The 53,914-nt window shown below is 68.5% G+C and carries 65 protein-coding genes and 1 tRNA gene (2 of these 66 running past the window's edge); 36 read left to right on the top strand and 30 right to left on the bottom strand.

Annotated elements, in window-relative coordinates; genetic code table 11:
• The 7 genes from AB0H78_RS01880 to AB0H78_RS01850 form a co-directional block, all read left to right on the top strand.
• Positions 1–438, top strand: the final stretch of a protein-coding gene (locus AB0H78_RS01880) for a VCBS repeat-containing protein (RefSeq protein ID WP_363232223.1). Its footprint begins 1,689 nt before the window's first position; the window shows 438 of its 2,127 coding nt (coding positions 1,690–2,127); its start codon lies off the left edge, out of view; it ends in the stop codon at positions 436–438.
• Positions 439–511: 73 nt separating this feature from the next.
• Complete coding sequence (locus AB0H78_RS01875; RefSeq protein WP_363232222.1) at positions 512–814, top strand: hypothetical protein; 303 nt, start codon at positions 512–514, stop codon at positions 812–814.
• A 156-nt stretch (positions 815–970) separates the two neighbouring features.
• Positions 971–2,497 (top strand): MFS transporter, encoded by a 1,527-nt coding sequence (locus AB0H78_RS01870; RefSeq protein ID WP_363232221.1) that lies wholly within the window; start codon positions 971–973, stop codon positions 2,495–2,497.
• On the top strand, positions 2,494–4,230 hold the full coding sequence (locus tag AB0H78_RS01865) for a SpoIIE family protein phosphatase (protein WP_363232220.1): 1,737 nt from the start codon (positions 2,494–2,496) through the stop codon (positions 4,228–4,230). Before AB0H78_RS01870 ends, AB0H78_RS01865 begins: the two co-directional genes overlap by 4 nt.
• The gene (locus tag AB0H78_RS01860) at positions 4,227–4,745 is read left to right on the top strand and encodes a histidine kinase (protein ID WP_363232219.1); all 519 of its coding nucleotides are present in this window, start codon (positions 4,227–4,229) and stop codon (positions 4,743–4,745) included. Before AB0H78_RS01865 ends, AB0H78_RS01860 begins: the two co-directional genes overlap by 4 nt.
• Positions 4,746–5,089: 344 nt before the next feature.
• Positions 5,090–7,174 carry a reprolysin-like metallopeptidase gene (locus AB0H78_RS01855; protein ID WP_363232694.1) on the top strand — a complete coding sequence of 695 codons (2,085 nt, stop codon included), beginning with the start codon at positions 5,090–5,092 and terminating at the stop codon, positions 7,172–7,174.
• A complete protein-coding gene (locus AB0H78_RS01850; RefSeq protein ID WP_363232218.1) occupies positions 7,171–8,523 on the top strand; it encodes a dipeptidase in 1,353 nt (450 codons plus the stop codon). The genes AB0H78_RS01855 and AB0H78_RS01850 overlap by 4 nt, the downstream gene beginning before the upstream one ends.
• On the opposite strand, the gene AB0H78_RS01845 is transcribed toward AB0H78_RS01850, so the two are convergent.
• The gene (locus AB0H78_RS01845) at positions 8,513–9,802 is read right to left on the bottom strand and encodes an amidohydrolase (protein ID WP_363232217.1); all 1,290 of its coding nucleotides are present in this window, start codon (positions 9,800–9,802) and stop codon (positions 8,513–8,515) included. The genes AB0H78_RS01850 and AB0H78_RS01845 overlap by 11 nt on opposite strands.
• Before the next feature lie 163 nt (positions 9,803–9,965).
• On the opposite strand from AB0H78_RS01845, the gene AB0H78_RS01840 reads away from it, so the two are divergent.
• Positions 9,966–10,694, top strand: coding sequence for an SIMPL domain-containing protein (locus tag AB0H78_RS01840; RefSeq protein WP_363232216.1), 729 nt, complete (start codon positions 9,966–9,968; stop codon positions 10,692–10,694).
• Between the two features lie 197 nt (positions 10,695–10,891).
• Positions 10,892–11,077, top strand: a complete 186-nt coding sequence (locus AB0H78_RS01835) for a hypothetical protein (RefSeq protein WP_363232214.1) — start codon at positions 10,892–10,894, stop codon at positions 11,075–11,077.
• A gap of 70 nt (positions 11,078–11,147) precedes the next feature.
• Here AB0H78_RS01835 and AB0H78_RS01830 read toward each other — a convergent pair whose 3' ends face one another.
• Positions 11,148–11,504, bottom strand: coding sequence for a hypothetical protein (locus AB0H78_RS01830; RefSeq protein ID WP_363232213.1), 357 nt, complete (start codon positions 11,502–11,504; stop codon positions 11,148–11,150).
• Positions 11,505–12,021: 517 nt separating this feature from the next.
• Here AB0H78_RS01830 and AB0H78_RS01825 point away from each other — a divergent pair.
• Both AB0H78_RS01825 and AB0H78_RS01820 read left to right on the top strand, forming a co-directional pair.
• Complete coding sequence (locus AB0H78_RS01825; protein WP_363232212.1) at positions 12,022–12,975, top strand: PHB depolymerase family esterase; 954 nt, start codon at positions 12,022–12,024, stop codon at positions 12,973–12,975.
• 99 nt (positions 12,976–13,074) lie between these two features.
• Positions 13,075–13,809 (top strand): hypothetical protein, encoded by a 735-nt coding sequence (locus AB0H78_RS01820; RefSeq protein WP_363232211.1) that lies wholly within the window; start codon positions 13,075–13,077, stop codon positions 13,807–13,809.
• Here AB0H78_RS01820 and AB0H78_RS01815 read toward each other — a convergent pair.
• A complete protein-coding gene (locus tag AB0H78_RS01815) occupies positions 13,788–14,063 on the bottom strand; it encodes a DUF397 domain-containing protein (protein ID WP_363232210.1) in 276 nt (91 codons plus the stop codon). The two genes, AB0H78_RS01820 and AB0H78_RS01815, sit on opposite strands and share 22 nt — an antisense overlap.
• Positions 14,060–14,887, bottom strand: coding sequence for a helix-turn-helix transcriptional regulator (locus AB0H78_RS01810; RefSeq protein ID WP_363232209.1), 828 nt, complete (start codon positions 14,885–14,887; stop codon positions 14,060–14,062). The genes AB0H78_RS01815 and AB0H78_RS01810 overlap by 4 nt, the downstream gene beginning before the upstream one ends.
• Positions 14,888–14,999: 112 nt before the next feature.
• On the opposite strand from AB0H78_RS01810, the gene AB0H78_RS01805 reads away from it, so the two are divergent.
• The 3 genes from AB0H78_RS01805 (at position 15,000) to AB0H78_RS01795 (ending at position 16,568) form a co-directional block, all read left to right on the top strand.
• Positions 15,000–15,407, top strand: coding sequence for an ATP-binding protein (locus tag AB0H78_RS01805; protein WP_363232208.1), 408 nt, complete (start codon positions 15,000–15,002; stop codon positions 15,405–15,407).
• Positions 15,408–15,532: 125 nt separating this feature from the next.
• Positions 15,533–16,045 carry a hypothetical protein gene (locus AB0H78_RS01800; RefSeq protein WP_363232206.1) on the top strand — a complete coding sequence of 171 codons (513 nt, stop codon included), beginning with the start codon at positions 15,533–15,535 and terminating at the stop codon, positions 16,043–16,045.
• 115 nt (positions 16,046–16,160) lie between these two features.
• Positions 16,161–16,568, top strand: coding sequence for a VOC family protein (locus AB0H78_RS01795; protein ID WP_363232205.1), 408 nt, complete (start codon positions 16,161–16,163; stop codon positions 16,566–16,568).
• A gap of 31 nt (positions 16,569–16,599) precedes the next feature.
• Here the strand turns inward: AB0H78_RS01795 and AB0H78_RS01790 are convergent, their stop codons facing one another.
• Positions 16,600–17,031: a VOC family protein gene (locus AB0H78_RS01790; protein ID WP_363232204.1), complete on the bottom strand. Its 432-nt coding sequence runs from the start codon at positions 17,029–17,031 to the stop codon at positions 16,600–16,602.
• Positions 17,032–17,085: 54 nt separating this feature from the next.
• The gene (locus AB0H78_RS01785) at positions 17,086–17,523 is read right to left on the bottom strand and encodes a hypothetical protein (RefSeq protein WP_363232203.1); all 438 of its coding nucleotides are present in this window, start codon (positions 17,521–17,523) and stop codon (positions 17,086–17,088) included.
• 119 nt (positions 17,524–17,642) lie between these two features.
• Here AB0H78_RS01785 and sigJ point away from each other — a divergent pair, with 119 nt between their 5' ends.
• Complete coding sequence (gene sigJ / locus AB0H78_RS01780) at positions 17,643–18,533, top strand: RNA polymerase sigma factor SigJ (protein ID WP_363232202.1); 891 nt, start codon at positions 17,643–17,645, stop codon at positions 18,531–18,533.
• Here sigJ and AB0H78_RS01775 read toward each other — a convergent pair.
• On the bottom strand, positions 18,530–19,705 hold the full coding sequence (locus AB0H78_RS01775) for a serine hydrolase domain-containing protein (RefSeq protein WP_363232201.1): 1,176 nt from the start codon (positions 19,703–19,705) through the stop codon (positions 18,530–18,532). The genes sigJ and AB0H78_RS01775 overlap by 4 nt on opposite strands.
• Positions 19,706–19,850: 145 nt before the next feature.
• On the opposite strand from AB0H78_RS01775, the gene AB0H78_RS01770 reads away from it, so the two are divergent.
• Positions 19,851–20,489, top strand: a complete 639-nt coding sequence (locus tag AB0H78_RS01770) for a C39 family peptidase (RefSeq protein ID WP_363232200.1) — start codon at positions 19,851–19,853, stop codon at positions 20,487–20,489.
• Here AB0H78_RS01770 and AB0H78_RS01765 read toward each other — a convergent pair.
• Positions 20,441–21,178, bottom strand: coding sequence for a hypothetical protein (locus AB0H78_RS01765; protein ID WP_363232199.1), 738 nt, complete (start codon positions 21,176–21,178; stop codon positions 20,441–20,443). The genes AB0H78_RS01770 and AB0H78_RS01765 overlap by 49 nt on opposite strands.
• Before the next feature lie 197 nt (positions 21,179–21,375).
• The gene (locus AB0H78_RS01760; protein WP_363232198.1) at positions 21,376–22,290 is read right to left on the bottom strand and encodes an alpha/beta hydrolase; all 915 of its coding nucleotides are present in this window, start codon (positions 22,288–22,290) and stop codon (positions 21,376–21,378) included.
• Positions 22,291–22,397: 107 nt separating this feature from the next.
• On the opposite strand from AB0H78_RS01760, the gene AB0H78_RS01755 reads away from it, so the two are divergent.
• Positions 22,398–22,844: a MarR family winged helix-turn-helix transcriptional regulator gene (locus tag AB0H78_RS01755; RefSeq protein WP_363232197.1), complete on the top strand. Its 447-nt coding sequence runs from the start codon at positions 22,398–22,400 to the stop codon at positions 22,842–22,844.
• A gap of 12 nt (positions 22,845–22,856) precedes the next feature.
• Here the strand turns inward: AB0H78_RS01755 and AB0H78_RS01750 are convergent, their stop codons facing one another.
• Positions 22,857–23,243: a hypothetical protein gene (locus tag AB0H78_RS01750; RefSeq protein WP_363232196.1), complete on the bottom strand. Its 387-nt coding sequence runs from the start codon at positions 23,241–23,243 to the stop codon at positions 22,857–22,859.
• A gap of 103 nt (positions 23,244–23,346) precedes the next feature.
• Between AB0H78_RS01750 and AB0H78_RS01745 the strand changes: the two genes are divergently transcribed.
• Positions 23,347–24,096, top strand: coding sequence for a hypothetical protein (locus AB0H78_RS01745; RefSeq protein WP_363232195.1), 750 nt, complete (start codon positions 23,347–23,349; stop codon positions 24,094–24,096).
• Here AB0H78_RS01745 and AB0H78_RS01740 read toward each other — a convergent pair.
• Positions 24,093–24,275 carry a hypothetical protein gene (locus AB0H78_RS01740; protein ID WP_363232194.1) on the bottom strand — a complete coding sequence of 61 codons (183 nt, stop codon included), beginning with the start codon at positions 24,273–24,275 and terminating at the stop codon, positions 24,093–24,095. The two genes, AB0H78_RS01745 and AB0H78_RS01740, sit on opposite strands and share 4 nt — an antisense overlap.
• Positions 24,276–24,377: 102 nt before the next feature.
• Here AB0H78_RS01740 and AB0H78_RS01735 point away from each other — a divergent pair, with 102 nt between their 5' ends.
• Positions 24,378–24,842, top strand: a complete 465-nt coding sequence (locus AB0H78_RS01735) for a hypothetical protein (RefSeq protein ID WP_363232193.1) — start codon at positions 24,378–24,380, stop codon at positions 24,840–24,842.
• 206 nt (positions 24,843–25,048) lie between these two features.
• Here the strand turns inward: AB0H78_RS01735 and AB0H78_RS01730 are convergent, their stop codons facing one another.
• The 9 genes from AB0H78_RS01730 to AB0H78_RS01690 all read right to left on the bottom strand — a co-directional run bounded on the left by AB0H78_RS01730 (position 25,049) and on the right by AB0H78_RS01690 (position 31,361).
• Complete coding sequence (locus AB0H78_RS01730; protein WP_363232192.1) at positions 25,049–25,273, bottom strand: cold shock domain-containing protein; 225 nt, start codon at positions 25,271–25,273, stop codon at positions 25,049–25,051.
• Positions 25,274–25,573: 300 nt separating this feature from the next.
• Positions 25,574–25,852, bottom strand: a complete 279-nt coding sequence (locus tag AB0H78_RS01725) for a hypothetical protein (protein ID WP_363232191.1) — start codon at positions 25,850–25,852, stop codon at positions 25,574–25,576.
• A gap of 246 nt (positions 25,853–26,098) precedes the next feature.
• A complete protein-coding gene (locus AB0H78_RS01720) occupies positions 26,099–26,500 on the bottom strand; it encodes a PIN domain-containing protein (protein WP_363232190.1) in 402 nt (133 codons plus the stop codon).
• Positions 26,497–26,745, bottom strand: a complete 249-nt coding sequence (locus AB0H78_RS01715) for a type II toxin-antitoxin system CcdA family antitoxin (protein WP_363232189.1) — start codon at positions 26,743–26,745, stop codon at positions 26,497–26,499. The genes AB0H78_RS01720 and AB0H78_RS01715 overlap by 4 nt, the downstream gene beginning before the upstream one ends.
• 239 nt (positions 26,746–26,984) lie before the next feature.
• On the bottom strand, positions 26,985–27,200 hold the full coding sequence (locus AB0H78_RS01710) for a hypothetical protein (protein ID WP_363232188.1): 216 nt from the start codon (positions 27,198–27,200) through the stop codon (positions 26,985–26,987).
• Positions 27,201–27,238: 38 nt separating this feature from the next.
• Positions 27,239–28,849 (bottom strand): acyl-CoA carboxylase subunit beta, encoded by a 1,611-nt coding sequence (locus tag AB0H78_RS01705; protein WP_363232187.1) that lies wholly within the window; start codon positions 28,847–28,849, stop codon positions 27,239–27,241.
• 26 nt (positions 28,850–28,875) lie between these two features.
• Positions 28,876–29,286, bottom strand: coding sequence for a nuclear transport factor 2 family protein (locus tag AB0H78_RS01700; protein WP_363232186.1), 411 nt, complete (start codon positions 29,284–29,286; stop codon positions 28,876–28,878).
• A gap of 18 nt (positions 29,287–29,304) precedes the next feature.
• A complete protein-coding gene (locus tag AB0H78_RS01695; protein WP_363232184.1) occupies positions 29,305–30,246 on the bottom strand; it encodes an aldo/keto reductase in 942 nt (313 codons plus the stop codon).
• A gap of 29 nt (positions 30,247–30,275) precedes the next feature.
• Positions 30,276–31,361: a type III polyketide synthase gene (locus tag AB0H78_RS01690; RefSeq protein WP_363232183.1), complete on the bottom strand. Its 1,086-nt coding sequence runs from the start codon at positions 31,359–31,361 to the stop codon at positions 30,276–30,278.
• Positions 31,362–31,997: 636 nt separating this feature from the next.
• On the opposite strand from AB0H78_RS01690, the gene AB0H78_RS01685 reads away from it, so the two are divergent.
• Entirely contained in the window at positions 31,998–32,327 is a 330-nt protein-coding gene (locus AB0H78_RS01685; protein ID WP_363232182.1) for a deoxyxylulose-5-phosphate synthase, read from the top strand.
• A 122-nt stretch (positions 32,328–32,449) separates the two neighbouring features.
• Here the strand turns inward: AB0H78_RS01685 and AB0H78_RS01680 are convergent, their stop codons facing one another.
• From AB0H78_RS01680 to AB0H78_RS01670, 3 genes are all read right to left on the bottom strand, one after another.
• Positions 32,450–32,644 carry a hypothetical protein gene (locus tag AB0H78_RS01680; RefSeq protein WP_363232181.1) on the bottom strand — a complete coding sequence of 65 codons (195 nt, stop codon included), beginning with the start codon at positions 32,642–32,644 and terminating at the stop codon, positions 32,450–32,452.
• Between the two features lie 201 nt (positions 32,645–32,845).
• Entirely contained in the window at positions 32,846–33,364 is a 519-nt protein-coding gene (locus AB0H78_RS01675; protein WP_363232180.1) for a hypothetical protein, read from the bottom strand.
• Positions 33,365–33,759: 395 nt separating this feature from the next.
• Positions 33,760–34,092, bottom strand: a complete 333-nt coding sequence (locus tag AB0H78_RS01670) for a hypothetical protein (protein ID WP_363232179.1) — start codon at positions 34,090–34,092, stop codon at positions 33,760–33,762.
• A 775-nt stretch (positions 34,093–34,867) separates the two neighbouring features.
• Between AB0H78_RS01670 and AB0H78_RS01665 the strand changes: the two genes are divergently transcribed.
• A complete protein-coding gene (locus tag AB0H78_RS01665) occupies positions 34,868–35,860 on the top strand; it encodes an HNH endonuclease signature motif containing protein (RefSeq protein ID WP_363232178.1) in 993 nt (330 codons plus the stop codon).
• Positions 35,861–36,658: 798 nt separating this feature from the next.
• On the opposite strand, the gene AB0H78_RS01660 is transcribed toward AB0H78_RS01665, so the two are convergent.
• Both AB0H78_RS01660 and AB0H78_RS01655 read right to left on the bottom strand, forming a co-directional pair.
• Positions 36,659–37,891: an XRE family transcriptional regulator gene (locus AB0H78_RS01660; protein WP_363232177.1), complete on the bottom strand. Its 1,233-nt coding sequence runs from the start codon at positions 37,889–37,891 to the stop codon at positions 36,659–36,661.
• A gap of 158 nt (positions 37,892–38,049) precedes the next feature.
• Positions 38,050–38,409, bottom strand: coding sequence for a winged helix-turn-helix domain-containing protein (locus tag AB0H78_RS01655; RefSeq protein ID WP_363232176.1), 360 nt, complete (start codon positions 38,407–38,409; stop codon positions 38,050–38,052).
• Positions 38,410–38,567: 158 nt separating this feature from the next.
• Between AB0H78_RS01655 and AB0H78_RS01650 the strand changes: the two genes are divergently transcribed.
• The 13 genes from AB0H78_RS01650 (at position 38,568) to AB0H78_RS01590 (ending at position 47,122) form a co-directional block, all read left to right on the top strand.
• Entirely contained in the window at positions 38,568–38,912 is a 345-nt protein-coding gene (locus tag AB0H78_RS01650; protein WP_363232175.1) for a hypothetical protein, read from the top strand.
• A 5-nt stretch (positions 38,913–38,917) separates the two neighbouring features.
• The gene (locus AB0H78_RS01645) at positions 38,918–40,291 is read left to right on the top strand and encodes an FtsK/SpoIIIE domain-containing protein (RefSeq protein ID WP_363232174.1); all 1,374 of its coding nucleotides are present in this window, start codon (positions 38,918–38,920) and stop codon (positions 40,289–40,291) included.
• A gap of 84 nt (positions 40,292–40,375) precedes the next feature.
• Positions 40,376–40,570, top strand: coding sequence for a hypothetical protein (locus AB0H78_RS01640; RefSeq protein WP_363232173.1), 195 nt, complete (start codon positions 40,376–40,378; stop codon positions 40,568–40,570).
• A 2-nt stretch (positions 40,571–40,572) separates the two neighbouring features.
• Positions 40,573–40,740 carry a hypothetical protein gene (locus AB0H78_RS01635; RefSeq protein WP_363232172.1) on the top strand — a complete coding sequence of 56 codons (168 nt, stop codon included), beginning with the start codon at positions 40,573–40,575 and terminating at the stop codon, positions 40,738–40,740.
• Between the two features lie 78 nt (positions 40,741–40,818).
• Entirely contained in the window at positions 40,819–41,442 is a 624-nt protein-coding gene (locus AB0H78_RS01630) for a DUF2637 domain-containing protein (protein ID WP_363232693.1), read from the top strand.
• A gap of 13 nt (positions 41,443–41,455) precedes the next feature.
• Entirely contained in the window at positions 41,456–41,650 is a 195-nt protein-coding gene (locus tag AB0H78_RS01625) for a hypothetical protein (RefSeq protein WP_363232171.1), read from the top strand.
• A 27-nt stretch (positions 41,651–41,677) separates the two neighbouring features.
• Positions 41,678–42,025, top strand: a complete 348-nt coding sequence (locus AB0H78_RS01620) for a SpdD-like protein (RefSeq protein ID WP_363232170.1) — start codon at positions 41,678–41,680, stop codon at positions 42,023–42,025.
• 91 nt (positions 42,026–42,116) lie between these two features.
• A complete protein-coding gene (locus AB0H78_RS01615; protein ID WP_363232169.1) occupies positions 42,117–42,320 on the top strand; it encodes a hypothetical protein in 204 nt (67 codons plus the stop codon).
• Complete coding sequence (locus AB0H78_RS01610) at positions 42,314–43,972, top strand: DNA cytosine methyltransferase (protein ID WP_363232167.1); 1,659 nt, start codon at positions 42,314–42,316, stop codon at positions 43,970–43,972. Before AB0H78_RS01615 ends, AB0H78_RS01610 begins: the two co-directional genes overlap by 7 nt.
• Complete coding sequence (locus tag AB0H78_RS01605; protein WP_363232166.1) at positions 43,969–44,391, top strand: ASCH domain-containing protein; 423 nt, start codon at positions 43,969–43,971, stop codon at positions 44,389–44,391. The genes AB0H78_RS01610 and AB0H78_RS01605 overlap by 4 nt, the downstream gene beginning before the upstream one ends.
• A complete protein-coding gene (gene repSA, locus AB0H78_RS01600; protein ID WP_363232165.1) occupies positions 44,384–45,757 on the top strand; it encodes a replication initiator protein RepSA in 1,374 nt (457 codons plus the stop codon). Before AB0H78_RS01605 ends, repSA begins: the two co-directional genes overlap by 8 nt.
• Positions 45,750–45,962 carry an excisionase family DNA-binding protein gene (locus AB0H78_RS01595; protein ID WP_363232164.1) on the top strand — a complete coding sequence of 71 codons (213 nt, stop codon included), beginning with the start codon at positions 45,750–45,752 and terminating at the stop codon, positions 45,960–45,962. Before repSA ends, AB0H78_RS01595 begins: the two co-directional genes overlap by 8 nt.
• Positions 45,962–47,122: a tyrosine-type recombinase/integrase gene (locus AB0H78_RS01590; RefSeq protein ID WP_363232163.1), complete on the top strand. Its 1,161-nt coding sequence runs from the start codon at positions 45,962–45,964 to the stop codon at positions 47,120–47,122. Before AB0H78_RS01595 ends, AB0H78_RS01590 begins: the two co-directional genes overlap by 1 nt.
• 51 nt (positions 47,123–47,173) lie before the next feature.
• Here the strand turns inward: AB0H78_RS01590 and AB0H78_RS01585 are convergent.
• Positions 47,174–47,247, bottom strand: a tRNA-Gly gene (locus AB0H78_RS01585).
• A gap of 475 nt (positions 47,248–47,722) precedes the next feature.
• Between AB0H78_RS01585 and dcd the strand changes: the two genes are divergently transcribed.
• Together dcd and AB0H78_RS01575 are read left to right on the top strand one after the other, a co-directional pair.
• Positions 47,723–48,298 carry a dCTP deaminase gene (dcd, locus tag AB0H78_RS01580; protein ID WP_363232162.1) on the top strand — a complete coding sequence of 192 codons (576 nt, stop codon included), beginning with the start codon at positions 47,723–47,725 and terminating at the stop codon, positions 48,296–48,298.
• 20 nt (positions 48,299–48,318) lie between these two features.
• On the top strand, positions 48,319–48,807 hold the full coding sequence (locus AB0H78_RS01575) for a phosphoribosyltransferase (RefSeq protein ID WP_363232692.1): 489 nt from the start codon (positions 48,319–48,321) through the stop codon (positions 48,805–48,807).
• A 73-nt stretch (positions 48,808–48,880) separates the two neighbouring features.
• On the opposite strand, the gene AB0H78_RS01570 is transcribed toward AB0H78_RS01575, so the two are convergent.
• The 4 genes from AB0H78_RS01570 to AB0H78_RS01555 form a co-directional block, all read right to left on the bottom strand.
• Positions 48,881–49,756 carry a Yip1 family protein gene (locus tag AB0H78_RS01570; protein ID WP_363232161.1) on the bottom strand — a complete coding sequence of 292 codons (876 nt, stop codon included), beginning with the start codon at positions 49,754–49,756 and terminating at the stop codon, positions 48,881–48,883.
• A gap of 56 nt (positions 49,757–49,812) precedes the next feature.
• Positions 49,813–51,027, bottom strand: a complete 1,215-nt coding sequence (locus AB0H78_RS01565; protein WP_363232160.1) for a hypothetical protein — start codon at positions 51,025–51,027, stop codon at positions 49,813–49,815.
• A 70-nt stretch (positions 51,028–51,097) separates the two neighbouring features.
• The gene (locus tag AB0H78_RS01560) at positions 51,098–53,368 is read right to left on the bottom strand and encodes a (Fe-S)-binding protein (RefSeq protein WP_363232159.1); all 2,271 of its coding nucleotides are present in this window, start codon (positions 53,366–53,368) and stop codon (positions 51,098–51,100) included.
• 186 nt (positions 53,369–53,554) lie between these two features.
• Positions 53,555–53,914, bottom strand: partial view of a nucleotide sugar dehydrogenase gene (locus AB0H78_RS01555; RefSeq protein ID WP_363232158.1) — the end only. 915 nt of this gene lie beyond the right edge of the window; the window shows 360 of its 1,275 coding nt (coding positions 916–1,275); its start codon lies beyond the right edge, outside the window — the gene reads right to left on this strand; its stop codon occupies positions 53,555–53,557.

Below are 53,914 nucleotides of genomic sequence, written 5' to 3'. Positions count from 1 at the left end.
ACCGGTGACGGACTGCCCGACCTGGTGGCCCGGCAGACCGCAACCGGTGACCTCTACCTCTACGCGGGCACCAAGGCGGGCGGTCTCACCCGTACCGGCAAGATCGGCAACGGCTGGACGGGCCTGACCATCGTCGGCGCCGGCGACCTCAACGGCGACAAGGCCGCAGACCTCGTCGCCCGTACCGCCAACGGCGACCTCTACCGGTACTACGGCACCGGCAAGGGAACCGTCGGCTCGGGCGTGAAGATCGGCAACGGCTGGGGCAGCATGGCCGACTTCGTCGGCATCGGCGACCTCACCGGCGACGGCAAGGACGACATCCTCGGCCGTACGACCGCCGGCGACCTCTACCGCTACGCGGGCACGGGCGCGGGCACCATCGGCTCCGGCGTGAAGATCGGCAGCGGCTGGAAGTCCTTCCGCAGCATCAGCTAGCCGACAGCGCAGGCAAGGGCCGGACCACCGTTTCAAGGCGGTCCGGCCCTTTCTTCGTTCTAGGGTGGTGCGCATGAGTGCAGAGCCAGGGCAGCTGCAGGCCTGGCTGGACGAGCGCGCGGCCGGATTCGGTGCCTGGGCGGAGGAGACGCGGGCGGCGGACCGCTGGGACTTCACGCCAGGGTCGCTGGATCTTCTGGAGGAGCTGGTGCGCTCCCGTTACGGCAGCGAGGCGGACATCCACGCCGGACGCATGGACCCCTTCCTGCAGGGCGCGATCTGGTACGCCGGAGAGACGGCGTGCCGGACGAAGAGGCTGGTGTGGCACTACTGGCCGTTCGCCACCGGCCGCGCCCCGCTCCGCGCAGCGTCGTAGATCCCTGACCCCGACATCCGCGAAACCCGCCACCGCGCGCAGCGCACCCACCAGCCCGCGCCCCCCACTCCCACCCCCCTCTCCCCACATGGCAGGAACGCACCCCTCCGCTTAGCGTGATGGTGGGTAAGCGTGCCGCCGTAAGGAGACCCACGCATGACCACCAGTTCAGGACAGCCCGCAGGCGCAGCAATCACCACGGGCGCCCGACACAAGCGGGGGCCCGACCCCGACCACCCCTCCCACCGCTGGTGGGTCCTGGGTGTCATCGGGCTCGCGCAGCTCATGGTGGTCCTCGACGCGACCATCGTGAACATCGCGTTGCCCTCCGCCCAGGCGGACCTGGGCTTCAGTGACGGCAACCGCCAGTGGATCGTCACCGCGTACGCCCTCGCCTTCGGCTCGCTGCTCCTCCTCGGAGGCCGCGTCGCCGACCTCATCGGCCGTAAGCGCGTCTTCCTCATCGGCCTGGTCGGCTTCGCCCTCGCCTCGGCGCTCGGCGGTATGGCGTCCAACTTCGGGATGCTGGTCTCGGCCCGCGCGCTGCAGGGAGTCTTCGGCGCGATGCTCGCCCCCGCCGCACTCTCGCTCCTCACGACGACCTTCACCGAACCCAAGGAACGCGCGAAGGCGTTCGGTATCTACGGTGCGATCGCCGGTGCGGGCGGCGCGGTCGGGCTGCTCCTCGGCGGGATCCTGACCGAGTACCTCGACTGGCGCTGGTGCCTGTACGTCAACCTCATCATCGCCGTCATCGCCTTCGCCGGCGCGGTCCGCCTGCTCCAGCCCGGCGCCCCCGCCGACCGGCCCAAACTCGACGTCCCCGGCACGATCCTGGTCTCCGCAGGCCTCTTCTGCATCGTGTACGGATTCTCCAACGCCGAGACGCACGCCTGGAGTTCGTTCCAGACCTGGGGCTTCCTGGTGGCCGGTGCGATCCTGGTCGCCGCCTTCGCCTGGTGGCAGACCAGGGCCGAACACCCGCTGCTCCCCCTCCGCGTGATCCTGGACCGCGACCGCGGGGCTTCGTTCCTGGCGATGTTCATCTCGGGTGCGGGGATGTTCGGAGTCTTCCTCTTCCTCACGTACTACCTCCAGCAGTCCCTGCACTACACCCCGGTCAAGACGGGCCTGGCCTTCCTCCCGATGGTCGCCGTGATGGTGGTCGTCTCGGTGATCACCACCAACAACCTGGTCCCGCGCTTCGGCGCCAAGCCGATCGTCCCCACCGGCATGGGCCTGGGAGCAGCGGCCATGGTCTGGCTGACCGCGCTCGACCTGACCAGTTCGTACGTCCCCCACGTCCTGTTCCCGCTCATGGTGATGGGCCTCGGCATGGGCCTGATCTTCGCTCCGGGCATGAGCCTGGCCACCTCCGGAGTCGCCGCGCACGACGCGGGCGTCGCCTCGGCGATGGTCAACACCAGCCAGCAGGTGGGCGGTTCGATCGGTACGGCCCTGCTCAACACCCTCGCCACCAGCGCCGCCACCAGCTATCTGGTCGGCAAGCAGCCGACCCCCGCCGTCCAGGCGCAGGCCCAGCTGGAGAGCTACTCCACCGCCTACTGGTGGTCGGCCGGCTTCTTCCTGGTGGGTCTGCTGGTCACGGTGGTCCTCTACCGGCGCGGCGCCCCGCAGATCCACCCGGTGGACGAGGACGCGGCCCCGGCAGTGCACATGTGACGCCCCCGCCTGCCGAGTTCGAGTTGCCCGCGGAGGGTCCGCCATCGCTCGACCCGGCGCTGCTGGCCCTCCTGGCCGAGGGCACGACCGCCGGCGTGGGCGTACTCGACGCCGAACTCCGCTACCTCTACGTCAATCCGGCGCTGGAGCGGCTCAACGGCGTCCCCGCCGCCGCCCACCTGGGCCGCACCATCGCCGAGGTACTGCCGGGCATCGACGCCCGCGAGGACGTCCTGCGCGAGGTCCTCGCGGACGGGGTGCCGCGCGAGATCACCACCAGCGGCCAGACCCAGGCGCCCTCCGGCCTGGAGCGGCGCTACTGGCACGGTGCGTACCACCGCCTGGAGCAGGACGGCCGGGTCCACGGTCTGGTCGGCATCGTCCTGGAGGTCAGCGCGTCCGAGGAGCAGCAGCGCGAACTGGAGCGTGCCAGGCAGCACTTGGCGCTCCTGGACATCGCCGCCACCAGTATCGGCACCACCCTGGACATGGACACCACCTGCCGCGAACTGGCCGAGTTCGTCGTACCCCACCTGGCCGACCTGGCGAGCGTCGAGGTCTTCCCTCCCGAGGTGCGCCCGGCCGCCCGCCGGGCGCCGACGGGGGTGCTGCGGCTGCGCCGGGCCGCGATGGCCGCCGTACCCGAACTCCGGGACGCGGCAGCCCAGTTCGGTGAGCCGGGCGAGTACATCGACTACCAGGAGGACGCGGCCAACCCGCGCTGCCTCGCCACCAGCCAGCCCGTCATGGAGAACCTCTACAGCGACGAGCAGATCCGCAGCTCCGCCCCCGACCCCGAACGCGTCGTCGCCTACCGCGCGATCGGCCTGCACTCGGCACTGGTCGTCCCGCTCGCCGCGCGCAGCCACCCGCTGGGCACGCTCACGCTCGTACGGGCGGGGGAGTCGCCCACGTTCACCGAGGAGGACGTGGTCGTCGCGCGCGAGCTCGCGGGGCGGGCCGCGGTCGACCTGGACCACGCCCGCCGCTACACCCACGAACACGGCATCGCCCTGGAACTCCAGCGCTCCCTCCTCTCCGAACCGCGCGGCCGCCACCCCCACATCGAGGTCGCGTCCCGCTACCTGCCCGCGGACCGGGGCGCGGTGGTCGGTGGCGACTGGTTCGACGTCGTACCCCTGTCGGACGGCCGCCACCTCAAGGCGATGGGCGACGTGATGGGCCACGGGGTGGAGGCGGCGGTCGCGATGAGCCACTACCGGGCGCTGCTCCGCCTCCTCGCCGAGGACGACCTCGAACCGCACCAGATCCTGGAACGCCTCGACCTGATGGTGGAGCGCTCCGGCCTCGACCGGGCGGCGACGTGCCTGCTGGCGGTGGTGGACCGCTTCCACGCGCAGTGCCGCATCGCGAGCGCGGGCCATCTGCCGCCGGTCTTCATCGACCCGTACGAGGGCGCGAGGCTGGTCCCCGTGCCGGTCGGCCCGCCGCTTGGCACGGGATTCGGGGGGTACGAGTCGACCACGGTGGCCTGCGGCCCCGGCACGATCCTGTTCATGTACACCGACGGCCTCGTGGAACGGAGGGGAGAGGACATCGACGTGTCCCTGAACCGCCTGACGAGCCTGCGCGTGCCGACGAGCGGCCGCCTGGACGACCTGGTCGAGGACACCCTGGACCGCTTCGGCCAGGACGCCGAGGACGACATCGCGGTGCTCGCCTCGCGCATCCGGAGCACAACGGGCTACGACAAGGGAGAACACCCGAGATGACCGAGACCCACCAGATCCTGCTGATCACCTTCACCTCGCCCACCTCGCCCACCTCGACCACCTCGTCCGAGCGTGTCCGCGCGGCATACGAGGAGGCCCTGGAACTCCCCGGCCTGCGCCAGGCGGCCATCCTGGAACGCTCGGCGGAGGGCATCCTCGACATCCCCGAGAACCACGTACGCGGCGCCGGAGTGCCGACGGTGGGCGGCGGTGTGGTGGGCGGCCTGGTGGGTCTGCTCGGCGGCCCGATCGGCGTACTGATCGGCAGCGCGGCGGGCGCGGCGCTGGCGAACGCGCGGGAGAACCATCAGCTGGCGGAGGGCGGGGCGGGCCTGATCGTGCTGAGCAGCCGGGTGGAGAACGGCACGTCGATGCTGGTGCTCGACCTGCACGAGTCGTCCCCGGAGGCGGCGGACGCGCTGGCCGCGGCGCACGGGGGCACGCTGGAGCGGCTCTCCGCGGAGGAGTTCACGGCCCAGGTGGAGGCAGCGGAAAAGGCGGCCGAGGAGTCCTGACCGCCCCCACGCTGGGGCTCCGGGGCCGGAGGGCAATCTCAGCCCGTCCGGCGCTTGAGGACGAGCGGCCGAAGGGCCGCGATCGGGGGGCGCAGGGGGCGGAGCCCCCGCTTACCGGGGCTCGGGGGTCTGGGGCGCAGCCCCCCTCGCGGCGGAGCCGCAAATGTCACAGCCGGGAAGGGGCGGGGTGGGGGAGATGGCCCGCCCCGCCACCTCCGCCGCGCACCGTCGGAGTGACACCACCCCCCACCCCGTGATCCCCACCCCACCGCGCGGAAGGAATCCCCTCGGTCCGGCACTCCACGAGCCGGCGTCCCGAGGACGAGGAACAGGCGGTGGCGGCGATGGTCCGCAAGAGATGGGGCCGTGCACCGGCCGTCGCAGTGCTGGCGGGGCTGGTCCTCGCCGGCACGCTCCAGGCCCCGGTGAAAGCCCAGGCAGCCGCAGCCCCACCCCGAGGCGCCGTCACGGCCCCCCGCAGCGACGACCTGACGGACGACCCCGCCGACGCCAAGGAGGAGTTCGGCGCGGAGGCCGTACGGATGCGCCACGCCCGCGTCGTCCCCGAGGCCTTCGACCCCATCTGCGGCCGCCCCGGCACCAACCAGGTCCTCTTCCCCCTCTTCGAGGACGTCACGGTCCGCGCCGTGGAGACCTCCCGCTCCACCGTCGACGGACGCCAGGTGTGGACGGGCGTCGTCGACGGCACCCCCGACCAGGACGTCGTCGTCACCCTGGAGGGCGGCTGCGACGGCACCCCGGGCAACGAGTACCTGGGCGCCCAGTTCTCCCTCGGAGGCGATACGTACGCCATCGACCCCGACGGCCCCGGCACCGTGACGATCAGCCAGCTCACCCCCCTCACCGACGAGGACGAACCCCAACTGGCCCCGCCCCCACCCCCCTTGCTCAAAAAAACAGCCCAGGACCGCAACGCGCCTCCCCTCAAGCCCCACTGCAAGGGCGGCGCCAAGGTCTCCCTCGTCGACAGCCTCGTCGCGTACACCCCCCGCGCCCGCAAGGAAGCCGGCGGCGACAGCCAGATCCGCGCCGCGATCGCCCGCGCCGTGACCCTCGCCAACAGCGCATTCGCGGCCAGCGGCACCAAGGTCCGCGTCCGCCTGGTCCACACGGCCCCCCTGGCCCGCGTCCCCGCCCGCGTCGACAAGGTCGGCAGCGACCTCCTCACCGCCGCAGTCACCCCCCGCGACAAGATCGCCGACGAACTCCCCGCCCTCCGCGACCGCTACGGCGCCGACCAGGTCACCGTCATCACCGGCGGCCGCGACTTCGGCGGCCTGGGCTACGTCCCCACCAACCCATCCCCGGCCACGGCGAATTACGGCTACACGGTGGTCGCCCAGTCCGCGATCGGCCACTACTCCTTCGCCCACGAGCTCGGCCACAACCTCGGCGCCTCCCACGACCGCACCACCCAGCCCCACCAGCCCCCGCCCTACGGCGCCAACGGCTACTTCCCCAAGTCCGGCGACTGGTCGTCGATCATGAGTTACGAATCGGGCTGCCGCCGCGCCACCCACGGCCGCTGCAACCGCATCAACCACTTCGAGAATCCCCGCCAGCGCTACCGCGGCCAGCCCCTGGGCGTCCCCCTCGGCCGCCCCGGCGAGGCCGACACCGCCGACATCTTCGCCCGTACGGGAAAGGCGGTCGCCGCCTACCGCCAGGCCCGCTCCGACGACTCGCTCTGCGCCGTCACCACCACCGTCTCCCCGCGCGGAGCCGGAAAGGTCGACGCGGGCACCCCCGGCCCCTACCCCCTCTCCACCTCCGCCTCCTTCTCCGCCGAGGCGCGCAAGGGGTACGTCTTCGCCGGCTGGAAGCTCGACGGCCGCCCGGCCAAGGGCGGCAAGAACGCCTCCTTCCGCCTCCCGGTCCGCGCCGACCACACGCTCACGGCGCTCTTCCGCAAGGGCAGGACCCCCACCTCGAAGGTGAACATCAAGTCCATCGGCTCCGGCAAGGTGGCCAGATCCAAGTCCCCCTCCACCCGGGCCGACTTGGAGGGCGCTGACCTCATCTACGAAGCCGACCCGGCCCCCGGCTGGGACTTCGCCGGCTGGCGTCTCGACGGTTCGTCCGCCGGCGACGACGACACGGTCGCCCTCGACGTGGGTGAGGACGACATGACCCTGACCGCCGTCTTCGAGAAGCGCCGCCACACCCTCGACCTCCGTACGCAGGGCGGCAACGGCACCCTGACCGCCTCCGAGCCCGGCCCCTACTCGGACGGCGACACCGTCTCGGTCACCGCGGTCCCGGCCCCCGGTTTCGTCTTCACCGACTGGCTCCTGGACGGCGCCCCGTACGGCGGCGACGAGGAGCGGGCCAAGGGCGAGACCGCGGTGAGCTTCGAGGAGCGCGGCCACACGCTGACAGCGGTCTTCCAGCCGGGAGAGAAGAAATGACCGAACTCGGCCCGGCCATCGCCGAGTTGATGCCACGAGCCAAGTCCGACCTCACCGCACTCGTGGCGATCCCCTCGGTCGCCGACCCCCGCCAGTACCCGCCCGAGGAGTGCCGGAAGGCCGCCCAGTGGGTGGCCGACGCCTTCACCGAGGCGGGTCTGCGCGACGTACACCTGGTGGAGACCCCCGACGGCAGCCACGCCGTCATCGGCCACCGCCCGCCCCCGCCCGGCGCCCCGACCGTCCTCCTCTACTGCCACTACGACGTGCAGCCTCCGCTAGACGACGCCGCCTGGACGACCCCGCCCTTCACGCTCACCGAGCGCGAAGGCCGCTGGTACGGGCGCGGCACCGCCGACTGCAAGGGCAACATCGTCATGCACCTCACCGCGCTGCGGGCGCTCGGCGACGACGTCCCCGTCGGCATCAAGTTCGTGGCGGAGGGCTCGGAGGAGCAGGGCACGGGCGGCCTGGAGGAGTACGTCGTCGCGCACCCGGAGGAGTTCCTCGCGGACGCGCTGCTGATCTGCGACACGGGGAACGCGGCGGTGGGCGTCGGCACGGCGACGACGTCACTCCGTGGTCTGGCCAATGTGACCGTCACGGTCAACACCCTTGAGGGCGAGATCCATTCGGGCATGTTCGGCGGCCCGGCCCCCGACGCGCTGGCCGCCCTGATCCAGATCCTGGCGACCCTCCGGGACCCCGAGACGGGCGCGACGCGCATCAACAACCTCGACTGCGAGGGAAGTTGGGAGGGCGTGGGCTACGACGAGGACCAGTTCCGCAAGGACGCGGCCGTACTGGAGGGAGTCCGGCTGACCGGCACGGGTTCCGTCGCCGACCGCCTCTGGGCTCGCCCCGCCGTCACCGTCCTCGGCATCGACGCCCCGCCCGTGGTCGGCTCGGCCGCCGCCGTGCCCGCCACGGCCCGCGCCCGCGTCAGCCTCCGGGTCCCGCCCGGCATGGACGTGGAGGCGGCCCGCGCGGCGCTGACCGCGCACCTGACCGGGGCGGCGCCCTGGGGCGCCAGGGTCGAGGTGGAGGCGGAGAGCACGGGCTCCCCGTTCCGGGCGGCCACCGAAGGCCCCGCGTACGGCGCGCTCGGCACGGCGATGCGCGGGGTCTACGGAAAGCCGATGGCGTTCCTCGGCCAGGGCGGCTCGATCCCGCTGTGCAACGTCCTGGCCGGCGCGTTCCCGCGCGCGGAGATCATCCTGATGGGCGTGGAGGAGCCGCGCTGCCTCATCCACGCCCCGAACGAGAGCGTCGACCCGACGGAGATCGCGCACATGGCGCACGTGGAGGCGCGTTTCCTGCAGGAGTACGCGGCCGCTTTCAGCCGTTAGCGCCGGCGCCGAGCCAGGCCAGGGCCGCGGCGGTCATGGCCCGGACCCCGGCGCCCACCGTCGGTCCGACGACCGGCGCGAAGAGCGGCGAGTGGTTGGCCGGGACGTCGCGCCCGAGGGTGCCGTTGCGGGCGGCCTCCGCGAAGACGGCGGGGTCGGCGCCTCCGAAGAACCAGTAACAGAGCGCGGCCCCCGAGGCGGCGGCGAGGTACCCGACGTCCTCGCTGCCGGTGACGACGCCCGGGTCGATGACGGCGGCCTCGCCGAAGTGGGCGCGCATCGCGCCCATGGTCCGGTCGACGGCATCGGCGTCGTTGACCAGGACGGGGAAGGAGGCGACGAGCTCGATCTCCGGCTCGCGGTCGGCTCCGGAGGCCACCGCCTCGGCCCGTACGATCCGGCTGATCGCATCGAGCACCGTCTTCCGCACCTCGGGCGTGAACGACCGCACATTCAGCTTGAGTTCGGCCTCGTCCGGGATGATGTTGTCCTTGGTCCCGGCATGGATCGCGCCCACGGTCACGACAGCGGTCTCCGACCCGGCGATCTCCCGCGAGACCACGGTCTGCAGCCGCATGACGGTGGACGCGGCCATGACGACAGGGTCGACGGTCATCTCGGGCCGCGAACCGTGCCCGCCCCGCCCGAACATCCGTACGTGAAGCGTGTCGCCGCCCGCCATCGCGGGCCCGGGACGGCACCCGATGACCCCGGCGGGCACCGGAGCGACATGCTGCCCGAGCACCACATCGGGGACGCCGACCAGATCGAAGAGCCCGTCGTCGACCATCGCCTGCGCCCCCGTGCCCAGTTCCTCGGCCGGCTGGAAGACGGCGACGACCGTCCCCGACCAGGAGTCGCGTGCCCCGGCCAGCAGATCGAGCGCACCGAGCAGACAGGTGACGTGCATGTCGTGCCCGCAGGCGTGCATCACGGGCCCCTCTTTGCCGTCGGGTCCGACGCCGGTGGCGGAGCTCGCGTACGCCAGACCGGTCCGTTCCTCCACGGGGAGCCCGTCCATGTCGGCCCGCAGCAGCACCGTGGGCCCCTCGCCCTGGCTGAGCACGCCGACGACGCCGGTACGCCCGACCCCCTCCGTGACGGCGAATCCCAGCTGCTTCAGCTCGGCGGCGACGATCCCTGCTGTACGGGTCTCGGCGAAGGAGAGCTCCGGGTGCGCATGCAGGTCCTTGTAGAGGGACTCCAGCCGGGGGCTGATCCCTCCCAGCCGCTCCAGTACGTGGGTGAGGGGCTCGGACCGCGCGCTATCGGAAGTCATCCCCCCATCCTCAGCGGTCCCCGCCCACCGCGCACGCCCCCGCCTCCGACCTTTCCGGGACCTCCCCCATTCGGCACCTCCGGCTGGTGGGGTGCGCGGCGGCTCCCTTCACTGGACCCACGGCCCCCACCCGCCCCGCAGAGCCCACCGAAGAGAGCACGAGATGACCGAACTCCCGCCCGCACACGTCCCTTTCGGTACTCCCGAGGTGCCCCGCATCGCGGTCAGGGGCGAGGTCACCCTGCGGGTCGACCCCGAGCTCGTACAGGTGAGTGTCACGGTGAACGCCCGCGGCACCGACCGCGCGGCCACCCTGGAGGACCTCACGCGGCGCAACGCCGCCGCGCTGCAGCAGGTCGAGTCGTTCGGGACGGCCGTCGAGCGGGTGGAGACCGGGGCCTTCTCGGTCGCCCCCGAACTGGGCAGACGCGGCCGTACGGAGCGGGTACGCAGCTACAGCGGCCATGTCCGCCTCACCGTCGAACTCTCGGACTTCACGGTCCTCGGTGAACTCGTCACCCGCCTGGCCGACCTGGAACTGACCGAGATCGAGGGCCCGTGGTGGCGCCTGCGTGAATCCTCCCCGGCGTACGGAGAAGCACGCCGCCAGGCGGTGCGGGCGGCGGTCGACCGGGCGCACGAGTACGCGGAGGCTGTCGGATCCGGGCTCACGGCCCTGCTGGAGATCGCCGACGAAGGGTCGGACGGCCCGCAGCACTTCCCGGCCCCGGCGGCCTGGATGGCCAAGGGCGGCTACGCGGACGAGGCGGACGCCGAGCAGCCCGCGCTGGACCTCGAACCGGAGCGGCAGTCGGTGTATGCCCAGGTGAACGCCCGGTTCACGATGTCGCCGCCGGTGCTGTCGCGTGGCGGCACCGACAGTCCCCGCTGATGATCGGATCCGAGTAGCACCCCCACTACGGAGGAGTCCGTTCCCATGGCAGTTCGTTTCCGTACGCCCATCGTCCTGGTGTCCGCCACACACCGCCCAAGCCGACGACGGGGAAGTTCATCGCGACGAACTACCGGTACCAGGACGACGCGGTCCAGAAGACGCTGGTCAAGCCGCTGGTGGGCCCCTGCTACAAGGTGAGCACCCAGCTGATGGACGAATACGAGGACGTGTACTTCAGCGACCCGACCGGTGCGGTGAACAAGACGAAGGCCAAGGCGGAGCTGTTCTACGACACCGACTGCTGGGGCAAGCCCGAAGCGACGGTCAAGCCGGGCGATTCCTTCGTCGGCGAGTACCGGGCGGTCCGTTTCGCGCGCTGACGCGTTGACGCACGGCGAGGGACGCGGCCCGGGCGCGCACTGCGCCCGGGACCGCGGAATCGGCCACCCCCTAGATCCACCGCTTCTTCTTGATGAAGGCGAAGGTTCCGGCGGCCGAGAGCACGACGGCGCCGACCAGGATCGGCAGGGCCCAGAAATTGTCGAAGCCGTACTCGTTGAGGTGCTCGAAGTTGGCGCCGGGTATCGCGGCGAAGGTCGACGGGATGACGAACATCAGCGTCATCGCGGCCAGCTTGCGGTTCTCGACGGTGGACTTCAGCTGGCCCTCGGTGAGGTGGTTGAGACGGTCCATGTCCTTGTTGAAATCGCGGAGTTCGTCGCGGATCTCGTGCAGGACGGCGATGACTTCGGTGTTGTCGGCGTGGGTGGCGATGGCCTGGTCGAGGTTGCCGGTGTCGAGGGTCATGAGGGGTGTCTCCTTTGACGAGATGTGAAGTGATGTGACGAGGTATCAGCAGGCCTACTGGCCCGCACGGTTGCTCAAGGCATGGCAGACAGGACTGTCGAGCGGCGCACGGGAAATCCGGCGCCAGACGGCGGACAGACGGAGGATCGAGATCAAGGTCATGGCGTGCCTCCTCACGGGTACGCCGGCGCAGGGCGCGGCGGAACGGCCGTGGGTATGGGGGCGGAAGACGTCGAGGTACGCCTCAACTCGCCCTGGCACCAAGGAGTTTCAAAAGAAAGCGCGTAGGGCCGGTCTCAGCGCGTGCCGGGAGTGGAGGCGACGTGACGGAGGTCTGATGAGTAACTCGGACTCGGACTCATAGCGAAATCGCCTCCTCTCGGCCGGGCGTACGGCGTACATGCGGGTCGCGGACGTAGTCACCACGCGACACCTCCACGCTAACAGCGGGCCCACGGGACACAGCGGGCCGAAGGTCCTGCCCGACCGGGACCAAGGTCCCTGGTTTGCTGGAGGCATGTTCTCCTCCCGACTCTGGTACGGCGCCCTGCTCCTGACCCTGTCCTTCACGGCAGGCTGCTCCAACTCCCCTGAACCGCCCGCCGCGAAGCCCCGCCCGTCCGCCACCACCCCCTCCGCGAGCACCGACACCCGCGCGCAACTCCGCGTGGACGGCACGACGCGTACGTACCTCCTGCACGCCCCCGCCAAGAGCGCGGCCGCCACCCCCAAGCCCCTCCTCATCGCCTTCCACGGCAGCGGCGAGAGCGCGGCGGACATGCGGTCGCGGACCGCCCTGAACCGGGCGGCGGCAGCCCGCACCATGCTGATCGCCTACCCCGAGGGGCTGGACCACGCCTGGGGAGCAGGCGCAGCCGCCACCAAAGAGCGCCCGGACCCCGACACGGATGTGCGGTTCACGGAGGCGCTGATCAAGGACCTCGTACGTACACACCGGGCCGACCCCGCCCACGTCTACGCGGTCGGCTTCTCCAACGGCGGCTCGATGGCCCTGCGCATGGCGGCCCAGCGCCCGAAACTCCTGGCAGGAGCGGCCTCAGTGGCAGGCCAACTCCCCACCGGAACAGCCAAGGTGACCCCCACGGGCCCCGTCCCGGTCCTGCTCATCCACGGCTCGGCGGACCCGATCCGCCCGCCGTCCGGCCTGCCCCACCCCGGCCCGCCGGCCGCAGGCAAGGCGCCGATCACCCCGACCATGTCGTCCCGGGCGAGCGCAGAGGCATTCGCGGCGGCGGCAGGCTCCGCCGGCACCCCGAAAACGACGCACAAGCAGGGCTACGACAGCACGACGTGGCCCCCCGCCCCCTCAGGCGCGGCAGTCCAACTCCTGATCATGAGCGGCGCAGGCCACACCTGGCCGGGAACGTCGGCCACCCCACCCCCGGGCTTCGGCACGGTCAGCACCGCGCTGGACGCGACGAACACGATCCTCGCCTTCTTCGCGGGCTGACAGGAGCCCGCCTCTCCACCATTCGGCACTTCCGGGTGGTGGGTGCTCCAGGGCTCCTTTGACTGGGATTCAAGATCCCCGACTCCCCTGGAGCCCCGCATGTCGTTCCGTACCGCCGCAGCGACGCTCGCCGCCGTCTCCGTACTCGCCGCAGGCAGCCCGGCCTTCGCCGCCGACAACCCGCCCGCCACGAACTGCCTGCCTTCGATCGCCGAGAAGACCGGCGGGTACTACGACCACGCGGCCGAGAAGGGCCTGGGCTTCTGGTTCTTCATGCAGAGCGGCACGGGCACGCTCCCGTTCTCGCAGAACACGATGGACCAGTTCAAACGCGCCGACGTCAAGGTCGAGCCGATCTGCCCGGTCGGCGGCCTCAAGGGCGGCAAGGGTCTATGGACCCCGGTGGGCGCCGACGGCTACAGCAACATGAACCTCGTGAACGGCAGAATCTGGTATCCGGGGGGATGGAAGTTCACGAGCAACAAGACCGGCAACTCCTTCCGGACGGAGGGCTTCTGGCTCCACAACCTGCCGCTGATCGACAAGGCGTCGGGCAACGGCTACGTGAACGGCTCCACGAAGCCGGTCGAGACGCTGATGGCGACGTTCGACACCCTCGACACGTATCTGCAGATCCCGACGCTCGGGTTCCAGGGGATCGGCCCGAAGAACTGGAAGTTCTACCTGGCGGAGGCCTGGGCAAAGCAGCTCAACGACCTGCTCGGCACGCACTTCAAGAAGGGCGACCACGTCCTGACCCTGGCGATCAACGCGACCCCGATCCCGGGGGTCCAGGCAGCGCTGAAGGAGGGCTACGAGCGCGACGAGCACTGACGTAGCAAGGCGACCCAGGCGGCGGGGGCGACGGTGAGGACGGGGCTCGCGTCGTGGAGCTTGGAGTCGCGGATGTGCACGGCGGCGGTGTGGGCGGCGACTTCTACGCAGTCGCCGCCCTCGCTGCCGCTGTAGGTGGACTTGCGCCAGGCGTAGGCGACTTCGAGGCAGGCGCCGCCCTCGCTGCCGCTGTAGCTGGACTTGAACCAGGTCAGGCCTTGCGCGCGGTTCTGCGGTCGTGCTGCGGTGTTCATGACTCTCCTAGCAGTCCGTCCAGTAGGAGCGTGCTCTCCCACGGGGAGAGCGCCTGCGACCGCAGCATTCCATATTTCTGCTGATAGATGCTGACCTCATCAGGGTCGTCGATCAGCTGGCTGATCCGCTGGCCCTCCACGTAAGCGAGGTTGTCGTGGTCGGGGGTCTCCAGCAGCACCATCGGACCGTCGAGGGCGGCGTGTGGCACGCAGTCCATCGGCATGATCTGCACACCCATGCACGGGAGTTCGCTCAGGTCGCGCAGGGCGCGGATCTGATCACGCATGACCTCGCGGCCGCCGAGCGGGCGGCGGAGTACTGCCTCCTCCAGAACGAAGTTGGCGCGGGGCGGCTGCCTCCGCTCCCACACTTTCTGCCGCGCCATCCGGGCCGCGACCCAGTCGTCCACTGTCTCGTCCTCCACCGGCGGATAACGGCACTCGAAGACGGCGCGCGCGTACTGCTCGGTCTGGAGCAGACCCGGCACGACCTGGATCTCGTACCAGAGCAGCGTCACCGCATCCTGCTCATACTCGATGAAGTCCTGCGCGAACACAGGGAACTTCTCCCGCTCAGGCACCTTCCCCACGGCAACCTCAAGCGCCCGCTTCGTGTCGAGCAGATCGTCGATCTGAACGGCCAGCGCGATATGCAACGGCCGCCGCCCCTGCTCGATCGACGCCATCTTGTCGTCGCTGATGCAGAGTTGGGCGGCCAGCTCCTGCTGCGTCATCCCCGCGTGCTTGCGGAACCCGGCGATCTGCGCGCCCACCAGATGCCACGAAGTGACCCGCTTGCCCCGCCGCTTGGCTGATCCGTCCATGCCGTACCCCCTTCCCGGCGCAGGTGGCGGGCCACCGCGCCGGACTCGTACAAACGAGATGTACGACCTGACCCGGTGTCCCAGCATAGTCACCCTGGGTGACAGTGGTCTCATGGACGAGCAAACCCAACTCCCGTACCGCCGCGAGGTGTTCTGCCGCCGTGAGCGCAGGTCGATCCCCATTGCCCGCGCGTTCGCGCGCGACGCACTGGATGGCTGGGGCTGGCAGGACCGCGCGGCCGACGTGCTGCTCTGCGTGAGCGAACTGGCGACCAACGCCCTGCTGCACGGCGTCCCGCCCGGCCGCGGTTTCCGCCTGCACCTGATCCGGGAGGGCGAGACGCGCCTCCGCGTAGAACTCCACGACAGCGGCCCGGGCGAGATCCCATCCCCGGACCGCCCACCGTCCCCGTACGACGAAAGCGGCCGCGGCCTGCTCCTGGTGGAGGCCTGCGCCGACAAGTGGGGCGTCGCCGATCGCCGCCCCGGCAAGACGGTCTGGTGCACGTTCGACCGGTGACCGCGGGACCGCGACGCAGTGATCGCCGGTCTGACCCTGCCCTGGAGCTCAGGCGTGGTAGGGGGCCACGTCAACCTCGGTGGTAGGACTTCCCTTGCAGAAGACGAGTGGGGGCGAGGCACAGCATGGACGCAGATGTGGCGATCAGCCTGATCCGCATGGCCGGCGCAGACCGGACCTTGGCACCGTGGCAGCGCCCTTCGGACGCTTGGCTGGTCCAGTTGGGACTGGACGCCTTGATGGCTGACATCGAGAGCCCCTCCCTGCCGCTGCTGGCCGGGCTCGCGCGCAATGAGTACGGACAGGCCCCTGAACTGTTCGACCTTGTGCTGGGCGAGATGGGTCTGCTGCCGCTGGCCTCAGAAGATCTGACAAAGGCGCGATGGACCGCTGCCCGCTGGTGGGCAGCCCAGATCGTGGCGGGCCGGCTCGATCCGATCCGTGGAGCGAGGACGATCTGGTTGGAAGCTGCCGCCGAACTCGACTATCCCGATGTGCTGCAGCCCATCGTTGATCTGGCCACTGCAATCGAGCTGCTGAGCGATGACCTTCCCGACCAGGAGCGCGTCGGGGGCGACGTCACCGCCGCAGCACGAAGCTTTCTCGCCGCAGAAGCACATCAGGATCACGGTCCGTGAACCGCACCACAGCGTGAGGAGGCGTGGTGGGAATCCTCGTTCCTTCCGCAGTACCGGAGCGAATGCCGCCCCCGCAGCCGCTGCCGGCGGTGCGATCGTGTGTCAGGATCCTCGGATGCTGCGACTCACCGACTTCATCATCGACTGCCCGGACCCGATGAAACTGGCTGCCTTCTACTCCGAGGTGACAGGCCGCCCCATCAAGGAGGGCAGCGACGGGGACTGGGCCGGCATCGTGTTCGGCGAGATCGAGCTCGCCTTCCAGCGGGTGGACGACTACCTCCCCCCGCAGTGGGGCGACAGTGCGCACCCCAAGCAGTTCCACCTGGACTTCGAAGTCGACGACAGCGAGTCCGAGGGGCGCCGCGTCCTCGCGCTCGGTGCGACGCTGAAGCAGGACTTCATCGGTCCTGAAGGCTTCGGCTGGCGGGTGTACGCCGACCCGGTGGGCCACCCCTTCTGCTTCTGCCACAACAAGGGCGTCACCTGGACCGACGAGGGCCCGGTCTGGCCCACGCGCTGATCTTGGCCGTGTCAGGTGTGATCACGGAGAATCAGGTGAGGCAGAACTCGTTGCCCTCGATGTCCTGCATCGTGATGCACGACTCGTTGACGCCATCGGCGCGCTGCGTCAGCACGTGCTTCGCGCCGAGCGCCATGAGCCGTGCGCATTCGGCCTCAAGTGTGGCCAGGCGCTCGTCACCCACGAGTCCTGTGCCGACCCGCACATCAAGGTGCATCCGGTTCTTGACGACCTTGCCCTCGGGAACGCGCTGGAAGAGCACGCGCGAGCCCACACCCGAGGGATCAGTGCACGCGAAGTAGATCTCGTCATCGACCGGCAGCGACTGGTGGTACTCCTCCCACGTGGCAAAGCCCTCCGGGGCTGCCGGTACGACGTACCCCAGAACCTCGCACCAGAAGGCGGCGAGGCGCGCGGGTTCCGCGCAGTCGAAGGTCACTTGGAACTGCCTGATCATGGACATCGGCGCACCATAACAGGGGTCCTGGGCATCTCCCCACCCGTTATGGGACCACCCTCAGGCGACTTTCGCCGCCCGGGCTTCCGCTGCCCGGGCGTCCGGCGCCGACTCCACGCGCTCGACGCGCTCGGCACCCGCGAGGTTCAACGACATGCCCGTCCGCGCCAGCGCCAGCACGCTCAGCCCGAACATCAGGACACCCAGCGGGACATGAACCGACGGGACATGCTTGACGCCGAGCACGACCTGGGCCGAGGCGAGGACCAGGAATCCGGACGAGTGCAGGATGGGCCGGGCCGAGCCGCCGCCCGGCCGCCACGCCAGCACGGCGGCGAGGACGTACAGCATCGTCGCCCCGTACATCACGCGCGCTCCGACGCTGTGCAGCACTTCGCCGTACGACGTGGAGAGCAGCAGGCCGGCGGTGACCGCCTGGAAGAAGATGGCGAGGATCTGCAGGGCGATCGACACCCGCAGGAACGTGGAGCTGGTCATGGCGCGGTCCCCATTTCCCGCCCGGAAGCGGTAGATCGATAAGGTCTCATCACTCCGACGACACGGCCCCACGAAATGTGAGGCGAGACGCCGGGGGACCAGGGGGAGCGGTCACGAACATGGGCATATCCGGCATAGACGCACGCGCGGTCACCGGCGAGCGGCGCCAATTGATCAATGTGGCCTACCGGCTGCTGGGCTCGCTCGCCGAGGCGGAGGACGCGGTGCAGGAGGCGTACGCACGCTGGTACGCACTCCCGAAGGCCGGCCAGGAGGCCATCGCCGCGCCCGGCGCCTGGCTGACGACGGTGACCGCCCGGATCTGCCTGGACGTGCTCGGCTCGGCGCGGGCCCGGCGCGAGCGATATGTGGGCGCCTGGCTGCCGGACCCGCTGCCCGACCGTACGGAGTGGCCGTCCGAACTCACCGATCCCGCCGACCAGATCACCCTCGACGAGTCGGTGACCATGGCGTTCCTGGTGGTCCTGGAGTCGATGACGCCCGCAGAGCGGGTCGCGTTCGTCCTGCACGACGTCTTCCGCTACCCCTTCGCCGAGATCGCGGGCATCGTCGACCGGACCCCGGCGGCCTGCCGCCAACTGGCCACCTCGGCGCGCAGACGCGTACACGCCGCACGCACCCCCTCGGTCGCCGAACAGGCCGACGTGGTGCGCCGGGTGAAGGAGGCCTGGGAGGCCAAGAACATCAAGGCCCTCGTCGCCCTCCTCGACCCGGACGCGGTGATGACGGCCGACGGCGGCGGCCTGGTCGGTACGGTGCTGCGACCGGTCGAGGGCGGCGCGCTGATCGCCCAGTACATGGTCCACATCGCCGACAAGGCGCCGGGCCTGAAGCTCTTGGAACGTACGGTCAATGCCGCGCCGGGCCTGGTCGCCCAGTACGCCGAAACGACCGCCACGGTCGCCGCGTTCGAGGTCACCGACGGCCGCGTCACCCACATCTGGGTGGTCCGCAATCCGGAGAAGCTCCGCCCGTGGACGGGGAGTTAGGGGCACAGGGCCTTGTCCACGACGCGGTCGACATGCTCCATGACGGCCGGGTCGGACGGCTGGGTGGTCACCGCGACATTGGCGGCACGGCGGCCGCCTTCGGTGGCGCCGCCCCGGGTCTCGTAACCCGTGGTGCTGCCGCCGTGGCCCCAGTAGACGCCGCCGCAGGACAGCGGCTTGCTGACCAGGCCGAGGCCGTAACGGGCGCCGGGGCCGAAGTAGTTGGCGGGGACGGTGGTCCGCATCTGGGCGAGTTGGGCCTTCGGGAGGAGGCGGCCGGCCAGGAGTGCGCGGTAGAAGCGGTTGAGGTCGGAGTTGGTGGAGATCATCTGGCCTGCCGACCAGCCCCAGGAGGGGTCGAACTCCGTGACGTCGAGCGGGGCGCCCGCCGCGTCACGGTCGTAGCCGTGGGGGTGGGCTTCGCGGATGGTCGAGTCGCCGGGGGCGGGGAGGTAGGTGTGGCGCAGGCCGATGGGCTTGATGATGCGCCGGTCGAGCTCGTCGGCGTAGGAGTGGTGCGTGACCTTCTCGATGAGCATGCCGGCCAGCACGTAATTCGTGTTGCTGTACGCCCACTTCTTGCCGGGCTCGAACTCGGCCTTGTGCGCGAGGGCGCGGTCGAGGAGCTCGCGCGGGGTGTAGGGGCGGGGCTCGTCGTCGAGGTAGGCGACGTAGTTGGGGAGTCCGCTGGTGTGCTGGAGGAGCTGGCGGACGGTGATGTCGCGTCCGTCGATTCCGTCGCCGCGGACGAGGCCGCGGAGATAGGTGTCGATCGAGGTGTCGAGGCCGATCTTGCCTTCGCCGACCAGTTGCAGCACGAGCACCGAGGTGAACGCCTTGGTGTTGCTGCCGATCCGCACCTGCCCGTCCCTGGGCACCTTCGCGCCGGTGGCCAGGTCGCCGATCCCCGCGGTGTAGGTGACCGTGCGCCCCTTGAGGTCCTTCAAGCCCTTCAGGCCCTGGACGCTTGCGAGCGCGGCGGGCACGCCGTCGTACTCCACGAGCGCGTTCAATCCCTGGCGGACGGTGTCCGGCTGCCGCGTGGCGACGGCAGATGCGGCGGGCTGCCCCAGGAGGCCCACCGCCAAGATGCCGGCGGTCAGTACGGCCGCGCGTCGCCCGCCCGCCTGCCGCCCGGAGAAACGGAACTTCTGCCTTGCCTGCCCACGCACGAACCAACCTCCATGGAGACGTCGGAAATCCAGCGGTATCCGCCGCCTCCAGCATTTCCGGCCGTGCCCGCGCCGGGCGATCCTGCTGGCCGCCCGGCTCCGGGTGGGGATAACCCCCGGTCAGGCCCTGGGCGACACTTGGCCCATGCCCGAAGCCGCACACCTCACGTCCGTCCCGTACTACGCCCAGTGGGAGTCCGCAGACCTGGTGGACAGAATCGTGTCCGGCGAACTGCCCGCGAGCGCCGACCCGCTATGGCCCAAGTCCGGTGCGGAGAGCCCGGAGGAGTGCGCGTACTGGTCATGGCGCCTGTGCGGCATGGCCTGCCTGCGGATGGCCCTGGACCACTGGAAGGGCACCGCACCGCCCGCGGTCTCCCTCGCGGAGGAGTGCCTGGAGGCAGGTGCCTACGTTCGCCACGAGGACGGCCGCCTGGACGGCCTGATCTACGCACCCTTCGCCGAGTACGCCCGCACCCGCTGGTCCCTGTCAGCGGAATGCCGCCCGGACCTCCCGGCCGCCGAGCTGCCCGCCCACCTCGCGGCGGGAGGCCTGGCGATGCTGTCCGTACACCCTTCGATCCGCGAGCTGCACCCCGAACCCCCGCACAAGGGCGGTCACTTGGTCCTGGCAGTGGCAGCCGACGAGGACAACCTCTACGTCCACAACCCCTCCGGATTCCCGGGCCGCTCCCAACGCGCAGCCGCGGTCCCCTGGCCGGACCTGGACCGCTTCTACGCAGGCCGGGGCGTCTTCCTGGGCGCGATGCCCGACGCCAACTGACGCCTGCTCCGCTCGTATCGAACGAGGAGCGCCATCACCCCGGTCACCGCGGCCGGCACCGTCACGAACACGGTCCACCACGGGATACCGAGCCAGACCGACGCGAGCCCCACGCTCAGGCCGGCGCAGAGGTCGGTCCAGGCCAGCCACTTGCCGTACGGATCCCAGACGAAGGGCGCGTAGGCGGCCGGCCTGACCAGGCGGGCCGCGCCGAACACCAGCAACTGTGCTGCGAGGAGCGCGGCGAGGACGCCCAGGGAAGTGCCGAACTGGAGTTCGTCGCGGGGCGCGTCACTCGTGTTCTGGCGGACGCCGTCCTTGCTGAGGACAACGATGTCCCGACGCCAGACGGTCGCGGTGACCGTGTCGTCGCGGTGCAGCGTGTCCAGGAGCGGCCCGGGGTCGCCGAAGTCCACGGTGCTGTGCCAGGAGGCGTCGTCGGGGTCCTCGAGCCTCGCCGTGTAGTGCGAAGCCTTGCCCGCGTGCTTGATCGTGACCTTGGTGACCGTGAAGTACCACGTGCTGAGGCAGTCCTTCGCCGCTCTCTCCTGCGCGGTCGCCCGCGCAGGGCACGGCCCGGCCGCCTGGTAGTGCTCGTAACGATCCTGCTGCCCCGGCACCCACACGGTGAGCGCCAGGAAACTCAGCACGGCGCACACCACGGCCGGCACGATCAACGCAACGCCCACGAGCCGCACCCGCCCCGGCGGCGTCCTTACGGGACTGCCCGTGCTGCCGCCTGTGGCCCAAGCCCGATCATCCATCGCCGCCCCCGTAACCCCAACCCCGACCCCAGCCCCAACTTCACGCGCTGGAGCAGGCTTAACACCCGTTGCCTGCTCCATCAACCCAAATTTTCTTGACCATGTGCCGGCCGCCTCGGACGTCAGTGGGCCGGTGCGAGACGGTCGGCGCCCAGGTGCGTGGTGAGGAAGCGGGCGGCGCGGTCGAGTGCGGCGTCGGCCTCGTCGAGGCGGCCGTAGTTGAGCTGGTAGACGTGGGGAAGGCCGGCCCCGATCTCGAGGGTGACGTCGACGTCGTCGGCGCCCGCGCGGCCGGCCAGCCGGACCGCGTCGTCGAGCAGCACCTCGTTGGACCCGACCTGCACGAGAAGCGGGGGCAGGCCGGTGAGGTCGGCGAACACGGGGCTGGCGAGGGGGTGCGCGCGGTCGGCCGTGCCGGCGTAGAGATCGGCGTAGGCGCGTACGTCGGACGCGGTGAAGATGGGATCGGCGTCCTCCTTGGAACGCATGCTTCCGCCGGTGAGGGTGAGATCGGCCCAGGGGGAGAAGGTGACCACGGCGGCCGGTTGCGGCAGTCCGGCCTCCCGGGCGGCGAGCAGCGTGGCGATGCTCAGGCCGCCGCCGGCGGAGTCACCGGCGATGACGAGGTCCCGGGGGTCGGTGCCCGCGTCCAACAGCTCGCGGTAGGCGGCGAGTCCGTCGTCGACGGCTGCGGGGAAGGAGTGTTCGGGCGCCAGCCGGTAATCCACCGATACGGCTCGGAGCCCGGCGCGACGGGCCAGTTCACCGGCGAGTCCGGCGTGGGTGTCAGGTGAGCCGATGACGTATCCGCCGCCGTGCAGGAAGAGCAGCCGTCCGGGGCCGGAGGCTTCGGCGGGGATGAGCTCCAGGGCGGGCCGACCGCCGAGGACGGTCCTACGGGTGGCGACGCCATCCGGAGCGGGCCTGCCGACACCTGCGGCGAAGCCGCTGCGCTGCTCCTCGACCGTGGGCGGCGTCTCGCCGCGCGGGACGGAACGGAGCAGGGCATCCAGGGCGTCGCGCTGCTGTCGGGACATGGTGGCCTCCGTGGCTCGGGATGAGAAGATGGATTCCCAGGAATCCATCTGTCAGAGTTAACCACATTCCAGGGAAGATGATTCCTGGGAATCTATTGGAGGTTTTGGTGAGCCACATCACATCGGTCTTCACGGATCTCGTCCGCGTCGAGACCCGGCTCTACAACGCCGTGAACGCCCACCTCAACGCCGAACACGGTGTGAGCCTGGGCCAGTTCGAGTTCCTGGAGATCATCGACCGTGTACCGGGGTGCCGCGTGCTCGACATCGTCGGCGAGCTGGCGATCACCGTCGGGGCCGTCAGCAAGGCGGTCGACCGACTGGTGGCGGCGGGCTGGTGCGAGCGGGTCGCACACCCCCAGGACCGCCGCTCGTCCGTCCTTCGCCTCACCCCCGAGGGCAAGAAGAAGCTAAAGGCTTCCCGCCCGGTAGTCGCAGCCGAACTCACGTCCCTGACGGCGGCGGTCCCCCCGGACGACCTGGCCCGCGTGGCCGCGACCCTGGCCACGCTCCGCGCGGCACTGGAGGCCGGCTCGCACGGCCAGCCGGGCTGAGGGGCAGGGCCGCTAGTCGGCGGTACATCCCCAGTAGCCGACCTCGTGCGGCTCACCGTCCCGGTACAGCACGGTGCACCGGCCTTTGCCGCGGCTCGGGAACAACCCCTGGACGCTGTCGGGCCGGACGTCCAGCGCGGCCTGCCATTGCGCGTGCGTAGGCCGACCGCCGGGAAACCACTGCCGTATCTCCTCCGCGTTCAACGGCCGCATCATGGCGAAGTCGTCACTGTCGTAGGCGTCGATGAGCGAATAAAGGTCGAGCACGGACGCCGTACCGCCGGTCAGGATGTACTCCTGCCAGTCCGCGTCCTCCCACAGGTCGACGATGTCGCGTCCCGGAAACCCGTGGTCGTCCCGCCCCAACTCCACCCGCTGTGCGGTCCGAAAGGCAGCCACCGCATCCGCTCGATACGGACCGGTCGCCGCCCACTGGTCTCCTAGAGCGCACCACTGACATCGGCGGCAGCCGCCAACAGCACCCGAAGGCCGAGCCCACCTCATGCACTCCACCGAATCCCCCGCACGCTGCCGGCTCGCGACCGCCCTGGACAACCTCGCGGTCACCTTCCGCGGCATGACAGCGCACCCCGACGAGGTCAACTGCGAGTGCCATTGGGGCAGTTCGGAAGAGCTCGCGCTGCTGAAGACCCCGGACGTGGAGCTGGACCAGGACCTCCTGCGCAGAACCTGGCAGGCCATCGACTGGACCGACCACGCAGCCGTACTGCGCCGCATCCTGCCGCAGTTGGCCACGGCCCTGGTCGAGGGCCGCGTGGATGCTCTTTACGGCCTGGCGGAGGCCGGGGACTCCTTCGCCCGTGGCCGCTGGCAGGAGTGGCCCGAGGACCAGGCCGGTTCCGTACGCGAGTACCTGCAAGCCTGGTGGGCACTGAGCCTCACGGACCCGGACGCGCAGGTCCCAGCCCACCAGGTCTTCGTGATGTGCGCCGAAGCATCCGGAACGGTCGGCCCCTGGCTCGCCGACTGGGAGGCCCGACCCGGCGACCTCAGCGACCGGCGCCTGGCCGAAGCGGCGGCGGAATGGGAGTACGAACTCCGCGGAGACTTCCTGCCGTGGTCGGTCGGCTGGCACGAACACGACGAGGAGGAGATGCGCACCGAACTGGTCACCTGGCTCCTCGGCCCGGGGGCGAAGCGACTCCGCGATTCCGGGGCCTCCACGGATCTGCAACAGCAGGTCAAGCGACTCGGATTGACCGGCGATGCCCGCTGGACGGACCCGGCCTAACCACCCCGCACGGCGGCGTAAGCGTCCACCAGCAAGGCGAAGCCGACCGCGCCGAGGGCCGCGGCGACGCCGATGCCGATCACCGCGACCGCGACACCCAGAGCGATGACCATCGTGACCCGTGTGCGGCGCACGGCCGAGTGATACCGGGTGTCGTCGTCCCAGTCCTGATCAATCATGATGCCCCCGGAAGCCCAGAAGAGGTACAGAGGGCCAGCGCCCTGCCTACCCGTCATACTCCACTACATTGAACATGTTCAAAAGACATGCCACTATGTGCCATGTCCACCGTGATCACCACCCCTTGGCGCCGACTCGGCCGTGTAGGCGTGTGCCTCGCCGATGCCATCGGTCGCTATCTGCTGACCTGGATCGCGGCATGGTTCGTATACGCGCTGACGGCCCCCCGCCAGCACGATCTCGAGTCCTACCTACCCCGCACCCGCACCCGCTCGTACTGGGAGGACACCGCCCACTACCTGTGGGGGGACGACTCCATCGTCGGGGTGGGACTGCTGGTGGCCGCCCCCTCGCTGCTGATCATCCTGCTGTTCGGGCTGCTCAACAAGCGCAAGGGGATGGAATTCCGCATGCGGTTGGCGGGCCTGCTCCTCCTGCCCACGTGGTTCCTGCTGTTCCAGAACTTCGCAGCGCTGCTCTTCATCCCGGCCCTGACGCAGATCGCCTTCGCACTCTGCCTGATGCCGGTCCCCCTGGTCCGCTTCCCTGCACTGACGGCGGACTGATTGGGGATGCTCCGCTGACCGAGACGCCTTCGCCACCCGTCCACGCCTGTATGTCGGGCCGCCGCAACGAGAGTTGGTACAGCGACGCGTCCCGCCGGCTGAACCGGCACCCGGCTACGAGGCGCGCGCCCTGGCGTCGGCCCCCGGGGAGACGGCACGCGAGCGGCACACCAGGCGGACACAAGCGCACCGCTGTCATGTGGAGGTCAGGCAGGACGAAGCACGATGCTCACCGCGCGGTAGTCGTACCCATCCTGTTTGAAGCCGGGGGCTTCCCAGGCAAGGTCCACCTGCTGTCCAGGGGCCAGGGTGCGGAACCCGGTCATCTGTACGTCGGCGTAATGGCCGAAGCAACCACCGGGCGTCTCGGGGCAGTCGAGCACCCCCCGCCCCTCCTCGTCACTCCACTCGCGGACAGTCGCCATCACCATGGGGCACACCCTATGGAAAGGCCCAGAAATGGTCCCGCGAGCACTCCTGATTGTGAGTCGCAGTGACTAGGAGTGCTCATGTGGATCCTGGCCGGTGAAACGTTGGTGACAGGTGCTGGCCTTCTCGCCCTGCGATGGCGTATACCCGGGTTCGTTCAGTTGTCGGCCTTGAGCGTCGGGGCGCTGGTCTTCGCGGCTTGGGCTGATCGTAAGCAGGACGGGGACAGCGTCAGCGTGCTTGACCGAGGTCGGTGGAATCTCAATGGTCGAGTCGAGAGGCTCCACCAGTAGCCGGCGCTGTCAGAGATCGGTGTCCGCGGCTAGTTCGAGTACGTCTATGGCTTCGTTGTGGAAGCGGCGTTCGGCGTCGCGGCAGGGGGCGTTGAGGAAGGCTCGTTGAGCTTCGGCGAGGTCGCAGTCGAGCAGGCCCTTGGTCACGAGCACGGCGTCCACCCCGTGACATCCGTTGTCCTTGAGGAACTGCTGGAGCGCGTTCCGGTCACCGGTGGTCTCCCAGAGAGGCCGGGCGGTCTCCTGCATGGCTGCGATGCGCGTGGTTCGTTCTGCTGCGATACCCACGGGACCGCCTCTCTGGAGTGGCCCGCAGGCTATCGCCAAGGGGCACGCGGTTCCTGAACTGGTCTGGAGAACAAAGAAGCCCAGGGACGCTGGCTCGGGGCCTAGTCGTGGAGCGAGTGGGTGATACGTGGTGGTGGGCCCCATTCTGCGAGGTACCCCAGGAACCCCCGTTCACGGCTGTTGACCGTTCTGCTGGGCATGGATGGGCACGATCGGCAGCGGTGTTGCGGTGGCCGGACTGGTGAGTCAGAGGGGGATGATGCGGACCTGCCTGCCGCAGAGTTTGGTCATGTCGTCGCTGTCGGACGTCAGCAGGGCGACCGGCTCGGGCTGGCGCAACGCGACTTCGGCCACCGTGGCGTCGATGGCGTACTTGTGCCCATGCAATCCGGCGCCTTTGAGGAGCGCCGCTGCTGCCTTGGCCGCTTGTTCGGTGACCGGCTCCACCTTGATGCGGGCCAGAGCCCAGTTCAGGCGGGGGATGTTGGTACAGGAGTGGCTGACTTCCACGATGGTGTTGGCCCCGATGACGAGGTCGGCTCCCATGTCGTGGAAGACCTGCAACATCGCGAGAAACTTGCGGTCCTGTGCGATCCAGGCGGAGAGCCCTTCCGAGTCCAGGACAACGGTCTCGATGCGCTCGCTCATGCGGCGTCCGCGTCCTTGGAGGAGCCGGAGGCACCGAAGATCTTCGAGTGAACTTCGGCGAGTTCCTCGTCGCTGAAGCGTCCGTGCTCTTCCTCGTGGCGTTGAAGGTCCGCGCCCAGCAACTGGTGCCGGATCTGGCGAGCTACGGCTTCCGCCACGTATCCGGAGACGTTGTCCGTGAGCTTGCGGAGCTCCGCCACCTGGTCGCTGGGCAGCGTGACGGTGATACGAGTCGTTGAGGACATGAAACAAGCATACTGGAGTATGCGCGGGCGGGCTCGCCATTGCCCACCGGAATGCCAGAAGCCTGCGGATACGTTCGGCACGCCAGGCGGCCCGGTACAAAGAGTTCAGATCACGTTCGAGGACGGCAATCCATTCGGCGCGGGTCGTGTCGAGATCACGAATGTCCCTCAGGCTGCCGTCGAGAGGGAAGACATCGCACATCCACGTCTCCGGCAGGCACCGCGCGCGGGTGCCACGCTCATCGGCATGGAGGGCGAACGTGCCCGGGGTTGGTCCAGGCGCGGGGTGGCTGATAGGCGTCGCTGGGGGTGAGACGTGGGGTGGTGTTCGCGACGGGTGTCGCCAGTTTCAGGCTCAGTGCGGCAACCACGGCGTCGCGTTCTTCTGTGGTCGCGGACCCGGTGAGGACGACGAGGTCCTGGTCGATCCGGGCCCGCAACGGGGTTGCGGTCATGGCGGGATCCTCCACGGGTCGGGCGCGGGCAGGCACAGTCAGAGCGGGTTGATGCTGTGCTTGCGGTAGGCCAGGGGGGCCTTCTTGGAGTGCAGGGTGGCGAGGGTTTCGGCGATGATGCGGCGGGTGTCACGGGGGTCGATGATGTCGTCGACGTAGCCCAACTCGGCAGCCCGTACCGGGTGCATGAGTTCGTCGCGGTAGCGCTGGGCGTACGTCGCGCGCGCCGTGACGGGGTCGTCGGCCGCTTCGATCTCGTGGCGGAAGATGATCTCGGCAGCGCCTTCGGGTCCCATCACGGCGACCTCGTTGGTGGGCCAGGCCAGAGAGAGGTCCGTGCCGGTGGCCGGGGAGTCCATCACGATGTAGGCCCCTCCGTACGCCTTGCGGACGATGAGCTGGATACGCGGGACCGTGGCCGCACAGTAGGCGTGGAGGAGCTTCGCGCCGTGGCGGATGATGCCGTTGCGTTCCTGTCCGGTGCCGGGCAGGAATCCGGGGACGTCGACGAACGTGACGAGCGGGATGTTGAAGGCGTCGCACAGCCGGACGAATCTGGCGGCCTTCTCCGAGGCGTGGATGTCCAGTACGCCCGCGAGATGCAGCGGCTGGTTGGCGACGATCCCCACGCTCTGACCGCCGATCCTGGCGAGACCGCACAGGATGTTCGGCGCCCAGCTCTCGTGGACCTGGAGGAAGTCGCCGTCGTCGACGACCTCTTCGACGATGTCGAGCATGTCGTAGCAGCGGCTGCTGTCGGTGGGTACGAGACCGACCAGTGCGTCGTTCGAGCGGTCGACCGGGTCCGCGATGCGGTAACCGGGCGGCGGTGTCTGGTTGTTGTACGGGATGAACGAGAGCAGGCGGCGGACCTCCTCCAGACAGCTCTCCTCGTCGTCGCAGACGAACTGGGCGATACCCGAGCTGGTGCCGTGCATGTCGGCGCCGCCGAGCTCCTCCATGGTCACCTCTTCCCCGGTGACCGCCCTGACGACATCGGGTCCGGTCAGGAACATCTGGCCGATGCCACGGACCATGAAGACCGCGTCGGTCAGGGCCGGGGAGTAGGCGGCTCCGCCCGCACAGGGGCCCAGGATCACGCTGATCTGCGGGATCACTCCGGAGCAGCGGACATTGCGCAGGAAGATCCCGCCGTATCCGTTCAGGGCCGCGACGCCTTCCTGGATTCGGGCGCCCGCACCGTCGTTGAGGCTGATCAGCGGGGCGCCGGCCGCCTCGGCGAGATCCATCACCCGGTGGATCTTCGCGGCGTGGGTGGCGCCGAGGGATCCGCCCATGATCCGGAAGTCGTGGGCGTAGACGTATACCGTGCGTCCCTCGACGGTGCCCCATCCGGTGACGACTCCGTCGGAGTGGGGCCGGTTGTTCTCCAGGCCGAAGCCGGTGGCCTGGTGGCGGCGCAGCGCCTGGAGTTCCCTGAAGGAGTCCTTGTCCAGGAGGAGTTCGAGTCGTTCGTACGCGGTGAGCTTGCCGCGCCCGTGCTGGCGCTCGGTTGCCTCATCGTCGCCGCCCGCGCGGGCGGCGGCCTTGAGCGCGGCGAGGGATTCGCAGCGTGTGCCCACCGATGCGTCGACGAGGCCGCTGTCCAGCTGGTCGGGTGTGAGCTGTGCCGGGGTGGTGTCTGTCATCGCGTGCTCCTCGGAGGGCGGGCGTGTCAGAGGCGGCTGGATTCGGGGGCGACGAGCGCGGCGAGGCGGGCGGGGTCGTGGTTGTTCTCCCAGTGCTCGGTGATCCGGCCGCCCTCGAAACGCCAGAGACCACAGAAGGAGTCGGCGAAGTCCTGCCCGCCGAACCGTGCGACGAGGGTGCCCAGCACGGTGCCGAAATGGTCGTTGGCGGTGATGTGCTCCACGTCCATCACCAGCGTGCCCGCGCTGTTCTGGATGAGATTGCGTTCCCACTGGAGGGCGGCCTGTCTGCCGACGATGTCCGGGGTGCCAGGGCAGGCACGCTGAATCGCGGGGTGCAACACCATGTCGTCGGTCGCGTATTCCGCGATCGTGGTGAGGTCCTCGTACAGAGACCTCAGCAGCAGGACGTTGGGGTGAATCCGGTCCTGGGTCATGGCGTCCGTCCTCCCGGGTCAGTGGGCGTGGGCCGGCTCCGGGCGCCAGATGTCCATGTCCGCGGCATCGACCGCTTCGGTGATGGCGGTCATCTCGCTCTCGCTGAAGGTGAGTTCAGCGGCGCGCAGGTTCGCCTCCAGATGGTCGACGGACGTGGTACCGGGGATCAGCAGCGTCGCCGGCGAGTGGTGCAGCAGCCAGGCCAGGGCGAGTTGGGCGGGGTTGGCGCCGAAATCGGCGGCGATCGGTGTCAGCGGGCTGTCGGGGCCGACCAGTCCGCCGTGACCGAGGGGGAACCAGGGGATGAACGCCACACCGTGCTCCTCGGAGTGGCGCAAGACGTCCTCGCCGACGCGGTCCGCGATGTTGTAGAGGTTCTCCACCGCGGTGATCCGCGCGTGCGCCGAGGCGTGGGCCAGGTCGTCGAGGGTGACGCCGGGCTGTCCGGACAGTCCGATGTGGCGGATCTTGCCTTCCTGCTGCAGCGCGACCAGCTCGCCGAACTGATCGGCCAGCGGGACAGTGGGGTCGATGCTGTGGAGCTGGTAGAGGTCGATGCGCTCCACTCCGAGGTTGAACAGGCTCAACTCGACCTGCTGGCGCAGATATGCGGGCCGGCCGAGCGGCACGATGTACGGATCGCCTTCGCCGGCCCAGTCGGTGGGGCCGGTGCGCAGCAGCCCGCCCTTCGTCGAGATGACCAGATCGTCGGGGTAGGGGTGCAGCGCCTTGCGGATGATGCGTTCGTTGTCGCCGGGCCCATAGGAGTCGGCGGTGTCGATGAAGGTGACACCGAGCTCAACTGCACGGCGCAGGACGGCGATCGCGTTGTCCGGGTCCGTGGGCGGGCCCCACATTCCGGGTCCGGTGAGGTGCATCGCGCCGTATCCGAGGCGGTTGACGGTGATGTCGCCGCCGATGGTGAGCTGGGCGGGCGGACGCGTCTGGCTGGTGTTCATCGCGAGGTTTCCCTTCGTTGTGACACGGGTCAGTGGGCGGTCGCCGGTTCCGGCGTCGGCGTGCTGCTGCGGGTGAGCCAGGTGCCGAGGGTGATCTCGGCGGTGATGCCGGGCCCGAACCCGGCGATCAGCCCGCGTGCGCCGTGCGCGACGGTGCCGGACTCCCAGGTGCGGCGCAGTGCGTCCAGGACGACGGCCGAGGCGATGTTGCCGTGCTCGGTGAGCGTCGCGCGGCTGTGGTCGAACTTGCCGGGTTCGACGTCCAGGAAGTGCGAGAGATCGTCGAGGATGCGCGGGCCGCCGGCATGGATGACGTAGAAGTCGAGATCGGTGGCATCCCAGTCGTGCTCCGCCGCCACGGCACGCAGGGCGGGGGCCAGTTGCTCCATCGTTCCCGGCACGCGGCGGTCCAGCAGGAAGTGGAAGCCGGTGGACTTCACCGCGTACGCGATCCAGTCCTCGGTCCCGGGCACGAGGCGGGTGCCGTTGCGCTCCAGGCGCACCCCCTGATCGCCCTCGGAACGTACGACGGCGGCCGCGACAGCGTCCCCGAACAGACCGTTGCACAGCAGATTTCCCACGGTCACGTCGTCGGGCTGGTAGCAGAGCGAGCAGAACTCGCAGGCCACGATGAGGACGTCCGAGCCGGGGTGGGCCAGGCAGAAGTCATGGGCCCGGTTGATGGCGGCGCCGCCTGCCGCACAGCCCAGTTGTGCGATGGGTATCTGCCGTACGTCGTGGCGGAAGCCGAGCGCGTTGATCATCCAGGCGGTCAGGGAGGGCATGGTGAACCCGGTGCACGACACGTAGATGATGGCGTCGATCTCGTCGGCCGCGGTCCCCGCCTGTTTCAGGGCGCGGTCGACCACGTCGGGAATCCGGGCCTTGGCCTCCCGTACGTAGACCGAGTTGCGCTCCTCGAAGCCGGGATGGCGCAGAGTCTCCTCAATGGGCTGTACCAGTTGGCGAGTTGCCACCCCGGTGTTCGTGATGAGCTTGAGCGCGAGGGGGAGTTCGTCGTGGTCGGCGTGGATACGTTCCGCCAATTCCAGCGTCTCCTCCAAGGTGATGGTGTGTTCGGGAACGGCCACCGCAGGACAGCACAAGACGGGCATGGACCATCTCCTGAAGTCGCCAGGAACGATGCAGGCAGCTCTACGCCGATCGGCTCTGCCCCGGCCGGGTGCCGAATGATGTCGGCGAGCGTTCCCAGCCTGCGCTCGATGCATCGATCCCGGGTACTCGACCAATGTTCGAGGCCGACCGGCACATCCGCCACTCGGGCCGACCAGGGCATATGCCAGATCTCCCGCCCGCCACCCACGACCCGCCCTGGGCGTACGGCCCACGCGCTGGAGGGGGGTGACGTGGACAAGTCAGCTTGTTGCTCGCAGTCCGTGGCAGGTTCATCGGTCAGAACAAGATGGTGGCGCACAGTGTTGCGGTGCGCGGACACGTCGCCGCTGCGGCACAGGTGGCTGCGCTCGCTGACGCAGGCCACGGCGGCGCAGCGTCAGGAGGAGGCTGTACGTCGTACGGACTCCTCGTCAAGGCGTGCGCGGTCACCCGCAGCAGCCGGCCAGTGAGTTGGTCCGGACTGGTCCGGACTGGCGCGGTGCACGCCGTTCGACGCGTACGCGCCATAGGCCTCTTCCGCGCCCTGCCCCCCACCTCCGGTGCCGGAGTACGTCGACTGATCAGCACCGGAAAACTGCTGGTTGGCTTGCGCCGGTTGTCGGTAGGTTGCGCACATGGCCCATGGCAAGACCTCATACGTTTGCCTGCCCTGCCGGGCGTCGTACAAGCAAGCCCATGACCTCACGCGGCAGCGGCTCTGTCCGCGCTGCGCCGAGCCGCTGATTCACGCCGGGTCGGCGTTCGCCGCACCCCGCCGTCGGGACATCGCAGCGTGGCGGACCCTTGCCGTACTGCTCAACGCCGGTGTCGGATTCCACAAGAGCTGCTGCGGTGGCCCTGGGTTCCGCCCCCGGACCATGCGGGAGATCCGCGAACGGATGACATACGCCCAGCGCAGCGGCGAACCCTACGCCAGGGCACTCTCGCGCTATCAGGTGCCCTGACCCGCACCACCCGACAGATGAACGCCCCGCGAAGCCGGCCCAGGTTGGCCGCCTCACGGGGCGTTCTCGTGCTCCGCACGTCCAGCTGAGCGGGTTTCCTGTTCGTGTTGGGCACGACGTTCTCACCCCACCGCCCGGCGGGTCCGGTTGAACAACTTCGAGCGGTTCGAAGCGCGCAGCGGCTTGCCCGTGCTGGTGCCGAAGACCAGCGCCCGGGGTCCTCGGGTACGTACTCCTGGAGGTGCTCGGAGCACGTTGGCAGGGATCAGACCGTCCCGGACAGCGGCGGCGAGGAGCGAGTACAGCGTGCGGTACATCCGCGCCACCGTGTCAGGGGGTATCGGGCTGCCTGCCGCTTCCCATGTGGTGGCAACGTCCGGGCACAGCTGGTCAGTTGCCTTCACCTCGTAGTGATGGGAATCGAACCCGCGGCTCAACGACGGCGTGCGCCGGCGGTCCCTCTCGGTCGGCGCGGTTGCGGTACTTCGCTGCTGCACCGAAGGCAACTGTGATTGGACCTACTTGGCTGTCGCGCATACCGCGCGCAGGAGAACGTCCTTGCCCACCGGGTCGCCGCTGGGCCCGACCGCGATCCAGGTGTGCCAGCTGTTGTCGGCCGGTTCCAGTTGATTGGCGCGCACCATGTAGTTGGAAGTTGTGTGAGTGTCGACGATGTATCCGCCGCCAAAGATCTTTTTGCCGGCGGGGCACGGGACACTCAGCAAGTTGTCGCCGGGCGCAAGGGCGACGTTCCTCGAGACGACCTCATAGCCGCTCAGACCATCTGCACCGGCTACGCCCTTCTCCCCCTTCGCCCCGTTCTCGCCCTTCGGGCCCGTAGGGCCGTGGCCGCCCTTGGGACCTGCCGGGCCTCGGTCGCCCTTGGGGCCCTTGGGGCCGGGTGGGCCCTGGCAGACGTACTTGCCGTCATATTTCTTGCAGCCGTCGTCACCCCCGGCGTAGGCGGCGGGGGAGGTTACGGAGATGAGCCCCAGCGTTGCGATCGAGGCACCGGCCAGCAGTCGTGTGAGTCTCAAGGGAACTTCCTTTCTTGCCGTGGGCGGGTCCGCCGCACAGGAGGGAGATCCCCCCGGCGCGGGGAAGTGCCACGGCTGGAGTTGTGCTTTCCCCTGTTCAGCCCAGGCTCGCGCGAAGATCCATTTTGCGGACCAAGTTTCTGGCACGAATTTGGCACGCGAGACCTGAACTGGTCCAGACAACAAAGAAGCCCCGGGCCGCTGGCCTGGGGCTTAGTCGTGGAGCGAGTGACGGGAATCGAACCCGCGCTCTGAGCTTGGGAATCACCGGTTTCTCAAGGTCAATTTGGCCTGTGACCTGCGGGAACGCCCATTCGTCGAAGCTTCCTACTTGCCGATCTGCACCGGCGTTGCCCGGTGTTCCCCGTTCTGTCGGGCACGGATCGGGCACGGCGTTAGGGCGTGATCCAGTCTGCCCAGCCAAAGGTGAACTTGTAGGCGGCGCGTACCGCGTCCCAGCCTCGGCTACCTGCCAGGAGCGCTACAGCTAGGGCAACGATGAACAGCCCGGCAAAAGCTCCAGCGACGATTGCGCCCGTCGTTGGTGACCGGACCACACCCACGAAGATGCTCACGATGATCGCTATTGCCAGGCCCAGGTGGGCAATGGGCAGTTCGACTCGGAACAGGTTCCGCATCGCCCCGTGTGATGCCTGCATGTCCGCCTTGTAGCGCTCTCGTGCCGCGTCAGGGTCGGCGTTCGGTCCTTCCGGCCAGTGCTGTTCCATGAACTTGCTCCCCCTTCGCCTCTGTCGGAGAGCTTAGGCCGCGACCTCGAACACCCGAGAACGCTGGCTCCTGAGCCTCTCGATGCGAACTACCGGCTTGAAGGTCGTTGAGGTCTTCCGGGCTGGCCAGAACGATGGCAACGGGTACTCATGGACGCGCTTGGTTGGCACGGTTGCGGTACTTATCTGCTGTACGGCAGTCCCCTCCCCGCCGTGCGCTCCAACTGCCTGCGTCGGCCGGTAGCTGTAGACCCGCAGCGCCGGCCCGTTGTGGAGGGGGCCAGCCCGTTCGAGCCGGGCCAGGTGGGTCGACAGTCACCCTTCCACGGCACGGTAGCGGCCCAGTTCGCCTGTCAGGCTTGGCTGAGGGATCCTTGATACCTAGGGCACAGGAGCACGTCATGCCGGTGACCATGGAGCTTGTTAGAAGTGCCAGCTCTCCGCATCGCGTCGTCTATCGGACGCTGACCGTCGAAAGCTCGGACAGCGCAGACGGCATGGATGGGAGCGTTTCTTGGAACTCTCATGAGGTGTACGTCCGTAGTCGATCACATGCTGAATCGATCGCAGTGAGCAACGGCTGGAAACTCGATAGGTCCGGGGAGGCGTGGAAGAGCCTGCCAGCCGAAGATCCGCTTGGTTCGGAGTAGCCGATTTCTACGTGGATTTTAAGAGATCCTGAGCCGAGCGGCCCCATCGTCGGTATCGTCCTGAGTCACAGCCTGCACCTGTAGACACATTTCACTTGGCGTAATTGACTAGAGATGAGATGACGGTGGCAATTAGCAGTGCGGCACGAAAGGTGCTTTGGGCGCGTTCCTCGGATATCTGCGCATTTCCCGGATGTGCTCAACAGCTGACAGTGAATCTTCAGAGTGAAGAATCAAAGACGCTGGAAGCTGCTGGAATCCCGCTCGGTGAAGAGGCGCATATTGCTTCAGGTAGCAAAGATGGACCAAGATACGACAGCTCTTATCCGGCAGAGAAGGTTGATGGGTACGAAAATCTGATTCTTTTGTGCCCGACGCACCATCGACTCATCGACAAGAGGGATGGATCCGGATTCAGTACTGAAACGCTACTGAAAATGAAGACCGACCACGAGTCGGCTCAAAAGAGTCATAAAACCCTAACCGAGCGTCGACTTGAAGAGGTTGAGCTTAGGACGATTGCAATGATCGAAGGTTGGGCGCTCAGGTCGGGCCTTGATGGCTGGCAGAATCTCACGTGGAAGTTGAGTGCACCGGTTCCTCGTCTGAAGATCGACGAGATCGACGGGCTGACCGAGCAAGCTGAGTGGACCCTAACTCGAAGTTGGCCTCCCCAGTACCCCGGGATTTGTAGAGCTTTCAACAATTACGGGATGGTTTTGCGTGACACCGTCAACCATATCCGCACGTCTATGGAGCCGATCGAAGGGCGTTCGGATATCTGGGAGATGTATAGAGAGTATAAATACAGAGCAATGACGCAGGAGGAATATGATGCCTCGTTGGCGGATTTTCATTTCAGGGTAGATGTCCTATCTGAACTTTCGCTTGAACTCACTAAGGCGGCTAACTTCGTGTGCGAAGCGACTCGATCAGAGATTGACCCGCTGTTTCGATTTGAAGAAGGGGTACTCCCGCACCGTGTAGGAGACGGAGTTTTCGTGAATGATTTCACGCGTGAAGAGTACGCCCCATCAGATTTGGAGCGGCCGACCCCGTACCTAGGGAATTCTGCCTTGGTGGCACGGGTGAAAGAGCAAGGTGGGGCATCTCGATAGACCTGCCACCTTGTGTCCAGGTCGGTGGAGGGGCTTTGGCCGGTGTCCTGCCCGGTTTGGGGTTGAGCATGATCAGGGGGCCGTACGCTGCCAGCGACTCGGGCAGGCTTCACCCCTGCCCGCAATGTGACCGAGTGGCCCCCTGGTCTTGCTCGACGCGGGACCCGAACCGGGGAGGTGGGTAAAGCCGTGGAACCGACCGCCCCGGCCACGACAGGGTTCCCCCGCTCCTCAAGGTCGCGCCGGCTTTCGGGCTGGTGCCCCCGCGGTGGGTTAGCGGGTCGTTTGAACGCCTGGGAATCAGGCAGCTTCGGACCGCGTACTTCCGTCGCCACGATCCGGCCTCAATCGGTAAAGCAACGCGTCTTTCCCCTGCACTTTCAGGTTCCCCCTCAGCCATGCCCAGTGCTGGTTCTTCGCCCCCTTGTGGGCGCGGACGGGCGACGGCGCGCGGCCCCGGTGGCGTAGACATTGAGGGAGCCGTGCGGCGGCGTCCGTCCGGCGCCGCCGCGCTTGCGCGGCACTCGACTCCTTGAGATCGATTGACTCCGTCATCTTGGTTGCACGGGCTTCGGCCAAGGGGTCGGGCCTGCTGCTGCGCTCGATGAGTTCGCCCCTGTCGTTTCCCCTACCAGAGGTCGGATCGTGGCGGCGGAGGTGCGTGGGCCGGTAGCGGCCGAAGATCCCCAAGGGACGGCTTTGGCGGATGGGTTGGCAATGATCCAGCCAGCGGCGTGGGCGCCCGGCCACGCGAGCGAAGCGAGCACTTGATGATGTAGGGAAACTCTGTCCGCGCCGTCAGGGTGTGCGGCTGATCGCGTGCAAGTGATCCAAGTACTCGCGGCCGGTCGGCTCGCTTGCGAAGTCCTTGTGCACGATCGAGGCCAGCTCACGGCTGACCATGAGAAGCGACGGCAAGGACTGGCGCTCTCCCTTAAGGGCCCATTCGCCGTAGCTGACGGCCTGCTCCACATCGCCGGCTCGCGCCGCGACTACACCAAGGGTGATCCGTGCTTCGGCCATCCGCATAGGTGACCGCTCGGCGCCATCAAAGTCCGTGCCAGCCCTGATGACTTCGTGGGCAAGGTTCTCGGCAAAGCGGTCTTCGCCAAGGAGCCGGTAACAGTCCATCGCGTAGAAATCGAACTTGGCGGGATCCACTACGAAGTGATGGTCAAGGTTCTCCGGGTAGGGCATCCCCTCAAGGAGCTTCCGCCCGCGATCTAGGGCTACTTCGGTCTGCCGCCTGTCTCCGAGCCGGGCCCAACCCTTCGCCTCTTGCCCAGCGAGCTGCACGGCAACGCCGTGACTCGGTGCGATCTCTGTACCGGCCTTGGAGGCAGCGAGGATCCCCCGGTACTCGCCCGTGGTGAGAGCGAACCATGCCCGCATCTCATGAGCCCATCCGGAGATCTCTGTGTTCCCGGCCTCGGTCGCGAGAGACAGGGCGGCTCGGCGTGTGCTCTCGGCTGCTGCCCGATCGCCCATGTCGTACTCGACACAGCCGATCAGCAGGGCGAGCCATCCGGAGAGCGTGAGCACTTCGCGATGCTGTGCGAGCGTGAGCCGCTGGGCCTGCAATCCGGCCACCCGCTTGAGCCAGGCCCGGCCCTCGACTGCGAGCTGACCACTCGGCAGGTGGGGATACTCCGAACACAGTCGATCTGTCGTGATCCGCAGGGCATCGATGGTCGCGCTGTCTACATCCGACGCTTGCAGACGACTGATGATGTCCAGTGTCTCCATGCCACTCGCTGCGATGATCTCGGCATTGCCATCACGCCGATTGGCGACAGGGAAGATCGCGTGCGTCACCGTGCCGAACATCGCGGCAATGATCGGTTGGTAGAACTCGCTCGGGGTGACTTCGCCGGACTCCCAACGCTTCCACTGCCGGATCATGCTCGATCCCTCGGGCAGCTTCTTGGGTGAGTGCGCTCGGAGTGCTGCGACAGCTTCGGTCTGGGTCCACTGCCGGGCCTCACGCTCGCCGGCGATACGTCGCGCCCATGTCGGCCGTTCGTCGCTCATGTTCCCTGCCTCCCGTTGGGGTGCCTGGATTCGAGTCTGGCATTTCAAAGGCCGGTGACACGGTGGGTGACAGGGGGTTGGCACCCAACCTGTCCCCCGCGTGACACCTGACATGTCACTGGTGAGTCGTGAGCGCTGCGAGCACGGTAGGTCACACGTTAGGCGTCGCCCTGGTGGCCGGCTCGCTTCTCCAACTCGGCGACACGGGCGGCAAGTTGTCGAATCTCGGAGTGGATTGAATTGATCTCATCCCGCTTAACAGACCCGCTTGGCTGGGTGCCCTCAGTGGGCTCCTCTACGAAGTACCCCCGGGTCGGCACGGAGCTGATCAGCCCTTCGTCCATGAGGATCTGGAGGGCGTTGCCGATCGTGACCGGCGTGACGCTGAACCGGTCCGCAAGGTCGCGTAGCGAAGCCAAGCGGTGCCCTGCCGGGAGCGGTCCACTCACGATCTCCGTACGCAGTGCGTCGGCAACCTGCACCTTCTTGGGCCTTGGGTCATGGGCGGCAACGGTCATGACCTGAGGGTACCGATCAGTCCGAACTAAAGCACCATATTGCGCTCTACCTCTTGTGCTCTAGTGTGTACTAGAGCAAGCTAGTTCATGGTGGCTTTGCCACTAGAACCTGAGGGGGCTGATGCCTTCTCAGATCCCCTCGGAATGGGAGTTCGATCATGCGTCAGATCCCCGTAGACACCAGCGCCATGACGGTGATGCTCATCCAGGCGCCGGAACCGAAGATCAAGAACCGGGACACCGGTGAGATCGCGACCGACCGGACCTCGGGCAAGACCCTGTTCAACGTGAACGTCGCCGTGATCGTGGACGGTCGCCCGGACGCCGTGACGATCGTGGTCGCCGAGGACGGTGTCCAGCCGGACCTGTTCCCCGGTGCTCCGGTCTCGCTGCCGGGTCTGGTGGCCCGCCCGTGGGAGAACGACTTCGGGCACGGCATCAGCTACCGCGCCAACTCCGTCGCGGTCGCTCAGGCTCCCGCCATGTCGAACGGCAAGGGCTGATCGCCATGTCCGCATCGACGCTCTTAGTGCTGGCGGTGATCCTGACCGCCCTGCTCCTGATCGCCCGGGTCAAGGCGCCGGCTGTGTACTGGACCCTGGTGGGTCTGCCCGCCGCCCTGTACCGGGTGCTGTCCGCCTGGCGCTCGACCATGGAAGCCTGTGAGCTGATCGTGGATCCGCCTTGGTGGAAGGTCTTCGCCCACAAGATGGCGTCGCCCGGTGGCGCGGATGTGGCCAAGCCCCGGATCCCGCACATCCACGGCATCCGCCCGACCACTACCGGCCTGCGTCTGCGGCTGCGTCTCGCCGCCGGCCTGACTCCGGAAGACGTGGTCAAGTCCGCTGAGCGACTGCGGCACGCCTGGGCCGTTCACTCTGTGCACGTCCGCGAGATCAAGCCGGGTGTGGTGGACATCCGTCTGACCGGCTTCGATGTTCTCGCTCGGGTACGGATGCCTCGCCGGCTGGTCCGTGGGCCCCTGGCCGTGTCCGTCGCCCTGCGGGAAGACGGGTTGCCGTTCGTCCGTGACTACCAGGAGATCCCGCACGCGCTGACCCTGGGCGCCAACAAGTCGGGTAAGTCGATGTACCAGCGCTGCCTGATCAAAGGTCTCGCCCCGCTGGACGTGGCCGTGGTCGGGATCGACTGCAAACGCGGTGTCGAACAGTCCGCGTACGCTCCTCGCCTGACCGCGCTTGCGATTACCTCGGCTGAGGCTGAGGGGCTGCTCGATGCGCTGGTGGTCGAGATGGAAGAGCGCTTCGACCTGCTGTGCCTCCACCAGAACATCGCCCCGGGCACCCCGTTGGAAGACATCACCTCGGACATCTGGGGCCTGCCCAAGAAGCTCCGACCGATTCCCATCGTCGTGTTGATAGACGAGATCGCGGAACTGTTCCTGATCGTCTCCCGCGCGGACGCTGTACGCCGCGATCACATGGTCACCCAACTGGTCCGTCTCGCACAGCTCGCCCGCGCGGTCGGCATCCATCTGGAGGTGTGCGGGCAGCGCTTCGGCTCCGAACTCGGCAAGGGAGCAACCGCCCTGCGGGCCCAGCTCTCGGGCCGTGTGGTGCACCGCTGCAACGACAAGCAGACCGCAGAAATGGGCCTGGGCGACATCAACGATCTCGCCGTGGTCGCCGCGACCGCGATCGCTGCCGATCGTGCCGGTACCGCGATTGCCGGGGACTCCTCCGGTGGCTGGTCCCGCATCCGAACCCCGAAGGTCAAGATCGGCGAAGTCGCCGCCACCTGCCGGGAGTTCGCGCATCTGACGCCGGACATCCCGACCTTGGCCGCCTACCGCCCGCAGAGCCCGGCCCCGGTTCCGGTCCCGCCGGCTGCCGCTCCGGTCGCCGCTTCCGGCACTCCGTAGTTCTCCGCCTCACCCCGGTCGGCGTGACCGTCTCGCGCCAACTCCCTACCCCGCTCATGCCCGAACTCAGGAGGGAAGCCCGCTGTGTGCCCCAACTGCGAAGACCTCAACCGGACCGTGCTCATGCTCTCCGACCTGGCCCTGTACGCCGCTCATGTGGAGGCAGACCAGCACTTCGCCGACGTGGTGGGCCACGCGCTCGCCGAGTCCCTGCCGCTGGACGCCTTCGACCCGCCGCTCTACGGCATCCCGCCCGGTGACCCCGGTGAGGAGTCGTGACCATGACCGCTCGTACGCATCGCCCCGCCGGCTGCCCGGTCTGCAAGGGCACCGGAGAGATCCCCGTTCCTGTTCGGGTCGGCCGCTCCCGCCGCGTGGTCGGCACACAGAACGGGCTGTGCCTCAACTGCTTTGGCTCCGGGCGCAATCCCAACCCCGACACCAATTGATCACCGCCGTTGCCGGGCGGCCGGACACCGATTCCCCGCCCGGCAACGGCCCCAACACCCTGGAAGGGGGACCCCGTGATGAAGACCCTGCGCATGGACGCAGTCCTCGTACAGGCCGTGATCGCCGGTGCCCTGTCCTTCGCCCATCTCCACGACATCGCCGACGCGGCCGGACAGCACGGCTGGAAAGCCTGGGCCTACCCGATCAGCGTGGACCTGCTCCTCGTGGCCGCGTGGCGCCGGCTCCGTACCGGTGGCCCGTCCCGGCTGGCCTGGTGCTGGTTCCTCGTTGCCCTGACCGCCTCGCTCGGGGCGAACGTGGCGACGGCCGGATTCCTCGACCTGGCGAACACCCCTGCGTGGCTGCGGTTCCTGGTCGCTGGTTGGCCCGCGCTCGCGTTCATGGGTGGCACCCTTCTTGCTCACGCACCCAAGCCCGTGCCCCCGGACGCCTCGCCGGCTGAACCAGTCCCGTCCGCTGCCGCTTCGGCGTCGATCGTGCGTGAGGAAGCCCCCGCCCCGGCGCCGGTCCCCGCGCTGCCCGCCGCCGTACCGGTGCCCGCCGCCCTGTTGGAGCACGCCCGCAAGGTCGCCACCGCGCACCACACCGCCACCGGGCAGCCGATCGACTCTGCGACCCTGCGCAGCCGCCTGGGCGTTGCCCCGCAGCTCGCTGACGCGATCACCGCCCAACTCACCTGAGAGGACAGATCCGATGACCGTTTCCCTGCCGCTCGTCCTGGTCCTGGCACTGATCGCCTGGGCTGCCGTCAAGTACCTGCACGTCCGGGGCTGGGTGGTCGTGGTCCTGCTCCTCCTCGGCTTCTACCTCCAGGGCACGTTCCTGGCCCCCGCCATCGACTCCGGCACACGGTCCGGTGTCGACGTGATCAACCAGACCGGCAAGTGATCCCCAACCCCTGAAGGGAGAAAGACCATGTTCAAGCCCCGCTACCCGATCAATCCCACCCCGACCGGCGCCCTGTACCCGGTGATCCACCCGACCGCCGTGATCCCTGCGGCCCCTGTCCAGCCGCAGCACCCGGCGCCGTGTGCCTGCCAGCACCCCGCCCCGGCCCCCGTTGCTCCGGTCCGTTCCGGTGTGCAGCTCTCGACCGGCGGTGTGATCGCCCTCGCCGTTGGCGGGACCGGCGTCGTCCTGGTGATCGGCGCGGTTCTGATCTCGATGTTCCTCGCGGTCGCCGTTACCGCCGGATCGCTCGCGCTGCTGGCTGTGGTTTTGCGCTCGATGCTCAACAACCCGCCGGCTGACCGGCGACGCTGACCGGCTCCCGGAGCGGCTTCAACCGCCAAGTCTCGTCCGCTCCGGGCGCCGTGCCCCTGTCCGATCCCATGAACCGGAAGGAAGAACCATCATGAACCACCGCCCTGCGTCCGTGCGCCGGATCTGCCCGGACTGCGACGGCTTCCCGATCGTCGCTATCACCACCGGCACCCGTCACGCCGACGGATCGCGCCATGTGCTCCCCGTCATCTGCCAGGCCTGCCACGGCACCGGACGCACGATGCGCCCCGTTCGTCTCTCCGCTCCTGCGGTGAAGGTGGGTGCGCTGTGCTGAGTGTCTATGACGAGTTCGCCGGTGTCGGCGGCTCCAGCGAGGGACTGACCAAGGTCCCCGGAACACAGCTGATCTTCGCCGCGAACCACAACAAGCAGGCCGTTGCCTCGCACGCCGCGAACTTCCCCGGCGTCGACCACTTCGAAGGCGACGTGGCCCGCGCCCGCATCGAGACCTTCCCGCGTGCTGACATCTTCTGGGCCTCACCCTCCTGCCCGCCGTGGTCCAACGCCCGTGGCAAGCGACGCGACTTCGACCACTCCACCCAAGGCGTGCTCTTCGGTGAGGTGGAACCGGATCCGGAGATCAAACGGGCCCGCGCTCTCATGGAGGAAGTCCCCCGCTACCTGCGGGCCATGAACCTGCGCGGGAAACCGGTGCTGGCCGGTGTCGTGGAGAACGTCACCGAGTGCCGGAAGTGGGACCAGTGGGGGCGCTGGATCGCCGAGATCCGTGCCGAGGGGTATGCGACGCGGGTCATCGCGCTGAACTCCATGCACGTCATCGCCCCGCGCTCGATGCGCGCCCCGCAGTCCCGCAACCGACTGTTCGTCGCCTACTGGCGCACCAACCTGGGCCGCACCCCGGACTGGAACAAGTGGTTACGCCCCACCGCCTGGTGCCCGCTCTGCGATCAACTCGTCACGGCGTTGCAGGTGTTCAAGAAGCCCCGCACCGACATGGGCGCCTACGGGCGCTACGGGCAGTACTACTACCGGTGCCCGCACGTCTCGTGCCGCAATACGATCGTGGAACCCGACGTGATCCCGGCCTCCGCCGCGATCGACTGGACCCACCAGGGCACCCGGATCGCGGATCGGACCGAACCGCTCGCGGACGCCACGATGGACCGCATTCGGGTGGGCATCGCGAAATACGCCAGTCCCCTGACCGTGCCCGCCGGCGGGACCTGGCGCACCGCCGCATCCCCCATCGATCAGCCGATGCCGACGCGCACCACCCGCGAGACCGATGGTCTTGCCGTGCCCGCGCTGCTGGTGCCCACCGAGGGCCGCGACGGCAAGACCGCAGTCTCCGCGTGTGAGCCGCTGCGCACGCAGACCGCCCGCAACGAAACCGGCCTTGCGATCCCGCCGTTCCAGATCAGTTTGCGCGGGGGCGGCTCCAAGAACGCCGTACACACCATGGACGAGCCGCTCGGGACGGTCACCGCGTCGGGCAACCATCACGGGCTGGTCACCCCGGATGTTCCGGCCATGGTGATGCGGAACAACGGCAGCAAGGGCGACGGGCGTGAGCACTGCACCCCTGCCACTGAGCCGCTGCGCACGCTCACCACCGCCGGTCACCAGTCGCTGGTCACCTGGCAGCGCCTGTTGGTCCCGTACTACAGCAACGGCACCGCCCGCCCGGTCGAAGAGCCCGTGGGCACCGTGACCACCCGCGACCGGTGGTCCCTCGCGGAAGTCGCCGCGAACCTCGATCTGGGCGACGTGCGGTTCCGGATGCTCGAGCCGTGCGAGATCGGCCGCGCCATGGCCTTCCCCGACACCTACATCGTCTACGGCAGCAAGCGTGACCGGGTCCGCCAGTACGGCAACGCGGTCACCCCGCCCGTCGCCGAAGTCCTCATCTCCGCCCTTGTCGAAGCCATCACCGGCATCGAACTGGACCGGCAGGTGATCGCGTGACGACGATGACCGCCGTGCGTGCCCTGACCCTGTGGCAGCCCTGGGCATCCTGCATCGCCTACGGCACGAAACGCATCGAGAACCGGTCCTGGCCCACCGAGTACCGGGGTCCGGTCCTGATCCACGCCGGGCAGACCGTAGACCCCTACGCGGGCACCGCGCCCATGTGCCGCCCCTTCCTGCACCGGCCCTTCCCCCGCGGCGCCGTCCTCGCCGTGGCTGTGCTCGACAACTGCCATGCGGATGACGGGTACTGCACCCTGTGGTCCGCCAAGGGACGCTTCCACTGGCACCTGAGCAACGTCACCACCCTCGCCCGACCGCTGCCCTGGGCCGGTGCACGCGGCCTGTGGACACCACCCGCCGGACTGCTCTCCTCCCCGCTGCTGGCCGATGCACTGGCGGTGGCCCGTGGCTGACACCCTCGATGCAACCACCCTGGGAGACCTGCTGCGGGTGGCCTCCGCCCCGGACTTCGACCGCTGGCGAGAACAGATCCGCAAGACCGGCGGCTGCTCCAACCCGATCCACCTGACCGGCTGGACCCTGACCCGCGACAAGACCACCGGCCAGAACCTCCACGCCTACTCGACGGGAGATGAACCCGGTGGCCGGCTGCGGGTCGCCTGCGGAAACCGCCGCGCCTCACGCTGCCCCTCCTGCGCCTACCTCTACGCCGGAGACGCCTACCGCCTCATCCGCGCCGGACTCTCCGGAGACGACGCCATGAACATCCCCGCCACCGTGAGCAGCCGCCCGCGCGTCTTCACCACCCTCACCGCCCCGTCGTTCGGGCCGGTCCACAACCGTCCCGATACCGGCCGCTGCCGCTGCGGTGCCCGCCATGGGGACGATGACCCTGTCTTGGGCACCCCGCTCGACCCGCGCTCGTACGACTACGCGGGCGCCGTGCTGTTCAACAACCATGCCGGGGAGCTGTGGCACCGCTTCGTCAATCGGCTGCGCCGTGAACTGGCCGCCGCTGCCGGGCTGACCCAGAAGGCGTTCCGGGAGTCGGCTCGGCTGTCGTTCGGGAAGGTCGCCGAATTCCAGAAGCGCGGCGCGATCCACTTCCACGCCGTGATCCGCCTCGACGGACCTGACGGACCCGATACCGAGCCCCCGCGGTGGGCCACCCTCGAACTCCTCACCCGCTGCATCGAGGCCGCGGCCGTCCACCCCTACGTCACCGCCCAAGTCCCCGCCGCCGGGGACCAACCCGCGCGCGCTCTCGCCTGGGGCAGACAGCTCGACATCCGGCCCGTTCAGGCTTTCAACGATGGTGACGACATCACGGAAGGGGCCGTGGCCTCCTACGTCGCCAAGTACGCCACCAAGGCCGCTGAGAGCACGGGCACCCTGGACCGGCGGATCGGGGAGCTGGCGGAGCTCGACCAGCACCAGGTCCCCGATCACGCCCGCCGACTGATCCGCGCGTGCTGGGACCTCGAACCCCTCTACCCCGCCTACCGGCTGTGGGCCTGGGCTCACATGCTCGGCTTCCGGGGCCACTTCCTGACCAAGTCCCGCCACTACTCCCGGACCTTCGCCGAACGGCGCTCCGTACGTGCCGAGTACCGCGCTGCCGAACAACGCGAAGCCCTCGGCCTGCCCGACCCGGACACCACCCTCGTCCTGGCCCACTGGTCCTATGCCGGCCACGGCCACACCCCCGGCGAATCCGCCCTCGCCGCATCCATCGCCGAAGACATCCGCCTCAACCGCGAAACCGCACGCGAAGCCATGCAAGACCATCGACAAGAAGGGACGCACGATCATGAATGAGCGATACCTGAGCGTCACCGAAGTCGCTGTAGTGCTCGGAACGACCGTGCGCTTCCCCCGGCGCCTGATCGAGGAACGCCGGATCCCCTACGTGAAGTGCGGCCGACATGTCCGCATCGCGGAAAGCGCACTGCGTGAGTACATCGACGCGAACACCGTGGACCCGGTCCGGCGTCGCCGTAGCCGGTATGGGCGGGCTGCCTGATGACGGGCAAGAAGCGTCGTTTCGGGCGCATCCGCAAACTGCCGTCCGGCCGCTATCAGGCGCGGTATCTGGGACCCGATGGCATCGATCGGCCCGCCCCCGACACCTTCGCGACCTCGACCGACGCAGACGATTGGCTGGCTGAGCAACAGACCGAGGTCCGCCGCGGTGAGTGGATGGATCCCGACGCGGGAGCGGTCAACTTCGAGGCCTACGCGCTCACATGGGTGGATGAGCGGGGCCTGTCGGCAACGACGGAAGAGCTGTACCGGCGACTGATGCGGCTGCACCTGCTGCCCACCTTCGGTGCGTGGGACCTGGATGAGATCACCGCCCCCGGGATCCGGACCTGGCGCGCTGAACGGCTGAAGGTAACCGGGAAGACCACCGTCGCGAAGTCCTACCGGCTCCTCAAGGCGATCATGCAGACGGCCACGGACGACGAGTTGATCCGCCGCAATCCGTGCCGGATCAAGGGTGCAGGCACCGAGACAGCGGCCGAAGGACTCGTTGCGCGCGTCCCCCAGGTGGATGCCGTCGCCGATGCCATGGGCAACCGATGGAAGCTGATGGTCTACCTGGCCGCGTACGGTCCGGCCCGCCCGGAGGAACAAGCGGCCATGCGGCGCCCGGATGTGGACCTGAGCGAAGTCGGCGTCTGGGTCCGCCAGGCAGAGCCGGAACTCACCACCGGCCGGCGGGTGCTCGGTGACACGAAGTCCGAGGCGGGGAAACGGTTCATGGCGCTGCCCGCCTTCCTGCGGCCGTACCTGAAAGCGCACCTCGCCCTGTACGCGGAACAGAAGCCTGACGGCCTGCTGTTCGTCGGGGAGCGGGGCAAGCCCTTCCGGCGTTCCACCTTCGGGCGCAAGTGGCGCAAGGCGCGGGCAGTCGCCGGTCTGCCGGACAACTTCCGTTTCTACGATCTCCGGCACACCGGGCACACCCTCTCGACCCGGTCCGGTGCCACGCTCAAGGACACGATGGTCCGCGCCGGGCAGTCCTCCGAGAAGGCAGCGATGATCTATCAGCACTCCGACCAGGAGCGTCAGAAGGTGGTCGCCGCCGGCTTGGACAAGATGATTCAGACGGAGCGGGCCAAACAGAAAGACACATCACACGATCGAGCATCGGGCACGGAACGGGCACGCGACGGGTGAACTGGTCCAGACAACAAACAAGGCCCCGGTCGGTGACCTGGGCCTTTGTCGTGGAGCGAGTGACGGGAATCGAACCCGCGCTCTGAGCTTGGGAAGCTCATGTTCTACCATTAAACTACACTCGCGCAGCGCGTCCCTGAGGGCCTCGCATCGTCGCTCACCTTACCTCATGGCCGGCCCCGGGCGTATCCGCTCAGGGGCCGTCGTGCGTTCCGGGGTGGGGATCTTGGTGTGGGGCGCGGTAGTTGGGTCGTACGGTGGTGTCCCGGAGCGCCGGGTGGATTGCTGTCCTGTTCATCCCTTAATGTGGCGTTTTCTCGGCCATGCTTGATGGGGAAGGGACTTGATGGATTCGATGGAGCGCACCGTCGTCCGCTGTGCCGAAGGGCACGTGTTCAGTACCAACTCGTTCCCGATGCAGCAGCTTGGGGCCGACCGGCTCGGGCCCGGGCGGCTCATTCGCTGTCCGCGGTGTGCGCGGTTGCGGCATGCCGTGCCGGTTGCCGGGGAGCAGCGGTAGCCGGAGGCGGGGCAAGCGGAGTACAGGCGCGCGGGCTGTCCGATTGGGGCGGGGCCGCGCGCTCTGCGTATCCTCGGGGCGTGCTTCTCTCAGACAAGGACATCCGGGCCGAGATCGATGCCGGGCGCGTGCGCATCGATCCGTACGACGAATCGATGGTGCAGCCGTCGAGCATTGATGTGCGTCTCGATCGCTTCTTCCGGGTGTTCGAGAACCACCGGTACCCGCATATCGATCCTGCCGTCGAGCAGGGGGACCTCACGCGCGAGGTCGAGCCGGAGGGGGATGAGGCGTTCATCCTTCACCCTGGTGAGTTCGTGCTCGCTTCCACCTATGAGGTCATCTCGCTTCCCGATGACATTGCCTCTCGGTTGGAGGGGAAGAGTTCACTGGGGCGGCTCGGGCTTGTTACGCATTCCACTGCCGGGTTTATCGATCCTGGATTCTCCGGGCACGTGACGCTTGAGCTCTCCAATGTCGCGACGCTGCCCATGAAGCTGTGGCCGGGCATGAAGATCGGGCAGCTGTGCCTGTTCCGGCTGTCGTCGCCCGCCGAGCACCCGTACGGCAGCGAGCGGTACGGGTCGCGGTACCAGGGGCAGCGCGGGCCGACCGCCTCGCGGTCCTTCCTCAATTTTCATCGGACACAGGTGTGAGTGCGGGCGTGAGTACGACAGTGCGTGAAGATCTGACCTATGAGGGATTCGGCAGTGCTGTGCGTGAGCTTGCGCAGACCATTGCCGACGACGGGTATGAGCCCGACATCGTGCTGAGCATTGCCCGCGGCGGCGTTTTTGTCGCCGGCGGTCTTGCCTACGCGTTGGACTGCAAGAACATTCATCTGGTGAATGTGGAGTTCTATACGGGGGTGGGGACGACTTTGGAGATGCCGGTCATGCTGGCTCCCGTCCCCAACGCCATCGACTTCTCGGACAAGAAGGTGCTCATCACCGATGACGTCGCCGACACCGGGAAGACGCTGAAGCTGGTGCACGACTTCTGTCTGGGGGCTGTCGCCGAGGTGCGGTCCGCCGTCATCTACGAGAAGTCGCACTCGCTCGTGAAGTGCGAGTACGTGTGGAAGCGCACCGATGACTGGATCAACTTCCCCTGGAGTGTTGAACCGCCCGTCGTGCGGCGTGAAGGACAGGTTCTCGACGCCTGAGAGAGTTGAGAGTTGACGTGGGAAAGGGACCCCTTGGGGCCCCTTTTCGCGTCGTACGGGCGCGTACGTCGGGTCAGATCGTGCCCAGCTTCAGGAGCGACAGCAGCGCCAGCAGTTCGATCGCCGACGCCGCCAGGGCCTTCGGCCACGGCAGGTCGTGGGACTTGCTCACCATGGACGTGAAGAGCGCCGCTGCCGCCAGCCAGGTCGCCCAGCCGATGATCTGGACCAGGCCGTTCTCGCCGCCCAGGAACAGGGCGAAGAGGAGGCGGGGCGCATCGGTGATCGACATGATCAGCATCGAGAGGCCGACCGTGGGCTGCCAGGAGCCGTCGCCGCCCAGTTGGCGGGCGAGCGTGTGGGTCACCGCGCCGAGGATCAGGCCGCCGATGACGATCGAGACGCCCGTGGTCAGGACGTACGGGACCGCCGTGGACAGCGTCGCGTCGACCGCGTCCTCGCGGGCCTTGTCGAAGCCGAAGAGCGCCAGCATTCCGTAGAGGAACGTGACGATCAGCGCCGGGCCCCAGACCGCGTGGTCGCGCATCTGCCAGAAGGTCGGGCCCGGGCGCAGCACGATGCCGCGCAGCAGGTCCTTCCAGTGCAGGCGCGGGCCGATCGGCGGGGCCGGGGTGTTGCCGGCGCGGTAGGTGTTGCCGTCGCCGTACGGGTCCTCGTTGATCGAGAAGGCTTGGGTGTGGCCCGGGTTGTTGGCCGCACTGGGCGCGTACGGGTCATGGGCGTACGGGTCGCCGAAGTACTCCGGCTCGCCCTGCTGCCCGTTGCCGTACGGCTGCTGATGCTGCTGCTGGGCCTGCGGCCACTGCTGCTGCATGCCCTGATGGCCGTACGGCCCAGGAGGCGGTGCCTGCTGTCCGTACGGCTGCTGCTGCGGTTGTTGGCGCGGTGTGCGGTTGTCCCGGCCGCGTCCGTTTCTGAATCCAGCCACCCATCGAACGTACCCGTTCCTGGGCGGCCTTGAGCCGGGGCCGGGGATCGGGGGCTTCATTGCTGCTGAGCTGTGACATCCCTTACGGGGGATCCCCGACGGGTCGCGAGCAGCGGCGCCCCCAGCACCACCGGCACCCACATCAGCAGCCACAGCCGGTCGAGTTCATCGGGGCGGGGGAGCGCCGAAGCCGTGGCCGCGCCGGTCAGAGCTGCCGCCAGGGCGGGCAGGGCGAGGCGGGGGAGCAGGCGCCACAGGGCCAGGGAGCTGACCGCGAGCAGCGCGGCGAAAGCGGACTCGGTACGGCCCCAGGTCAGCCAGTACTGGGTGATCAGCGGTGGCAGCCGCAGCCAGGGCGCCGCCACCTCGGGCCGGGTGAAGTGCTCCGTCAGCACCTCCTGGGCGGCGTGGGTCGCGCCCGGCAGGCCGAGCAGGCGGCAGCCGAGAGCGAGCAGGAGTGCAGCGGCTGCCGAGGCGAGGCCCAGGCGGCGGGGCGCGGTGTCCTCCCGTACGAAGGCCCAGCGCAGCAGGCAGGCCGCCGCGAGCGCCGCCGCGAAGAGCAGCGCCGTCGAGTACTTGGTGGCGCACAGCACCGCGAAGCCGGTGAGGAGGGGAGCCGTGCCCGGCCGCCCTTCGAGGATGCGGTACGCACCGAGTACGCAGGCCAGCACCGCCACCAGCACCAGACCTTCGGTCAGGGGCCGCATCGCCCAGTTCCCCGGCGCCCCGAAGAGCAGCAGCCCCTGCCCCCCGGCCGCGGTCCACGCACCCGCGCCCGCCTCGCGCAGCAGCCGGTACGCGAGGAGGCCCGCCGCCGCGGTCAGCAGCAGTGCCGTCGTCCACAGGCCGGGGGCGATGCCGAGGAGGGCGATGGCGGGGGCCGCGAGGAGGGGGTAGCCGGGGCGGGTCGTGAAGATCCGTTCGTAGGCGGGGGAGTTGGGGGCCAGGCCTTCCGCGTGGGCGCTCAGGCAGGTGGTGCGTGGCGTCGCGGGCTGTCCGGCGCAGTACGCGGACAGGGCCTCGCGCCGTGCCTGCGCAGGGGGCTCGCCCAGGTACTCCAGTGCGTTGCGCGTATAGCGGTAGGAGTCGTTGGAGTACGACCAGTGCGGGGTGATCGCGGCCTGGAAGCAGACGAAGACGAGCAGGACCAGGAGCGGCGCGGTGGCGCGGCCCCTGCCGGAGCGGGGGAGGCGGCCGGGCGTCGTGGCAAGCGGGAGAGCCGGCGCGGGCACGGGGGGAGAGGCGGCGGGCGCAGGGACGCGGGTGGGCATGCGCCAGGCGTAACGCGAACGGCCGGACCCGCCCCCGAGGCGGATCCGGCCGTTCCTGCGTACGTACGAACTACTTGACCGGTTCGGGCTCCGGAGCGTCCTCGGACTCTTCCGATTCCGCCGGGTCCGCGGGGACCTTCACCGAGTCGAGCAGCAGCTGCGCGACGTCGACGACCTGGAGGGTCTCCTTCGCCTTGCCGTCGTTCTTCTTGCCGTTCACGGAGTCCGTGAGCATGACCAGGCAGAACGGGCAGGCAGTGGAGACGATGTCCGGGTTGAGCGACAGCGCCTCGTCCACGCGCTCGGTGTTGATGCGCTTGCCGATCCGCTCCTCCATCCACATGCGCGCACCGCCGGCGCCGCAGCAGAAGCCGCGCTCCTTGTGGCGGTGCATCTCCTGCTGGCGCAGGCCGGGGACGGCGGACATGATCTCGCGCGGGGGCGTGTAGACCTTGTTGTGACGGCCCAGGTAGCACGGGTCGTGGTACGTGATGAGGCCCTCGACCGGGGTCACCGGGATCAGCTTGCCCTCGTCGATGAGGTGCTGGAGCAGCTGCGTGTGGTGGATGACCTCGAACTCGCCGCCCAGCTGCGGGTACTCGTTCGCGATCGTGTTGAAGCAGTGCGGGCAGGTCGCGACGATCTTCTTCGTGGCCTTGGGCTTCTTCGTCTCGGGGTCTTCGTCGTCCTCGCCGAACGCCATGTTCAGCATCGCGACGTTCTCCTGGCCGAGCTGCTGGAACAGCGGCTCGTTGCCGAGACGGCGGGCCGAGTCACCGGTGCACTTCTCGTCGCCGCCCATGATCGCGAACTTGACGCCCGCGATGTGGAGCAGCTCGGCGAAGGCCTTGGTGGTCTTCTTCGCGCGGTCTTCGAGCGCGCCCGCGCAGCCGACCCAGTACAGGTACTCGACCTCGGTCAAGTCCTCGATGTCCTTGCCGACGATCGGGACCTCGAAGTCGACCTCCTTGGTCCACTCCACGCGCTGCTTCTTGGCAAGACCCCAGGGGTTGCCCTTCTTCTCCAGGTTCTTGAGCATCGTGCCGGCCTCCGAGGGGAAGGCGGATTCGATCATCACCTGGTAGCGGCGCATGTCGACGATGTGGTCGATGTGCTCGATGTCGACCGGGCACTGCTCGACGCAGGCACCGCAGCTGGTGCAGGACCAGAGCACGTCCGGGTCGATGACACCGTTCTCCTCGACCGTCCCGATCAGCGGGCGCTCGGCCTCGGCGAGAGCGGCTGCGGGGACGTCCGCCAGCTGCTCGGGCGTCGCCTTCTCGTTGCCCTCGGCGTCCTTGCCGCCGCCTGCGAGCAGGTACGGCGCCTTGGCGTGCGCGTGGTCGCGCAGCGACATGATGAGGAGCTTCGGGGAGAGCGGCTTGCCCGTGTTCCAGGCCGGGCACTGCGACTGGCAGCGGCCGCACTCCGTACACGTGGAGAAGTCGAGGATGCCCTTCCAGGAGAACTGCTCGACTTGGGAGACACCGAAGACGGCGTCCTCGGCCGGGTCCTCCCAGTCGATCGTCTCGCCGCCGGAGGTCATCGGCTGCAGCGCGCCGAGCGCGGTGGCGCCGTCGGCGTTGCGCTTGAACCAGATGTTCGGGAAGCCGAGGAACCGGTGCCAGGCCACACCCATGTTGGTGTTGAGCGAGACCGTGATCATCCAGATGAAGGAGGTCCCGATCTTGACCATGGCGGTGAAGTAGATCAGGTTCTGCAGCGCACCCAGGCTCAGGCCCTTGAAGGCGAGGACCAGCGGATACGAGACGAAGTACCCGGCCTCGTAGTGGTGCACGCCCGAGATGGCGCCCTCGAGCCCGCGCAGGGTGAGGATCGCGAGCCCGATGATGAGGATGACGTACTCGACGAAGTACGCCTGGCCCATCTTGGAGCCCGCGAAGCGCGACTTGCGGCCGGCCCGCGAGGGCAGGTTCGAGAGCCGGATCGCCATCAGGATCAGGATGCCGACGGTCGTCGCGAGTCCGATGAACTCGGTGTACATCTCCAGCGGTACGAAGGTGCCGATCCCCCAGGGGAGCACCCAGTCGGCCTGGAAGAGCTGGCCGAACGCCTGGATCAGGGTGGGCGGCAGCGTCAGGAAGCCGATCGCGACGAACCAGTGCGCGAAACCGACGATTCCCCACCGGTTCATCCGGCTGTGCCCGAGGAACTCCCTGGTCAGAGTGATCGAGCGCGCTTTGGGGTCGTCGGTGCGGCTGCCCGCGGGAACGGGCTGGCCGATCTTGACGAACCGGTAGATCTGAGCGACGGCTCGCGCGATGAGCGCGATGCCGACGACGGTCAGCACCAGCGACACGATGATCGCGACGAGTTGCATGGAGGGCTCCTCGGGCCTGCGAGGGATGGGCTTCAGAATGATTACTAAGCGGTAACTTATGCAGTCCGTCTGAGACTACCCATTTCCGCGGTCGCAATGTAGCCGGGACGGCGGTGATCTGTGTCGCTCAGGTGAGCCTCACAGGGATCCACACGGGAAACCGCACAGGAAACCTCACAGGAATCCTCACAGCCGGTCCGCCCCCGCCCCGCACCGGTTGCGCGCATCGAAGACGTACGCCGCGCACCGCTCCACCATCGCGTAGTCGAAGACGTCGTGGTCCGTCGCGACGACCACCGCATCGGCCTCCCGCACCTCGGCCTCCGTCAGTTCCACGCACAGCACGTCGCCGGGGAGCTGGGCGGGATCTGCGTACGGCTCGACCGCCCGCACCCGCGCCCCGCGCGCCCGCAGCAGCCCGGCGACCTCGACGGCCGGGGACTCGCGCACGTCGCCCGTGTTCGGCTTGTACGCGAGCCCGAGCACCAGCACCTTCGCCCCGCCCAGCGGGCGACCCAAACCGTCCTCCACCCGCCGCACCACATA

Origin of the sequence: Streptomyces sp. NPDC050738 (assembly GCF_040654175.1) — a bacterium.
Lineage (GTDB): Bacteria > Actinomycetota > Actinomycetes > Streptomycetales > Streptomycetaceae > Streptomyces.
Note: the sequence above shows the minus strand (reverse complement) of the source record. Positions and strands in the feature narration are given on the sequence as shown.

Coding starts and splice junctions, on each gene's coding strand:
- AB0H78_RS01850 (WP_363232218.1), top strand. CDS start 7,171: ATGACCGAACTCGGCCCGGCCATCGCCGAGTTGATGCCACGAGCCAAG.
- AB0H78_RS01830 (WP_363232213.1), bottom strand. CDS start 11,504: ATGACCCTCGACACCGGCAACCTCGACCAGGCCATCGCCACCCACGCC.
- AB0H78_RS01800 (WP_363232206.1), top strand. CDS start 15,533: ATGGACGCAGATGTGGCGATCAGCCTGATCCGCATGGCCGGCGCAGAC.
- AB0H78_RS01705 (WP_363232187.1), bottom strand. CDS start 28,849: ATGACAGACACCACCCCGGCACAGCTCACACCCGACCAGCTGGACAGC.
- AB0H78_RS01680 (WP_363232181.1), bottom strand. CDS start 32,644: ATGTACCGCACGCTGTACTCGCTCCTCGCCGCCGCTGTCCGGGACGGT.
- AB0H78_RS01825 (WP_363232212.1), top strand. CDS start 12,022: ATGTTCTCCTCCCGACTCTGGTACGGCGCCCTGCTCCTGACCCTGTCC.
- AB0H78_RS01805 (WP_363232208.1), top strand. CDS start 15,000: ATGGACGAGCAAACCCAACTCCCGTACCGCCGCGAGGTGTTCTGCCGC.
- AB0H78_RS01645 (WP_363232174.1), top strand. CDS start 38,918: ATGTCCGCATCGACGCTCTTAGTGCTGGCGGTGATCCTGACCGCCCTG.
- AB0H78_RS01735 (WP_363232193.1), top strand. CDS start 24,378: ATGTCCACCGTGATCACCACCCCTTGGCGCCGACTCGGCCGTGTAGGC.
- AB0H78_RS01875 (WP_363232222.1), top strand. CDS start 512: ATGAGTGCAGAGCCAGGGCAGCTGCAGGCCTGGCTGGACGAGCGCGCG.
- AB0H78_RS01760 (WP_363232198.1), bottom strand. CDS start 22,290: ATGTCCCGACAGCAGCGCGACGCCCTGGATGCCCTGCTCCGTTCCGTC.
- AB0H78_RS01615 (WP_363232169.1), top strand. CDS start 42,117: ATGAACCACCGCCCTGCGTCCGTGCGCCGGATCTGCCCGGACTGCGAC.
- AB0H78_RS01855 (WP_363232694.1), top strand. CDS start 5,090: ATGGTCCGCAAGAGATGGGGCCGTGCACCGGCCGTCGCAGTGCTGGCG.
- AB0H78_RS01590 (WP_363232163.1), top strand. CDS start 45,962: ATGACGGGCAAGAAGCGTCGTTTCGGGCGCATCCGCAAACTGCCGTCC.
- AB0H78_RS01845 (WP_363232217.1), bottom strand. CDS start 9,802: ATGACTTCCGATAGCGCGCGGTCCGAGCCCCTCACCCACGTACTGGAG.
- sigJ (WP_363232202.1), top strand. CDS start 17,643: ATGGGCATATCCGGCATAGACGCACGCGCGGTCACCGGCGAGCGGCGC.
- AB0H78_RS01730 (WP_363232192.1), bottom strand. CDS start 25,273: ATGGTGATGGCGACTGTCCGCGAGTGGAGTGACGAGGAGGGGCGGGGG.
- AB0H78_RS01770 (WP_363232200.1), top strand. CDS start 19,851: ATGCCCGAAGCCGCACACCTCACGTCCGTCCCGTACTACGCCCAGTGG.
- AB0H78_RS01745 (WP_363232195.1), top strand. CDS start 23,347: ATGCACTCCACCGAATCCCCCGCACGCTGCCGGCTCGCGACCGCCCTG.
- AB0H78_RS01650 (WP_363232175.1), top strand. CDS start 38,568: ATGCGTCAGATCCCCGTAGACACCAGCGCCATGACGGTGATGCTCATC.
- AB0H78_RS01740 (WP_363232194.1), bottom strand. CDS start 24,275: ATGATTGATCAGGACTGGGACGACGACACCCGGTATCACTCGGCCGTG.
- AB0H78_RS01565 (WP_363232160.1), bottom strand. CDS start 51,027: ATGCCCACCCGCGTCCCTGCGCCCGCCGCCTCTCCCCCCGTGCCCGCG.
- AB0H78_RS01820 (WP_363232211.1), top strand. CDS start 13,075: ATGTCGTTCCGTACCGCCGCAGCGACGCTCGCCGCCGTCTCCGTACTC.
- AB0H78_RS01710 (WP_363232188.1), bottom strand. CDS start 27,200: ATGACCGCAACCCCGTTGCGGGCCCGGATCGACCAGGACCTCGTCGTC.
- AB0H78_RS01595 (WP_363232164.1), top strand. CDS start 45,750: ATGAATGAGCGATACCTGAGCGTCACCGAAGTCGCTGTAGTGCTCGGA.
- AB0H78_RS01860 (WP_363232219.1), top strand. CDS start 4,227: ATGACCGAGACCCACCAGATCCTGCTGATCACCTTCACCTCGCCCACC.
- AB0H78_RS01840 (WP_363232216.1), top strand. CDS start 9,966: ATGACCGAACTCCCGCCCGCACACGTCCCTTTCGGTACTCCCGAGGTG.
- AB0H78_RS01690 (WP_363232183.1), bottom strand. CDS start 31,361: ATGCCCGTCTTGTGCTGTCCTGCGGTGGCCGTTCCCGAACACACCATC.
- AB0H78_RS01685 (WP_363232182.1), top strand. CDS start 31,998: ATGGCCCATGGCAAGACCTCATACGTTTGCCTGCCCTGCCGGGCGTCG.
- AB0H78_RS01790 (WP_363232204.1), bottom strand. CDS start 17,031: ATGTCCATGATCAGGCAGTTCCAAGTGACCTTCGACTGCGCGGAACCC.
- AB0H78_RS01630 (WP_363232693.1), top strand. CDS start 40,819: ATGAAGACCCTGCGCATGGACGCAGTCCTCGTACAGGCCGTGATCGCC.
- AB0H78_RS01635 (WP_363232172.1), top strand. CDS start 40,573: ATGACCGCTCGTACGCATCGCCCCGCCGGCTGCCCGGTCTGCAAGGGC.
- AB0H78_RS01695 (WP_363232184.1), bottom strand. CDS start 30,246: ATGAACACCAGCCAGACGCGTCCGCCCGCCCAGCTCACCATCGGCGGC.
- AB0H78_RS01560 (WP_363232159.1), bottom strand. CDS start 53,368: ATGCAACTCGTCGCGATCATCGTGTCGCTGGTGCTGACCGTCGTCGGC.
- AB0H78_RS01660 (WP_363232177.1), bottom strand. CDS start 37,891: ATGAGCGACGAACGGCCGACATGGGCGCGACGTATCGCCGGCGAGCGT.
- AB0H78_RS01700 (WP_363232186.1), bottom strand. CDS start 29,286: ATGACCCAGGACCGGATTCACCCCAACGTCCTGCTGCTGAGGTCTCTG.
- AB0H78_RS01870 (WP_363232221.1), top strand. CDS start 971: ATGACCACCAGTTCAGGACAGCCCGCAGGCGCAGCAATCACCACGGGC.
- AB0H78_RS01655 (WP_363232176.1), bottom strand. CDS start 38,409: ATGACCGTTGCCGCCCATGACCCAAGGCCCAAGAAGGTGCAGGTTGCC.
- AB0H78_RS01720 (WP_363232190.1), bottom strand. CDS start 26,500: ATGAGCGAGCGCATCGAGACCGTTGTCCTGGACTCGGAAGGGCTCTCC.
- AB0H78_RS01670 (WP_363232179.1), bottom strand. CDS start 34,092: ATGGAACAGCACTGGCCGGAAGGACCGAACGCCGACCCTGACGCGGCA.
- AB0H78_RS01785 (WP_363232203.1), bottom strand. CDS start 17,523: ATGACCAGCTCCACGTTCCTGCGGGTGTCGATCGCCCTGCAGATCCTC.
- AB0H78_RS01815 (WP_363232210.1), bottom strand. CDS start 14,063: ATGAACACCGCAGCACGACCGCAGAACCGCGCGCAAGGCCTGACCTGG.
- AB0H78_RS01715 (WP_363232189.1), bottom strand. CDS start 26,745: ATGTCCTCAACGACTCGTATCACCGTCACGCTGCCCAGCGACCAGGTG.
- AB0H78_RS01625 (WP_363232171.1), top strand. CDS start 41,456: ATGACCGTTTCCCTGCCGCTCGTCCTGGTCCTGGCACTGATCGCCTGG.
- AB0H78_RS01795 (WP_363232205.1), top strand. CDS start 16,161: ATGCTGCGACTCACCGACTTCATCATCGACTGCCCGGACCCGATGAAA.
- AB0H78_RS01620 (WP_363232170.1), top strand. CDS start 41,678: ATGTTCAAGCCCCGCTACCCGATCAATCCCACCCCGACCGGCGCCCTG.
- AB0H78_RS01810 (WP_363232209.1), bottom strand. CDS start 14,887: ATGGACGGATCAGCCAAGCGGCGGGGCAAGCGGGTCACTTCGTGGCAT.